At 65.6% G+C, this 57671-nt stretch carries 50 protein-coding genes (2 of these 50 only partly in view); 23 read left to right on the plus strand and 27 right to left on the minus strand.

Annotated features, from left to right (window positions below; genetic code table 11):
• Both ACZI8W_RS15975 and ACZI8W_RS15980 read right to left on the minus strand, forming a co-directional pair.
• Window positions 1-639, minus strand: the 5' portion of a protein-coding gene (locus tag ACZI8W_RS15975) for a TIGR03857 family LLM class F420-dependent oxidoreductase (protein ID WP_463369476.1). The gene continues 411 nt to the left of window position 1, outside the view; 639 of the gene's 1050 nt are visible here — the first part of the coding sequence; its start codon is at window positions 637-639; its stop codon lies beyond the left edge, outside the window.
• 63 nt (window positions 640-702) lie between these two features.
• Window positions 703-1677, minus strand: coding sequence for a quinone oxidoreductase family protein (locus ACZI8W_RS15980; protein ID WP_463369477.1), 975 nt, complete (start codon window positions 1675-1677; stop codon window positions 703-705).
• 856 nt (window positions 1678-2533) lie between these two features.
• On the opposite strand from ACZI8W_RS15980, the gene ACZI8W_RS15985 reads away from it, so the two are divergent.
• The gene (locus ACZI8W_RS15985) at window positions 2534-3223 is read left to right on the plus strand and encodes a TetR/AcrR family transcriptional regulator (protein WP_463369478.1); all 690 of its coding nucleotides are present in this window, start codon (window positions 2534-2536) and stop codon (window positions 3221-3223) included.
• A gap of 175 nt (window positions 3224-3398) precedes the next feature.
• On the opposite strand, the gene ACZI8W_RS15990 is transcribed toward ACZI8W_RS15985, so the two are convergent.
• From ACZI8W_RS15990 to ACZI8W_RS16010, 5 genes are all read right to left on the minus strand, one after another.
• Window positions 3399-3788 carry a nuclear transport factor 2 family protein gene (locus ACZI8W_RS15990; RefSeq protein ID WP_463369479.1) on the minus strand — a complete coding sequence of 130 codons (390 nt, stop codon included), beginning with the start codon at window positions 3786-3788 and terminating at the stop codon, window positions 3399-3401.
• A gap of 111 nt (window positions 3789-3899) precedes the next feature.
• Entirely contained in the window at window positions 3900-5360 is a 1461-nt protein-coding gene (locus tag ACZI8W_RS15995) for an aldehyde dehydrogenase family protein (protein WP_463369480.1), read from the minus strand.
• Window positions 5361-5454: 94 nt separating this feature from the next.
• Entirely contained in the window at window positions 5455-6288 is an 834-nt protein-coding gene (locus ACZI8W_RS16000; RefSeq protein WP_463369481.1) for an alpha/beta hydrolase, read from the minus strand.
• A 5-nt stretch (window positions 6289-6293) separates the two neighbouring features.
• Complete coding sequence (locus ACZI8W_RS16005) at window positions 6294-7310, minus strand: LLM class flavin-dependent oxidoreductase (protein WP_463369482.1); 1017 nt, start codon at window positions 7308-7310, stop codon at window positions 6294-6296.
• A gap of 88 nt (window positions 7311-7398) precedes the next feature.
• Window positions 7399-7815 (minus strand): GlcG/HbpS family heme-binding protein, encoded by a 417-nt coding sequence (locus ACZI8W_RS16010; RefSeq protein ID WP_463369483.1) that lies wholly within the window; start codon window positions 7813-7815, stop codon window positions 7399-7401.
• A gap of 374 nt (window positions 7816-8189) precedes the next feature.
• Between ACZI8W_RS16010 and ACZI8W_RS16015 the strand changes: the two genes are divergently transcribed.
• From ACZI8W_RS16015 to ACZI8W_RS16035, 5 genes are all read left to right on the plus strand, one after another.
• On the plus strand, window positions 8190-9149 hold the full coding sequence (locus tag ACZI8W_RS16015) for an SDR family NAD(P)-dependent oxidoreductase (protein WP_463369484.1): 960 nt from the start codon (window positions 8190-8192) through the stop codon (window positions 9147-9149).
• Between the two features lie 428 nt (window positions 9150-9577).
• The gene (locus ACZI8W_RS16020; protein WP_463369485.1) at window positions 9578-10624 is read left to right on the plus strand and encodes a porin PorA family protein; all 1047 of its coding nucleotides are present in this window, start codon (window positions 9578-9580) and stop codon (window positions 10622-10624) included.
• A 177-nt stretch (window positions 10625-10801) separates the two neighbouring features.
• A complete protein-coding gene (locus tag ACZI8W_RS16025; RefSeq protein WP_463369486.1) occupies window positions 10802-11836 on the plus strand; it encodes a quinone oxidoreductase family protein in 1035 nt (344 codons plus the stop codon).
• Between the two features lie 116 nt (window positions 11837-11952).
• Complete coding sequence (locus ACZI8W_RS16030; RefSeq protein ID WP_463369487.1) at window positions 11953-12834, plus strand: fumarylacetoacetate hydrolase family protein; 882 nt, start codon at window positions 11953-11955, stop codon at window positions 12832-12834.
• A gap of 80 nt (window positions 12835-12914) precedes the next feature.
• Window positions 12915-13733, plus strand: coding sequence for an SDR family oxidoreductase (locus tag ACZI8W_RS16035; protein ID WP_463369576.1), 819 nt, complete (start codon window positions 12915-12917; stop codon window positions 13731-13733).
• 97 nt (window positions 13734-13830) lie between these two features.
• On the opposite strand, the gene ACZI8W_RS16040 is transcribed toward ACZI8W_RS16035, so the two are convergent.
• Window positions 13831-14283 (minus strand): nuclear transport factor 2 family protein, encoded by a 453-nt coding sequence (locus ACZI8W_RS16040; protein WP_463369488.1) that lies wholly within the window; start codon window positions 14281-14283, stop codon window positions 13831-13833.
• Between the two features lie 130 nt (window positions 14284-14413).
• On the opposite strand from ACZI8W_RS16040, the gene ACZI8W_RS16045 reads away from it, so the two are divergent.
• On the plus strand, window positions 14414-15652 hold the full coding sequence (locus ACZI8W_RS16045) for a CaiB/BaiF CoA transferase family protein (protein ID WP_463369489.1): 1239 nt from the start codon (window positions 14414-14416) through the stop codon (window positions 15650-15652).
• On the plus strand, window positions 15649-16476 hold the full coding sequence (locus tag ACZI8W_RS16050; protein WP_463369490.1) for an enoyl-CoA hydratase: 828 nt from the start codon (window positions 15649-15651) through the stop codon (window positions 16474-16476). Before ACZI8W_RS16045 ends, ACZI8W_RS16050 begins: the two co-directional genes overlap by 4 nt.
• A gap of 27 nt (window positions 16477-16503) precedes the next feature.
• Here the strand turns inward: ACZI8W_RS16050 and ACZI8W_RS16055 are convergent, their stop codons facing one another.
• Window positions 16504-17646 carry a helix-turn-helix domain-containing protein gene (locus tag ACZI8W_RS16055; RefSeq protein WP_463369491.1) on the minus strand — a complete coding sequence of 381 codons (1143 nt, stop codon included), beginning with the start codon at window positions 17644-17646 and terminating at the stop codon, window positions 16504-16506.
• A 124-nt stretch (window positions 17647-17770) separates the two neighbouring features.
• Between ACZI8W_RS16055 and ACZI8W_RS16060 the strand changes: the two genes are divergently transcribed.
• A complete protein-coding gene (locus ACZI8W_RS16060) occupies window positions 17771-21337 on the plus strand; it encodes an indolepyruvate ferredoxin oxidoreductase family protein (RefSeq protein WP_463369492.1) in 3567 nt (1188 codons plus the stop codon).
• A 230-nt stretch (window positions 21338-21567) separates the two neighbouring features.
• Here ACZI8W_RS16060 and ACZI8W_RS16065 read toward each other — a convergent pair whose 3' ends face one another.
• The 3 genes from ACZI8W_RS16065 to ACZI8W_RS16075 form a co-directional block, all read right to left on the minus strand.
• Window positions 21568-23157, minus strand: a complete 1590-nt coding sequence (locus ACZI8W_RS16065) for an AMP-binding protein (RefSeq protein ID WP_463369577.1) — start codon at window positions 23155-23157, stop codon at window positions 21568-21570.
• A 68-nt stretch (window positions 23158-23225) separates the two neighbouring features.
• The gene (locus ACZI8W_RS16070) at window positions 23226-24095 is read right to left on the minus strand and encodes a fumarylacetoacetate hydrolase family protein (protein WP_463369493.1); all 870 of its coding nucleotides are present in this window, start codon (window positions 24093-24095) and stop codon (window positions 23226-23228) included.
• A gap of 177 nt (window positions 24096-24272) precedes the next feature.
• Window positions 24273-25499, minus strand: coding sequence for a DUF3500 domain-containing protein (locus ACZI8W_RS16075; protein WP_463369494.1), 1227 nt, complete (start codon window positions 25497-25499; stop codon window positions 24273-24275).
• A 168-nt stretch (window positions 25500-25667) separates the two neighbouring features.
• Between ACZI8W_RS16075 and ACZI8W_RS16080 the strand changes: the two genes are divergently transcribed.
• From ACZI8W_RS16080 to ACZI8W_RS16090, 3 genes are all read left to right on the plus strand, one after another.
• Window positions 25668-26279, plus strand: coding sequence for a TetR/AcrR family transcriptional regulator (locus ACZI8W_RS16080; RefSeq protein WP_463369495.1), 612 nt, complete (start codon window positions 25668-25670; stop codon window positions 26277-26279).
• Window positions 26280-26398: 119 nt separating this feature from the next.
• Window positions 26399-27178: a cupin domain-containing protein gene (locus ACZI8W_RS16085; RefSeq protein ID WP_463369496.1), complete on the plus strand. Its 780-nt coding sequence runs from the start codon at window positions 26399-26401 to the stop codon at window positions 27176-27178.
• A 339-nt stretch (window positions 27179-27517) separates the two neighbouring features.
• The gene (locus ACZI8W_RS16090) at window positions 27518-28432 is read left to right on the plus strand and encodes a PDR/VanB family oxidoreductase (RefSeq protein WP_463369497.1); all 915 of its coding nucleotides are present in this window, start codon (window positions 27518-27520) and stop codon (window positions 28430-28432) included.
• A 77-nt stretch (window positions 28433-28509) separates the two neighbouring features.
• Here the strand turns inward: ACZI8W_RS16090 and ACZI8W_RS16095 are convergent, their stop codons facing one another.
• Complete coding sequence (locus ACZI8W_RS16095; RefSeq protein WP_463369498.1) at window positions 28510-29196, minus strand: TetR/AcrR family transcriptional regulator; 687 nt, start codon at window positions 29194-29196, stop codon at window positions 28510-28512.
• Between the two features lie 244 nt (window positions 29197-29440).
• Here ACZI8W_RS16095 and ACZI8W_RS16100 point away from each other — a divergent pair, with 244 nt between their 5' ends.
• Window positions 29441-30457, plus strand: a complete 1017-nt coding sequence (locus ACZI8W_RS16100; protein WP_463369499.1) for an LLM class flavin-dependent oxidoreductase — start codon at window positions 29441-29443, stop codon at window positions 30455-30457.
• 80 nt (window positions 30458-30537) lie between these two features.
• Window positions 30538-31785 carry a Rieske 2Fe-2S domain-containing protein gene (locus ACZI8W_RS16105; RefSeq protein ID WP_463369500.1) on the plus strand — a complete coding sequence of 416 codons (1248 nt, stop codon included), beginning with the start codon at window positions 30538-30540 and terminating at the stop codon, window positions 31783-31785.
• Between the two features lie 115 nt (window positions 31786-31900).
• On the opposite strand, the gene ACZI8W_RS16110 is transcribed toward ACZI8W_RS16105, so the two are convergent.
• The 3 genes from ACZI8W_RS16110 to ACZI8W_RS16120 all read right to left on the minus strand — a co-directional run bounded on the left by ACZI8W_RS16110 (window position 31901) and on the right by ACZI8W_RS16120 (window position 35211).
• The gene (locus tag ACZI8W_RS16110; protein WP_463369501.1) at window positions 31901-33010 is read right to left on the minus strand and encodes an MBL fold metallo-hydrolase; all 1110 of its coding nucleotides are present in this window, start codon (window positions 33008-33010) and stop codon (window positions 31901-31903) included.
• A gap of 453 nt (window positions 33011-33463) precedes the next feature.
• Complete coding sequence (locus tag ACZI8W_RS16115) at window positions 33464-34132, minus strand: TetR/AcrR family transcriptional regulator (RefSeq protein ID WP_463369502.1); 669 nt, start codon at window positions 34130-34132, stop codon at window positions 33464-33466.
• A 170-nt stretch (window positions 34133-34302) separates the two neighbouring features.
• Window positions 34303-35211 (minus strand): LysR family transcriptional regulator, encoded by a 909-nt coding sequence (locus tag ACZI8W_RS16120; RefSeq protein WP_463369503.1) that lies wholly within the window; start codon window positions 35209-35211, stop codon window positions 34303-34305.
• A gap of 152 nt (window positions 35212-35363) precedes the next feature.
• On the opposite strand from ACZI8W_RS16120, the gene mdlC reads away from it, so the two are divergent.
• Entirely contained in the window at window positions 35364-36950 is a 1587-nt protein-coding gene (mdlC, locus tag ACZI8W_RS16125; RefSeq protein WP_463369504.1) for a benzoylformate decarboxylase, read from the plus strand.
• Between the two features lie 18 nt (window positions 36951-36968).
• Here mdlC and ACZI8W_RS16130 read toward each other — a convergent pair whose 3' ends face one another.
• Window positions 36969-38219 (minus strand): DUF3500 domain-containing protein, encoded by a 1251-nt coding sequence (locus ACZI8W_RS16130; RefSeq protein ID WP_463369505.1) that lies wholly within the window; start codon window positions 38217-38219, stop codon window positions 36969-36971.
• A gap of 689 nt (window positions 38220-38908) precedes the next feature.
• Between ACZI8W_RS16130 and ACZI8W_RS16135 the strand changes: the two genes are divergently transcribed.
• Both ACZI8W_RS16135 and ACZI8W_RS16140 read left to right on the plus strand, forming a co-directional pair.
• Window positions 38909-40228 (plus strand): Rieske 2Fe-2S domain-containing protein, encoded by a 1320-nt coding sequence (locus tag ACZI8W_RS16135; RefSeq protein ID WP_463369506.1) that lies wholly within the window; start codon window positions 38909-38911, stop codon window positions 40226-40228.
• Window positions 40229-40353: 125 nt separating this feature from the next.
• Entirely contained in the window at window positions 40354-41205 is an 852-nt protein-coding gene (locus ACZI8W_RS16140) for a TetR/AcrR family transcriptional regulator (RefSeq protein ID WP_463369507.1), read from the plus strand.
• 81 nt (window positions 41206-41286) lie between these two features.
• Here the strand turns inward: ACZI8W_RS16140 and ACZI8W_RS16145 are convergent, their stop codons facing one another.
• The 3 genes from ACZI8W_RS16145 to ACZI8W_RS16155 form a co-directional block, all read right to left on the minus strand.
• The gene (locus tag ACZI8W_RS16145) at window positions 41287-42057 is read right to left on the minus strand and encodes an IclR family transcriptional regulator (protein WP_463369508.1); all 771 of its coding nucleotides are present in this window, start codon (window positions 42055-42057) and stop codon (window positions 41287-41289) included.
• A 294-nt stretch (window positions 42058-42351) separates the two neighbouring features.
• Window positions 42352-42843 (minus strand): NUDIX hydrolase, encoded by a 492-nt coding sequence (locus ACZI8W_RS16150; protein WP_463369509.1) that lies wholly within the window; start codon window positions 42841-42843, stop codon window positions 42352-42354.
• Window positions 42840-43094: a hypothetical protein gene (locus tag ACZI8W_RS16155; protein WP_463369510.1), complete on the minus strand. Its 255-nt coding sequence runs from the start codon at window positions 43092-43094 to the stop codon at window positions 42840-42842. The genes ACZI8W_RS16150 and ACZI8W_RS16155 overlap by 4 nt, the downstream gene beginning before the upstream one ends.
• Before the next feature lie 46 nt (window positions 43095-43140).
• Between ACZI8W_RS16155 and ACZI8W_RS16160 the strand changes: the two genes are divergently transcribed.
• The gene (locus ACZI8W_RS16160; protein WP_463369511.1) at window positions 43141-44070 is read left to right on the plus strand and encodes a sigma-70 family RNA polymerase sigma factor; all 930 of its coding nucleotides are present in this window, start codon (window positions 43141-43143) and stop codon (window positions 44068-44070) included.
• Window positions 44071-44085: 15 nt separating this feature from the next.
• Here the strand turns inward: ACZI8W_RS16160 and ACZI8W_RS16165 are convergent, their stop codons facing one another.
• Window positions 44086-44676 carry a carboxymuconolactone decarboxylase family protein gene (locus ACZI8W_RS16165; protein ID WP_463369512.1) on the minus strand — a complete coding sequence of 197 codons (591 nt, stop codon included), beginning with the start codon at window positions 44674-44676 and terminating at the stop codon, window positions 44086-44088.
• Window positions 44677-44789: 113 nt separating this feature from the next.
• On the opposite strand from ACZI8W_RS16165, the gene ACZI8W_RS16170 reads away from it, so the two are divergent.
• Complete coding sequence (locus ACZI8W_RS16170; RefSeq protein ID WP_463369513.1) at window positions 44790-46001, plus strand: pyridoxal phosphate-dependent aminotransferase; 1212 nt, start codon at window positions 44790-44792, stop codon at window positions 45999-46001.
• A gap of 2 nt (window positions 46002-46003) precedes the next feature.
• Window positions 46004-47008, plus strand: coding sequence for an AraC family transcriptional regulator (locus ACZI8W_RS16175; RefSeq protein ID WP_463369514.1), 1005 nt, complete (start codon window positions 46004-46006; stop codon window positions 47006-47008).
• Window positions 47009-47018: 10 nt separating this feature from the next.
• Here the strand turns inward: ACZI8W_RS16175 and ACZI8W_RS16180 are convergent, their stop codons facing one another.
• Window positions 47019-47444 carry a VOC family protein gene (locus ACZI8W_RS16180; protein WP_463369515.1) on the minus strand — a complete coding sequence of 142 codons (426 nt, stop codon included), beginning with the start codon at window positions 47442-47444 and terminating at the stop codon, window positions 47019-47021.
• Between the two features lie 167 nt (window positions 47445-47611).
• Between ACZI8W_RS16180 and thpD the strand changes: the two genes are divergently transcribed.
• The gene (gene thpD, locus ACZI8W_RS16185; protein ID WP_463369516.1) at window positions 47612-48499 is read left to right on the plus strand and encodes an ectoine hydroxylase; all 888 of its coding nucleotides are present in this window, start codon (window positions 47612-47614) and stop codon (window positions 48497-48499) included.
• On the opposite strand, the gene ACZI8W_RS16190 is transcribed toward thpD, so the two are convergent.
• From ACZI8W_RS16190 to ACZI8W_RS16200, 3 genes are read right to left on the minus strand one after another with little or no spacing between them, the layout of a single operon-like run.
• Window positions 48492-49328, minus strand: a complete 837-nt coding sequence (locus ACZI8W_RS16190; protein WP_463369517.1) for a hypothetical protein — start codon at window positions 49326-49328, stop codon at window positions 48492-48494. The two genes, thpD and ACZI8W_RS16190, sit on opposite strands and share 8 nt — an antisense overlap.
• Entirely contained in the window at window positions 49325-50158 is an 834-nt protein-coding gene (locus ACZI8W_RS16195; protein ID WP_463369518.1) for a MerR family transcriptional regulator, read from the minus strand. The genes ACZI8W_RS16190 and ACZI8W_RS16195 overlap by 4 nt, the downstream gene beginning before the upstream one ends.
• Before the next feature lie 44 nt (window positions 50159-50202).
• Entirely contained in the window at window positions 50203-51288 is a 1086-nt protein-coding gene (locus tag ACZI8W_RS16200; protein ID WP_463369519.1) for a 3-deoxy-7-phosphoheptulonate synthase, read from the minus strand.
• Window positions 51289-51550: 262 nt separating this feature from the next.
• On the opposite strand from ACZI8W_RS16200, the gene ACZI8W_RS16205 reads away from it, so the two are divergent.
• Window positions 51551-52159: a class I SAM-dependent methyltransferase gene (locus ACZI8W_RS16205; RefSeq protein WP_463369520.1), complete on the plus strand. Its 609-nt coding sequence runs from the start codon at window positions 51551-51553 to the stop codon at window positions 52157-52159.
• 95 nt (window positions 52160-52254) lie between these two features.
• Complete coding sequence (locus tag ACZI8W_RS16210) at window positions 52255-54090, plus strand: acyl-CoA dehydrogenase (protein WP_463369521.1); 1836 nt, start codon at window positions 52255-52257, stop codon at window positions 54088-54090.
• An 84-nt stretch (window positions 54091-54174) separates the two neighbouring features.
• On the opposite strand, the gene ACZI8W_RS16215 is transcribed toward ACZI8W_RS16210, so the two are convergent.
• Both ACZI8W_RS16215 and ACZI8W_RS16220 read right to left on the minus strand, forming a co-directional pair.
• A complete protein-coding gene (locus ACZI8W_RS16215) occupies window positions 54175-56661 on the minus strand; it encodes a VanW family protein (protein ID WP_463369522.1) in 2487 nt (828 codons plus the stop codon).
• A gap of 230 nt (window positions 56662-56891) precedes the next feature.
• A protein-coding gene (locus ACZI8W_RS16220; protein ID WP_463369523.1) for an acetyl-CoA C-acetyltransferase crosses the window boundary here: on the minus strand, window positions 56892-57671 show its 3' portion. The gene runs 588 nt beyond the window's last position; only the last 780 of its 1368 coding nucleotides appear in the window; its start codon lies beyond the right edge, outside the window — the gene reads right to left on this strand; the stop codon is at window positions 56892-56894.

Genomic DNA, 57671 nt, shown 5'->3' on the forward strand with positions numbered 1-57671 from the left:
CGGATCCCGTCCCACGCGCTCGGCGGCACGCCTGACAGTCTCGACGGCACGGACCGTCATCGCACTGGAAAGGAAAGTGTGCAGGACAATTTCGTCGAACAGCTCGCCACCGAGTTCGAGGTCGTCGTCGTCGAAGGCGACGAGGCACAGCGGAACGGCACCGCTCAGAGGAGTCGCGTCGATCCGGAGAACGGAGAAATCTCCGGCGGGGCCTGTATGGTCACGGATCACCTCTCCGGTCCACAGTCGCCGGATCAACGTCGCCCAGTCCCGCATCTGGTCGGTGGTCACCGGCGGCAACCCGAAGGACCGGTACACCGCCGCCACTCCCGGCCCGATCCCGAGGGTGAAGCGCCCTAAGGACATTCGATCCATCGTCGCTGCCCACGATGCCGAGATCACCGGATGCCGCAGATGATGATTGGTGGCAGCGGTGCCGACTGCTATGGTCGAAGTCGCGGCGAGCGCGGCGCCCGACAGCGACGCCACCTCGATCTGCATCCTCCACCGCTCGGTCAGCAACGCCCGGCCCAGTCCGAGACACTCGGCCAGACGGGCTTCCCCCGGCAGGTCGGCAGGATCTGCCGCGTCTCCCGACAGCAAGTAGAACCCGAGCTCGTCGAGAACTCGATCCGTCATGTGCCTGCTCCTCGTCGAAGAAGCGCGATCGCGCTCCGGGTTCTGTGAGACGCCCGTGTTCGGTCAGGGAATGATAACGAGTTTTCCTGTGGTGGATCGTGATTCAATCAGGCGATGCACATCGACTGCCTCGTCCAGCGCGAAAGTGCCGGTGATCGCCACATCCAGTTGCCCGGTGGCAACCCACTCGAACAGATCGTCGACCCGACGCTCCAGCTCAGACCGCTCCGCGATGAAGTCGGCGAGACCGGGACGGCACAGGGTGATCGAGCCCGCCACGGCCAGCGTGTCCAGCTCGAGCGGGGGCGCCTCTCCCCCGGACGCGCCGTACAGCACTACGGCACCCCTGCGACGCACCGCGGACAGCCGCGACGCGAACTCCGCACCGCCGACACCGTCGTACACCACGTCGACACCCCGGTCCGCAGTCAGTCCCCTCGCGGCGGAGGCGACGGACTCGTATCCGACGATCACGTCGGTCGCGCCAGCAGCGCGTGCCGATTCGACCTTGGCCTGATCGGACACAGCGGCGATCACCCGAACCCCGTGGAGCGTGAGAATCTGCGTCAACAGTCGCCCCACGCCTCCCGCCGCCGACAGGACCAGGGCGCTGTCGCCGGCCACTGGCGGACCTCCGACGGCGGTAGCGAGGTAGTGCGCGGTCAACCCCTGCGAGAGCATGGCACCCGCGACCGAGGCCGGCACTGCGTCCGGCACCCGTACCGCGCCAGCGGCCGGTACCGCGACCAGTTCCGCGTAGCTCCCGTCCGTGAATGCCCAGGCGACGCGGTCACCGACGGCGAACTCCTCCACTCCGCCCCCGACCCCGACGATCACACCGGCGCCCTCGCATCCCATCGGGACGGGAGGGGTCGGCAACGACGGGTAGGCGCCGCGTCGCATCATCACGTCGCGAAAGTTGACCCCGGCCGCCTCGACCCGCACGACGATCTCGCCGTCAGCGGCAGCAGGCTCGGCCCGGTCGACGACCACGAGCTTCTCGGGACCGCCGAACCCGGTTGCAACCACCGCACGCATCAACGTGCCTCCGTCCGTGTCACCGTGGAGACCATGAGCCCACGGCGTCTCGGAGCAGACGCTCTGTGAGCGGAGCGATCATGTCTCGATGAATCCATTGCTGTTTCCACTCCTCGATCGGGCGACGATCCCGGCGCTGTCAGCGCCGAGCCGTGGCCGTGCCGCTTCGACCACGATGTTCGGGTCCTACTTCGGTGTCGTGCCGAATACACTTGACAGATAGCTGAATTCGATTTACCTCGGGATCGGCAGGGACTGTCTGCGGGACAGATCATCGAGAACGCGCACCGTGCTCGGGCTCGGGCTCGGGTCGATCCTTTCAGCCGAACGAGCGACCGGACAAGGGGCGAACCCCGAGAACGCCGCCCTTCACTCGGGAAATCCACCAACCCCGTCGTGCGTTCGTCCGCGGGTGTCCCGCGTTTCGACCGTTCCCCGCTTCGCCTGTCCGAGCGCAAAGCCAGGGCGGTCTCCCGTCCCGCGATCGACAATTGCACGACCTGGACGCCCACGTGAATTGCCCGACACCGATGTTCTGATGTTACCCAGAACACAGTGCAACTCTGATGAATGTTTGTCAATGTACGGGGAGCCATCCGGATCCCACGCTCACGGCGTCGGCCCCACGGATCGCCCAGTGCCGGCTACCACACGGTCCGCCACCTGCGACGATCAGGAGTTCGCGCCCCGAAGCGTCGATCGATCGAGTCGTGGCGAACGCCACACTATCGGTGGACCGCCCCGTGCACGCTACCCTTGACCGTGTTGCCGGGCCGAGTTCCGTTGAAGGCGTGCTCAACACCGCCGGGCCCGAAGGAGTGTCCGATCGCGGTCCGGTCGCGGTAGATTCGGCCTCATGTCTCGCACGTCAACCCACTCGGCCGCCCGCGCGAGCCAAAAATCCGACCACGACGCGGACGCGAGGCCGACGGCGAGCCAGCCCCAACGGCGACGACGCTCCAGCAACCCGGGCCGTCGACGGAACCCCGAGCGCACCCGCCAGCTCATCCTCGATGCCGCCGCCGAGGAGTTCGGCAGCGTCGGCTACGACAACGCGAGGGTAGTCCGGATCGCTGAGCGCGCGGGCGTGGCTCACCAGCTGATCACCTACCACTTCGGTGGCAAGCGCGGACTGTTCGAGACCCTCAGCCAGCGCTGGGCCACGCAGAGCACCGATCTGGTCAACCTGGAGAAGACGGCGGACGAGACCATCTCCGATTTCGTTCGCCTTGCCGCCGAGTTGTCGTCGTGGTCGCGGACCCTGGTTCACGACGGTCAGCAAGACCTCGATCACGTCGACCTGATCGGACGTCTGGGTCCGTCGCTCGCCAACTCGCGCGAACGCCAGGCCAGGGGTGAGTTTCCCGCCGACGTCGATCCCGGCATCGTCACGCTGGTGCTCTTCGCCGCCACAACCGTCGCGACGGCGCTACCGCACGTGACACGGGCACTGTCCCCGGTGGCCCCCGGCGAACCCGAGTTCGTCGATTTCTATGCCGATCAGCTGGCCCGACTCGTACGCCACCTCGGCCGCCCGACCGACTGACGTTCCGAACGGTAGGCGATCCCGCACACCTCACGACCGCAGAGGGAGTCGCTCACACACCGTCCCTACTGCCCGAGCGGCGACAGCGGCACCGGATTCGGCACCTGCACGCACGAAGGGAAGACACCGACCGTCACAGGTCCGCGCCTTCCCTTCGCCGGTGACCGTCCGCAGGTCAGCCCGGTACGATCCTGCGCGCCATCTGCAGGTGAAGGAGCTGCCAGCCGTCCTCGCCCCGCGTCCACACCCGCGAGCACGCGGCCTGGAAGGCGAAAGGGGGCACGTCCGGCTCGAAAGCGACGTGGAACTCCTGGATACAGCTCACCGTCGCGACGTCACCGACCTGCCGCACCGTCGGCTCGAAGACCTCGATTCGCGCTGCCGGAGGGCGCTTCTCGGACATGGCAGCGAAGACATCGGCGCCCTGGATACTCCCGGACGGGCCGTGGACGGCGATGAACTCAGGGTGGAGCAGGCTGCGCATGCCCGCGTGGTCTCCCTCGAGAAAGACGTCCAGCCATGCCTTCTCGGCGTTCTCGACAGTGTCGGGAAAGGGGGTGCTCATGGTGCCTTCCTTCGATTCTTACGGGGTTGGTGACAGCCCTGACACGCGTGTGGACGACACCCCGACGAGCACTGTCCGTCGGGATATCGCCCACACGCTGCGATCATTCGATCAGAACGGGTACTGCGCGAGTTCTGCCTGCATGGTGACCCACTGGGTCTCCGTGTATGCCTCCAGGTTGTGCGCCGGTCCGCCTGTGCGGCCGCCGTTGCCCGACGCCCCCACCCCACCGAACGGAGCGGTGGCCTCGTCGGAGACGGTCTGGTCGTTGATGTGCACGGCGCCGGTGGGAATCCGGCCGGCCAGCTCCAGCGCCGCCAGTCCGTCCGTCGACACGATGCCGAGCGACAGTCCGTACTCGGAGTCCGAGGCGAGCGCGGCGGCATGATCCGAGTCCCGGAAGGAGGTCACCGGAGCAACCGGACCGAACACCTCGTTCGCATACGCGGGTGTGCTGGCGGTGAGGTCGGCGAGGACCGTCGGCCGGTAGAACAGACCCTCGTACCTACCGCCCGCGGCGAGGCGCGCACCTGCATCGACACTGGCGGTCACCAGCGAGTGCACGTTGTCACGCTGACGCTCGTCGATGATGGGTCCGAGGGCGACCGTACCGGTCTTCGGGTCGCCGACGGGAAGGGCGTCGGCGTGAGCCGCGAGTGCCGCGACGTAGTCGTCGAAGATCGACTCGTGGACGAGGTGGCGTCCTGTCGCCATGCAGATCTGTCCCTGGTGCATGTAGGAGCCGAAGGATCCGATCGACGCCGCGTTCTCGATGTCGACACCCGGCATGACGATCAGCGCCGAGTTTCCACCCAGTTCCAGGTGAGCCCGCTTGAGGTGCCTGCCTGCGAGCTCGCCGACGGCCCGGCCGGCCCGCGTGGAGCCGGTGAACGCGATGACGCGGACCCGCGGGTCCACCACAATCTGCTCGCCGACGTCCGCGCCACCGGGTAGCACGGAGAGGAGTCCGGCAGGCAGACCCGCCTCCTCGAAGATGCGGGCGAGGAGCACACCACCGCTGACCGCGGTGCGCGGGTCGGGCTTGAGGATGACCGCGTTTCCGAGTGCCAGAGCGGGTGCGACGGCACGGATCGACAGGATGATGGGGAAGTTGAACGGGGCAATGACGCCGACCACACCGACGGGCACGCGGCGCGAGAAGCTCAGTCGCGGTTGCCCGGAGCGGAGGATCTCGCCGTAGGGGTGCGACGCCAGTGCCGCGCCCTCGAAGCACTCGTCCGCTGCGGTGTGGATCTCCAGGCCGGCTTTGTTCGCGATCGACCCGGTTTCGCGGATGATCCACTCCGAGATTTCCTCGGAGTGCTCCTCCCACAGTTGGCCTGCCCGACGAAGGACGGCGGCGCGCTCACCGTGGGGGCGGGCTGCCCACGCCTTCTGGGCTTCCGCCGCGGTCTTCGCCGCTGCCTCCACGTCGGCGATGGACGCGAGACCGACGCTACCCAGGCTCTCGCCCGTTGCGGGCTCGGTAACCTCGAACTCCCCGCCACCACCCGAGACCCACTCGCCGGTGAACACCTTTCCCGTCCAGAGGGAGTTATCCAGAATTGCCATGATTGTTCCTTACGTTCTCGACCATCCGTGATAGGCGGTGGTGATTCGGGGAGCTACGCCGAGATAAATTCGGCACCAACCGGTGTGGACCGGGTCAGGCTGGCGGAGGCCCTCCGGGCGCGGGCATGGAGACGAACGGGTTCGACTCGGCCGCCTCCTTCGCTGCCTGATCGGCTTCCACGATCTCTGCCCGCAGGAAGTTCACCACCGCGTCGGTCGTGGACTCGGTGAAGCGGGGCGTCAGGTCGAACTCGTGGTCCTGGCCTGCGACGATGTGCAGTTCGGTACGCACACCTGCCTTGCTGAGCTCGTCGAAGATGCGCAGGCTGCCCGCCGGAGCGATGAACCTGTCCGCAGCGCCGTGAACGAGGACGGTGGGAGGGAAGTCCGGTCCCAGATAGGTCACGGGGCTGGCTTCCGCCGCGATTTCGGGAGTGGCCGCCGGGCCGAAGAGAATCGGGGCCGGAACCACGCCGGGGCCGGGAGTCATGCCCACGGCCGCCGGCGCGAAGTACGCTATGACACCGTCGACCGGAGACGCAGCCCCGTCGGTTCCCGCCGTCGTCGCCGTCACCAGCGAGATCTGGGCGCCCGCGCTGTGGCCCTGAAGAACGATCTTCGTGTCGGCACCGCCGAGCTGACCGCGGTTCTCCGCCGCCCAGCGCACCGCTGCCCGCGAGTCCTCGATGGGGGCCGGCCACGGCGCGTCACTCAGGAGACGGTAGCCGACGGCGACAGCCGTCACTCCGCGCGCGGCCAGTGCCCGGCAACGCGCGTGGACCGCCGTACGGTCGCCCTGCTGGAATGCACCCCCGTGGAACACGAGGACGGCGACACCGAGGCGAGCCTCGGGCGACGGCTGAAAGATGTCGAGTTGGTGTCGCTCGTGGCCGTCCGTCACGTAGGCGACGGTCGCGAAGTCAGTCATACGATTCACCCGATCTCTGCTGCGCGCAGGCGCGGAATGACCTCGCGACCGAACAGCTCGTGTTGGCGGTGGAGCTCGCCGTGGTCGAAAATGTTGAACGTGGCGAGGAAATGACCGGCGCCCAGTACCGTGCACTGGCGGATGATCTCGTCGGCCACCTGCTGGGGCGTTCCGGCAATGAGGTCGGCGGGGTCGAGTTTCGGTGTGGGGGCGTCCGGGCTGTTCATGGCCTCCATGCTGGCCTTCATGAACTCCGCGAAGCCGTCCTCCGCCGAGGTCAGCGCGTCGTCCACCGACCCGTCGTCCGCAGCGATCGAGATCGCTCGACGGATCGCGAGTTGGTCTGCACCGGTGGATTTGCCGGCCGACTTCGCACCCTCGCGGTACGCGTCGTACACGGGGGTGAGATCTTCCGCAGAAAGGAAGCCGCTGCACATCTTCATCCCTCGCTCACCCGCTTTTCGGGCCGAGCCCGCGCTCCGCGCGGCAGTCCAGATCGGGGGGTTCTCCTGGAGGAACCCGGGCGTGATCCGGATGTTGTCGAACGAGAAGTGCTTGCCCTGATGGGACACGGTCGGCTTCGCGACCGCAGCGAGCAGGACCTCGACAACTTCGTTGTGAACCTCCGCTGCCTGCTGGGGCGTGACTCCGACGATGGCAATTTCCGGTGGAATGCCGCTCACCACGCCGATTTCCACGCGGCCACCCGTGAGGTGGTCGAGCATCGCATACTCCTCGGCCACTCGCCACGGGGTCGCGTACGGCGAGACCGTACCGAGAGCACCGAGCCGCAGGGTCGATGTCCGCGCGGCGAGATTGGCGATCACCAGATTGGGCGACGGGCTGTAGCCGGGACCGAAGTGGTGCTCACTGAATAAGATTCCCTCCCAACCGAGCTTCTCGTCGTCGACCCAGAGGTCGAAGTACTTACGGAAGTGCTCGGCGACCTCTGCGGGGTCGTCGCGCCTGTCGGGATCGTGGATCGAGTGGAAGAACTCGAAAATCCAGGGCTTGATACTCATGGCTGTGTCGCTTTCGTGACGAGGAAGCTGACTGGTGATCTCTCCGGCGCGGACCCGCGCGGGTGCACGGGCGCGCGCCGGAGGTGGTTCACAAAAGGCCTGCGACGCGCTCGAGCGCGAGTGCCGCGATCTTGTCGTCGGTGGCACCGTCCGCGCCACCGACGCCGATGCCGCCGATGATCTCCCCGTCCACCTGGATCGGCAGACCGCCCGGCGCCGGGAGAAGGTTCGGATCAAGCGTGTGCGGCGGCGATGCGGCCATGCTCGGGTCCGAGGCGAACTGCTGGAAAAGCGTTGTCGGGAAACCGGTCACGGCCGAGGTGTAGGCCTTGCGCCGACTCGTCTCGACCGCGATGGGTCCGGCCCCGTCACCGGCGAGGATCACTTTGGTGATTCCACTGCGGTTGACGACCGAGACAGCAAGCTTCAGGCCCTGCTCCTCACCGGCCTCGATCACTGCTTTCGCGGCGGCGTGGGCAACCTCGAAAGTAAGTGGTTCTCGCACCTGGACTCCTTCTCTAGGATTGCGTGCATCGGGATGGGATGTACGGGTGGGTCACACCCACTCTCCATGATGAACTTTCATCACGGTAGGTGACGCGAGTCACTTCGTCAATGCCCCTCCACGGATCGATCCGAGCTACCTACGCGGCGATGACGACAGAACGCCCATCCTGTACTCTTGATGAATATTCTGCTATGACTGTGGTGTCCACCACAGGACACCCCCGCATTCGCGTCGGAACAGACCGCATCATATCCGCGCCCGTCATCTCGAACCCGACCGGACTACCTGCACACGATGCGGAATCGCAGGAAGGTCCAGTCGGTCAAGCGAAGAGAACGATGCCCGAGCGGACATCTCACGAAGGAGAAACAATGACCGAACTTGCTGGCAAGGTCGCCATCGTCACGGGTGGCGGTCGCGGCATCGGCCGTGAACACGCACTGACACTGGCTCGTGCGGGCGCAGCCGTCGTCGTCAACGACCTCGGGGGCGAATTCGACGGCACCGGCGCCGCCACCAGCGGCCCGGCCGACGACGTAGTCAAGGAGATCGTCGACGCCGGCGGTCGCGCGGTCGCCGACACCACCGACGTGTCCGACTGGGACGCCGTCGAGGGCCTCATCCAGACTGCGGTGTCGAACTTCGGCCGGTTGGACATCGTTGTCAACAACGCCGGCATCTCGCGCTTCAACATGATCTACGACGTCACGAGGCAGGACTGGGAGCGCACCGTCGATGTGACACTCAATGCCACCGGCGCCGTGTGCCATTGGGCCTCCGCCTACTGGAAGTCGCAAGGTCCTGAGGCTGGCCGGCGCATCGTCAACACCACATCCGGTGTGGGGTTGAGCCCGCTGCCCAACAATCCCATGTACGTCGCCGCCAAGGCCGGCGTGGCGGCACTGACGGTGGCCTGTGCCATCGAACTGGCCGAGCTGGGCGTCCGGGTGAACAGCCTGGCACCGGTCGCCCGCTCGCGCATCAGCGTCGCCGTTGCAGGTGAACTCATGGGCAACGTTCCGGAAGGCTTCGATCCCCTCGCCCCCGAGCATGCCGCAAACCTCGTGGCGTACCTCGTGTCGCCGCAGTGCCGCTTCACCGGCCGGGCCTTCGGTGTCATCGGCGACAACGTGACGGTGTTCGAAGGCTGGTCCATCAGCGATCACTTCGACAACGGCGGCAAGTCCTGGACCCTCGAGGAGCTGACGACAGCCGCCGAGAAACTCCACCCCCAGCACCCGACCGTCATCCAGGCGATCGACGGCACCGCCGACGCCTCGTTCCCGAGCGACGACACCCTCGCCGCGCTGGCGGCAGTCGAAGGGTCGTGATCCACCACCCCTGACGCCACTCTCACCGACCGCGAGGCCGGTCGCGCTGCCGAATTCACCGGCGGCGCGACCGGCCTCGCGCTTTGCCAGAACACATTTCACTCATCGCCAGCTTGCCCGACCGGATGGGCACATACCCGCTCGGGCGATTCAGCCCTCGGGGAAACGGCTGCAAACCCCTTCCCTGAAAACGTTGCCTGACTATTCATCAAGGCGTACGCTCCTACCCACCCCATCAGTGAGCTACGCAACACTTCTCCGCCAACCGTGATACACGTCATATTCGGTGTGTTGTCGTCGCTGTCGAGACACACCTCGAAGGCAACCCCCGCACACCTGCGCGGATCAATCGGAACGACCACGTACGCGACAGGTTGCGCGTACCGGCGTCCGCTCACTGCATCATCCACTCAACAGGAGGCCGGACCTTGCGCGTTCGCCGATCATCGATAGTCCTCTCGGCACTGGGAGTGCTTTTCATAGCCGCCGCGGCAGTGCTGCACTGGGTCGTCATCCCCAATATGTCGAAGCTTCCCACCGACCTGAACTCCACGGTGGCAATGGAAGGCGTTGCGACCGTACTCAACCCCGAAGCGCTGCAGTCGGGTGACTTCCCCAACCTGTTCCTCCGGGACGTCCCGGCCTCCGCCACCCAGCACGTGTATGTGTCAGAGACCGCAGGCGACACCGCCGTGATCCACTCCGGCCTCACCATCGCAGGCCAGAACGGCAACGACATCAAGACGGACCACGTGTTCGCCATCGACCGCGTGACACTCGAACCCACCGATGCTCCCGCCGGAGTCGAAGTCGAACCCCACGACGGTGTCACCGTGGGCATCGGCCCTGACGCGGACCCGAACGAGGAGCGGAGCTTCTACGATCCGTCCACGGGCCGAAGCTACCCGATGAACTACGTGGAGACGACGGAGATCTCGGGTCGAGAGGTGCAGCGCTACACGGTCGAGGCCGTCGGCACCATCGTGGACCCCGCGATCCTGGCGGCGATGCCGCCGGTGCTGCCGGTGGAAGCGGTTGCAGGACTCTCGACGCAGCTTCCGCCCGCTGAGGCCGCGAAGATCGGTGCCGCGCTGCCGAGCCTGCCGCCTGCCGTCCCGATGACCTACCTCCAGGACACCTCGTTCGACATCGCGTTCGACACGAGCCTCGGTGCGCCGCTGTCGGTTGACTTCGATCAGACCATCACAGCTGCAGTGGATATCAGTGGTGAGGCCGTGGGAATTCTACCGGTCATGCAGATGACCGCATCCCCGACCGCAGAGTCACTGCAGGAGGCGGTCGACACCGCGTCGTCGGCGTCGACTCTGCAGACAGTGTTCAGCATCGTAGTTCCGATCGCGCTGGCTATCCTCGGATTGATCCTGATCGTCATTGCGTTCATCCGTCGCACGCCCACGCCCGTGGTCGTCGTCGAGACACCTGACGAGCCGCTTACCACCACAACCACCACCTGACTGTCCTCATACAGGTTGCAGCGCACTAGATCCGGCGCGCGATGATGCTTCGGCACCGTTGCGCGCCGGATCTATGCACAAGACAGCAAGGTTCATAATGCGGACCTATGGACCACTCTATGGATCGATGGCATACTGTGGCTCGGATCACCCACGCAAGCACGGAGGTGCACGCCCATGACCGATGCCACTGCTGCAGTCGGTGACGACGTGACGCAGAAATCGATCGACATCACTGCGACCGTCATCGACTCACCCGGCGAGTTCCCCCGCGTCACGACGGCGGTCGGCCCCGTCGCAACAACGGGCCACAGCCTGATCAAGGTGGAAGCAGCGGCTCTGAACCCGCTCGACCTGGCAATTGCGGCCGGCGTCGTGCCGACGGTGCGCCACGAACAGCCGTATGTCCCCGGCATCGAGTGCGTGGGCGAGATCGTGTCGTCCGACGCCTTCGAACCGGGAACCCGCGTCTACGCGGAGGCGCACCCCTCTCCGGAGCGCCCGGGAACGTTCGCGACCAGGGTGCTCGTTCCGGACGGATCTGTGCTCGCGCTGCCAGGGAATCTGGATCCCGTATCTGCTGCGGCCGTGGGAAACTCGGGGATCGCCGCCTTCGTTCCGCTGATCGATCGCGCGGGCCTGCGCGAAGGCGACAACGTTCTGATCCTGGGGGCCACAGGGGCTGTCGGACGGCTCGCAGTGCAGATCGCCAGGGCACACGGGGCAGGCAGAATCGTCACGGTGGGCCGTGACGCGGACGCACTGGCCGCCACTCTCGACCTGGGTGCCGACGAGGCGGTTCAGCTGGTACAAGGCGAGGACGGTCCCGAGCTCACCACGCGACTGGCAGCAGCCTTCGGGGCCGAGGGGCCGAACGTTGTTCTCGACGCGATCTACGGCGCCGCGTTCGAAGCATCGCTGCCGATCTGCATGCCGGGCGCGCGCATCGTCAACATCGGGCACTTCGCCGGCGACACCATCAATCTCCCTGCCGGAATCCTCCGGGCCCGACAGTTGACCGTCAACGGGTTCGCCGCGTTCCTGACTCCGCTGACTGCAAAACGGAAGGCCCTCGAATGGCTCTGGGGGCGCCTGGAAGACGGGAGCCTGCACGTGGACGTGGTGGAGTACGCCCTCGCCGACATCCGCGACGCCTGGGTGGCGCAGTCGGCGTCCCCGCACGCGAAGCTCGTCGTCACCATGCCCACCTAGTAGCTAGCTGCAGTAACGCGGCGTTACCCCACCACAGCAGCAACACTCGTATACGACGCCACTGCACCACCTCTCGGTGGTCACCGGAGTGCGCGCGACAGAGGAAGACACTTGCCATGACATGCAATCCCTGGGGTCCGGGGGTCGGTATCGGACGAATCGAGCTCGATTCCGGACCGGTGGTGGCCCTGCACCGGGACGATGCGACCAGCGCAGCACCTGCCCTCGTCGACGGAGTCGAGTTCCACGACCTTCCGGACCTTCTCCTCGCCGCCGACGGTGACGCAACCCGCATCGAGCGCGGCCACGACGTCACGATCGATCCCGCGCAGCTGCTGAGCCCGGTAGGCAGGCCGCGGAAGATCGTCTGTGTCGGCCAGAACTATCTGAATCACGTCGCGGAGACCGGCAGAACTGCCCCACCCCCCTACCCCGACCTGTTTCCCAAGTGGGACAACACCCTTTCCGGACCGCGTGCAGACATTCCGCTTCCACCGGAGTCGACCGAGATCGACTTCGAGAGCGAGCTGGCCGTGGTCATCGGCCGCCGCGCCCGGCGCGTCACCCCCGACGAGGTTGCCGACGTCGTGTTCGGCTACACCGCGAGCAACGACGGATCGGTGCGCGACTACCAGTTCCACACCAGCCAGCGCACCGCAGGCAAGACGTGGGACGGGCTGACCCCTGTCGGTCCCGTCGTGATGCCTGCGGCCGCCCTGGGCGGCACAATGCCCGACCTGCGGATCACCGGACTGCACAACGACGTCGTCGTGCAGGACGACCGCACATCGAATCTCGTCTTCGGGGTGCCGCAGCTGATCACCTACATCAGCACCTTCATGACGCTGGAGCCGGGAGACCTGGTGTTGACGGGCACACCGGCGGGTGTGGGTGCTGCGCGCACCCCGCCGCTCTATCTGCAGGACGGGGACGAGTTCGAGGTCCGCATCGAGGGGATCGGCTCCCTCCACAACACCTACAAGTCGGAGAAGATCTGATGGCACCGAGTACCGGCGACGCGACGGACAGGCCACCGGTGGGAAGGACACGGGAGGGAAGGACACGGGAGGGAAGGGCACTGGAGGGAAGTACGCTGCTGATGTCCGGCGGGAGCCGCGGTATCGGACTGGCGATCGCGGTCCGGGCGGCGTCCTTGGGCGCGAACATCGCCTTCGTCGCGAAAACCGATCAGCCGGACCCGCGTATCCCCGGAACCGTCCACACCGCGGCCGCGGAGATCGAAGCAGCAGGCGGCCGCGCACTTCCCATCATCGGCGACGTGCGTGACGCCGATGCAGTGGAGGCCGCCGTCGACAAGACAGTGGCCGCGTTCGGCGGCATCGACATCGTGGTGAACAACGCGTCCGCGATATCCCTGCTGGGGTTCGGTGAGTTGCCGATCAAGCGGTACGACCTGATGCTCGACATCAATGCTCGGGGAACCTTCGCCCTGACGTCGGCGGCGCTGCCGCATCTCCTCGAGTCGGACGACGCACGCGTGATCTCGCTGTCCCCGCCGTTGAACCTCGACCGCAAGTGGCTTGCGCAGCATGCGCCGTACACGGTGAGCAAGTACGCGATGACGATGCTGACACTCGGGGTTGCGGAGCAGTTCCGAGATCGTGGCATCACCGCCAACTGCCTGTGGCCGGCGACCCTGATCGCCACGGCCGCCGTGCAGAACATCGTCGGCGGCGACAACGGGATCCAGGCGTCCCGCACGCCGCAGATCATGGCCGATGCGGCCGCGATCCTCCTCACCCGCCCCGCCGAGCCGGGCACGGGCGAGTGCCTGCTGGACGAGGACGTCCTGCGGGCGGCCGGTCGGACCGACCTGTCGCAGTACAGTCACGAAGGTGCGCCCGAGAGCGCGCTCGAGCGGGACCTGTTCGTCTGAGAGTGGGCCGGTTCGTTCTCCGCTCTCTCCGTGGAGAACGAACCGGGACGGTCAGCGATCAGCGCAGGTGTTGTGCGTGCCGACAACGGTCGAGGCTTCAGCGCATCGTGAAACGGAACACCGGTCGTGCCGAGCGGTGGACGAGTTTCCATTCCCCGTCGACCAGTCCGAGCCGGTCGTGGAACTCGCCCAGGGTGGTCGGACCGGACAGCGTCGGGATCTCGTCGTCCGCGGCGACGGTCCGATAGATCGTGACGTAACTGACGACGGAGCATTCCGTCGCCGACTCCGGCGTCACGAGCAGGTTCGTGATCACGTGCCGCTCGACCTGACGAGCGTCGCGGGCGGCGATCGTCTCCCTGATGCGTTCCCTCCCGTGGAGTCGCTCACCGTGCCGATCCCAGATGCCGTCGACCGCGAAAAGGTCGGCTGCGCGCTCGAACTCACGATGATCGAGGTGATGGGTGAATGCGACCACCACGTCGCGGCACGCAGCCCGGTCGGCGTGTGACGGGTACACACGACCGTGCTCCCGGTTGGTTGATTCCATGTGCTTCTCCCTGGGACGACTGCGAGGCGCGGTCGTGGTCGCCTTGACGGCGAACCGCGCCGGGGTCTAGCTTGCCATGAAGACCATCATTCGGTCCATAGATCCACATTGTGGACCACCAGGAGGAAACATGGCCGTACGCGACAGGGCACGCACCCCGTTCCTCGAGGGAGTCCGCGTCCTGGATGTGACGGGCGCCCTCGCAGGCCCCTACTGCACCATGATCTTGTCCGACCTCGGCGCCGAGGTCATCAAGGTGGAACCGGTCGGCGGAGACGGCATGCGACGCCGGACGATGGGCCCCGAACAGTTGGCGCTCCCCTTCGGACTGACCCACCGCGACAAGGGCAGCCTCGCAGTAGATTTGAAGACCGAAGAGGGTCGTGAGATCGTGCGCCGCCTCGCCCGCACGAGCGACGTGCTGGTCGAGAACTTCCGCGCCGGAGCCCTTCAGTCCCTCGGCCTCGGGTACGACGACCTCCAGGAGGAGTGCCCCGACCTGGTGTACTGCTCCATCTCCGGTTTCGGCCAGTTCGGACCGATGCGCAACGCGAAGGCCGTCGACCTGATCGCCCAGGCGTACGGCGGCCTGTTGAGCGTCACGGGATCCGACGACGGTGAACTCGCCAAGTCCGGATACCCCGTGTCCGATCTCGGCAGCGGGATGTGGGCCGCCATCGGCGTACTCGCCGCCCTGATGCGCGCCAGAGCGGGCGGCGGCGGCGGCTTCGTCGACGTCGCACTCACCGACACCGTCGCCTCGTGGGCCGTCTGGGAGATCGCCGACTACGTCGCGACCGGCGAGGTGCCGGGACCCCTCGGGACCGCGCACCGGCTCGCTGCGCCGTACCAGGCGTTCGACTGCGGCGACGGCCTGTCGCTGGTGATCGGCGCCGTCGAGCGTCAGTGGCCCCGACTGTGCGAGGTTCTCGACCTCGAACTGGACGGCGACGCGCGCTTCGCAACGGAGTACGAACGGTACCGCAACCGGCACGCGCTGTCGGACCTGCTCACCGAGCAGTTCCGCACCGACTCACGAGACGCCTGGATCAGCAGGCTGCGCGAATTCGGAATTGCCTGTGGCCCAGTCAATTCTATCGATGATGTCATGAACGATCCCCAGTTCGCGGTCCGCGGGATGTTCCCGCGCGACAGCGCTCGTCACGACCAGGCTGTCATGGTCAACACACCCATCGTGTCCGACGGCGCTCCCCGGGCGCGCGGTCGCGCGCCACGGCTCGGCGAGTCCACGGCGACGTTGCTCACCGGCCTCGGGTACGACGATGAAGAGATCCGGCGCCTGGAGGTCCGCGGCGTCATCGCATCGGACTCCTCCGCGTCCGTGGCGCCCTCGGGGACGCCGGCATGAGCACCTCCGCCCCGGGAACGTCCGCCGCCGAGGCCCCTCCGGCAGGCACCGTCCACATCGAGGCGCGGAACGGCATCGGCTGGATCGTCATCGACAACGAGGCCCGGCGCAACGCCGTGTCCGTCCGGATGATGAGCGCCGTGCATCGTGCCCTCATCTCCTTCGACGAGGATCCCGATGTCGCGGTGGTGGTACTGCGCGGAGCGGGGGACGTCGCGTTCGCGTCGGGGGTGGACATCTCGGAGTTCGAGGCGCAGCTCGCTTCGGAGTCGGCCCGCCGCGAGTTCGACGACACCGCGACCGCTGTCTTCGACGTCCTACGGACCATGACCACACCCTCGATCGCCATGATCGCGGGCTACTGCATCGGCGGCGGTCTCGCGATCGCGCTGGCGGCGGACATGCGCGTCGCCGCCGAGGGATCGGTCTATGCCATCCCGGCCGCGCGCCTCGGGCTCGGCTATCCGATCGCGAATACCGAGGCGCTGGTGCAGATCGTGGGGTCCGCGGTCGCGTCCGAAATCCTGTTCACGGGACGGCGCCTCGACGCGGACGAGGCGCGCTCCGTCGGGTTGGTGAACAGGGTCGTGCCCCCGGCAGACCTGGAGGCGCAGGTACTCGAACTGGCCCGGTCGATCGCCGCGAACGCACCGCTGACGATTGCGGCGGCCAAGGCCGCGATCCACGCCTCCACCCGCCCCGAGGATCGCGACCTGCGAAGTGCGGCAACGGACGCCGTCTCCCGTTGCACCGCATCCTCGGATTTCGTCGAGGGGCAGCGAGCTTTCATGGAGAAGAGGACACCGCGGTTCACCGGTAGCTGAACCCGCCCGGCGAGACCGCCGATCGCGTCAGACACCCTGTTCGGCAAGCCGACAGGCGATGACCGCCTCGCACAACCCTGCGAACGTCCGGGGATTCGTGTCCGTCAGCTCCTCCCAGCGTTCCAGACGGTAGGTCACGCTGTTGGCGTGCAGGTGGACGGCGCGCGCCGTTGCGGCGATCGACATGCCTCCCGCCGCGTAGGCGAGCACCGTCTCGGCAAGGTGGGGCTGCGCCCTCGCCACCGTCACGGAGTGCGCCGTCAGGACGCCCACGCGGTCCGCGTCGGCGAGCACGAGCAGTTCGGTCCAGCGATCGGCGAAGCGCACCACGGGATGGGAGTGGCCGGTTCCGGCCAGGGCAATCCGGGCATCCGACAGGCTCGTTCGTGCGCCCTGCAGACCCGATCGGCGCAACCCGATTCCCAGCCGCCCTCCGAAGCGATTCGCGACGCTCGCCGTCAGAGCATCCGCATCGGCAGTCTGGGACAGCAATTCGAACCTTCCCCGACCCACCGCGCGAACCACCAGGTCCGAGGACTGCGACCGTAGGGCGCCCGCGGCCTTGTACGCCGCGTCGGGGGCATCCCTCAACGGAATCCACGCCATTCCGACGAAGTCGCCGTCCTCCCTGAATCCGAGTCGGGTTGCGGCGAGCGCGGTCGCCGCGTGCTCGGTCGGGTCGTCGAGCAACTCGAGGAATTGATGGGCGAGCGTGACCCGTCCGCCGTCGATCTCCCGGAGCACCCGGCTGTGGGCGCGGGCCATCACCTCGGTGGTCGCGCTGGTCGCGGCGAACATGAGCCGCCCCAGCTCCGGCATCAGTGCCGCGATCTCCGGTGATCCGTGCACGGAGATCTCCCGCCAGATCTCCTGGTCGCCTGCCTGGAAGGCGGCGATGAGCGCGTCTACCGGGATGCCCTGCGCCGCTCGGGTGGCCGCGAGTTCACCGGCCGACGCCAGCTCCCCTGCGGTGAGAGCCCGGCGTTCAGCCAAGGCCGCGAGCCGCATACGCAATTGTGCGTCCACGCCTATCCGATGTTCGCTCTCGGCCAGCACCAGGTAGGCGGGCACCGTCGCGCTGATGAAGCCGGCGACGGTGGTCGACAGCTCCTGCAGATTCACGGTCAACTCGGCGCACACGTGCCGCACCGGCATCCAGTCGTCGCTCATCCAGTGATTATCACGGACACTGCGGGATGCTCGGGACGGATTATCAGCCATTCTCCAGTAGATAGCAGAGTCCTTCGTTATAGACAATGGTGATATCCCCGATGTCGACCGTTTCGAGGTTCTCGTGAACACACCATCCCCCTTGTCGTCTTCTGCCGATGCGCCACAGAGGGGCCCACTCGAGGACCGGTTCGACCTGGAGGAGGGCGAAGTTCACCTGTCAGGCATCGCTGCACTGGTCCGACTGCCACTGGACCAGCACCGACTCGACCTGCGCCGGGGGCTCGACACAGGAATCTTCGTCTCGGGTTACGAGGGATCCCCCCTCGCCGGTCTCGACCTGCAGCTCGCCCGCCAGCGCGCACGACTCGACGCGCACCGGGTGGTCTTCACACCCGCCGTGAACGAGGAACTTGCCGCGAACGCCGTCCAGGGATCGCAGATCGCCTCCGCGTCACCGGATCGGATCGGCGACGGAGTGGTGGGGATCTGGTACGGCAAGGCACCAGGTCTCGACCGAGCCACGGATGCACTGCGACACAGCAACCTCGCGGGCACGGACCCCAACGGCGGTGTCCTCGCGCTGGTCGGCGACGACTCGACAGCCAAGTCATCGACGGTGCCGAGCAGCTCCGAGCCCGCGATCGCCGAACTGGGTATGCCGTGTCTCTCGCCGTCCGACCCCGGGGAGATTCTCGAGTACGGGCTGCACGGGATCGCCATGTCCCGCGTCAGCGGTCTGTGGGTGGCCCTCAAACTGGCCACCAACGTGGTCGACGGATCCCGTTCGGTGCAACTCGATTCGATCAGGGTGGACCCCGTGGAACCCGATCGGACCTTCGAGGGCACGACATTCACCCACGAGGTCTCGGGCTACCTGCTCCAACCGGCGCTCAGCCGCCTCGAACGGTCCCAGGTCCGCGAGCGTACGGAGCTTGCCCGTCGATACGCCGCAGCCAACCGGCTCGACCGCATCGTCGGTGACGGATCGGCCACCGTGGGCATCGTCTGCGCGGGCGCCACCTACCTCGACGTGCGGCAGGCGTTGGGCGACATGGGAATCACAGACGAGGCGATCGGAACGTCCGGTGTCCGCATACTCAAGCTGGGTATGATCCACCCCCTCGAACCGACCGTCGTCACGGAGTTCGCGACCGGGCTCGCCGAGATCCTGGTGATGGAGGAGAAGAAGGCCTTCATCGAACTCGCATTGAAGGATCTGCTGTACGGAAACCCTGACGCGCCACTGGTTTACGGAAAGCGCGACAGGGACGGCAACGAGTTGTTCCGGGCGGACGGCGACCTGCCCGCGGACTACATCGCACCTCGCATCGCGCCGGTGATTCGCGCGCACGGCGGCGCGAGGTCCGTCACGGCGTGGATCGAGGCGCAGAAGACGACGCGCCGGGTGCCGACACTACTGCCCATACTGCCGCGCAGCCCCTACTTCTGTTCCGGCTGCCCGCACAACAGCTCGACCAGGGTGCCCGAGAACTCGCTGGTGGGTGCGGGTATCGGATGCCACGGCATGATCACCTTCTTCCCCGAGGAGCGCGTCGGCACGAGCATCGGGCTGTCGGCCATGGGAGGAGAGGGCGCCGCATGGACCGGCATGTCGCCCTTCGTCACCCGGAACCATCTCTTCCAGAACCTCGGCGACGGAACGTTCCACCACTCCGGGTCACTCGCGGTGCGAGCGGCCGTCGCCTCAGGCACCAACATCACCTACAAGCTCCTCTACAACGACACGGTCGCCATGACCGGCGGGCAGGACGCCGTCGGCAAGATGGACGTGCCGCGGATCGTCGCCGAGATGCTGGCCGAAGGCGTTCACCGGATCGTCGTCACCAGCGACGACCCGAAGGCCGCCCGACGCGCCTTCGGTCGCCGCCTGCCACCACACACCGACATCCGTCACCGCGACGATCTGATCGCCGTCCACGAGGAGCTCGCGGCGGTGCCGGGGGCCACGATGCTCATCCACCAACAGGAGTGCGCGACCGAACTGCGTCGCAAACGCAAGCGCGGGCTGGTGCAGTCGCCGACCCAGCGCATCATGATCAACGAGAGAGTGTGCGAAGGCTGCGGCGACTGCGGCGACAAGTCGAACTGCCTGTCGGTGCAACCCGTGGACACGGAGTTCGGCCGCAAGACACAGATTCACCAGTCGTCGTGCAACCTGGACTTCTCCTGCATCAAGGGTGACTGTCCGTCGTTCGTCGAGGTGGTGCCGGGCACACAGCGTCCCGCCCGCACCCCGTCGGCGGCGCAGATCGACCCCGCTTCGCTGCCCGCACCGGTCCTCAGGGTCAGTGCCGACGACTTCACCATGCGGATCACCGGCGTCGGCGGCACCGGCGTCGTCACCGTCGCGCAGATCCTCGCCGCCGCGGGCGCACGGGCCGATCTGACGGTCAGCGGACTCGACCAGCTCGGACTCGCACAGAAGGGAGGGGCCGTCGTCTCCGACGTTCGGTTCTCATCGTCGGACATCGTCGGCAGCAACAAGATCGGCGCCGGCGGCTGCGATCTGTACCTCGGGTGCGACGTGCTCGTCGCCGCCGCGCAGCAGAACCTCGCCGTCATCGGCGCGGACCGCACCATCGCCGTGGTGTCCACGTCGGTCACCCCGACGGGAGCGATGGTGACCGACACGCGAACCGTGTTTCCCAGCCGGGACACCCTCGTCGAACGCATCGAGTGGTCGGGGTCGCGTCCCGAGAACGTCTTCGTGGACGCACGAGCAGAACTCGGAGCGCTCGGTGAGGACCAGTACGCCAACGTCTTCCTGCTCGGAGTCGCGGTCCAGGCGGGTGTCCTGCCCCTCGCACCGGAGCACATCGAGTGGGCGCTCGAACTGAACGGCGTGCAGGTCACCTCGAACAAGCAGGCGTTCCGGCTCGGCCGCAGGTACATCGCCGAGGCCGGGTCGCGGGCCGAACCGTCCGCGCGAGGAAACCGCGCGGACGCGTCGGCGCGTGTCGCGAGAATTGCCGCCGGCGTCGGATCGGCACCGGGAAGTGCGCTCGCCGCGACCGTCTTTCGGAGCGTCGGGGAACTCGTCGCGTACCAGAGTGTCGCGTATGCGTGTCGCTACGTGCATCACGTGGAGGAGTTCCGTGCCGCCGAGTCCGCAGCGCTCAACGGATCCGAGGAGATCACCGAGCGTTACGCCGCCCAACTGTTCAAGGTGATGGCGTACAAGGACGAGTACGAGGTGGCACGTCTCCAAGTCGACCCGGCCTTCGAGGCGCGTGTGCGTGAGCAGTTCGGCGATGACGCTCGATACGCCTACCTTCTGCACCCGCCGATGCTCCGCGCGCTCGGTATGCAGCGGAAGATCCGGCTGCAGTCGTGGTGGGCGAAACCTGCGCTGCGTCTGCTCGCTCGTCTGCGGCCGATCCGGGGGACCGTATTCGACGTCTTCGGCTACGCGAAGGTCCGCAGGGCGGAGCGTGCGCTGATCGCCGACTATGTCAACGCGATGCAGGCGGCCGCTTCGGTGCTGTCGCCCGCGAATGCGGCCGACGTCCTCGAACTTGCGGGCCTTCCCGAATGGGTGCGGGGATACGAGGAGGTCAAGATGCGCTCACTGCGGGAGTATCGGCAACGCCGCGACGAACTCTCCCGTTCGCTCGACGACGGTGCGACGCGCGTCCTGCCGAAGGGCGCGACACCGACGGCGTCCTGAGCCCGTCGGACACAGACGAGGACACGGTGCTGTGCCCTTCGCACGATTCCGCGGGTGTGCAGCTCTACGACCTCCGCTTCCGCGCGGTCCCGGTGAGCGATTCGCAGGACCGCGCGGCATCGTAGGAAATCAGGGCAGTGCGATGTACTTGCTCTCCAGGTACTCCTCGGTCCCTCGCTCCCACTCTCGCGGCCCAGACCCGAATCCTTCACACCACCGAACAGGACCGCTCAGCTCGTCGCCGAACCGCCACGCAGTTCCCGACGCAGGATCTTGCCCGCACCGCTCTTCGGCAGCTCCGACAGCACCACGACCGACCTGGGATACTTGTAGGCGGCCATGCGCTCCTTGCAGTACGCCGTGAGCTCTTCCGCCGTGGCACCGACACCCGGCCGCAGCGACACGAACGCCTTGACGGTCTCGCCCCGGTACTCGTCCGGCACACCCACCACCGCGGCTTCCCGCACCGCATCGTGCGACATCAGCACGTCCTCGACCTCACGTGGCCACACCTTGTACCCCGACGCGATGATCATGTCGGTCTTCCGGTCGACAACGTAGAACCACCCGTCCTCGTCCATCAGGCCGACGTCCCCTGTGTACAGCTCACCGTCGACGATCTTCTCCGCGGTCTGATCCGGTCGATTCCAGTAGCCGGGGATGACCTGAGGACCGGACACCACGATTTCACCGATCTCGCCGGGCGGCAGCGTCCGCTTGTCCTCGCCGACGATCCGAGCGGTCGTATTGAACACCGGCACCCCGACCGACAACGCGCCGGTCACCGGGTTGACCGGTGCCGGAACACCCAGCGGGACCGCGTGGGTCGGCGAGTTGGTCTCGGTCATCCCGTAGATGTTGTGGATTTCCGCGCCCGTCGACGCCCGGATCCGATCGCGCAACTCCGGCGAGATGGGAGCCCCACCGGAGTACACCGCGCGGAGCGAGCGGAAGTCGTCCGCCGATGCGCCGGGGACCGAGCTGAGGCTGTTGAACGCCGTGATCGCGCCGATCGTGAAGGTCGGACGGTGTTCGCGGAGAGCCCCGAGCACCACCTCGGGGTCGAAGCGGTGGGTGAGCACGAGGGTGCTCCCTGCCAGCAGCGAGGCTGTCACATGCCCCACCAGACCGGTGATGTGGAAGAGTGGAGCGATCCCGAGGATGACGTCGTCGTGCCCCAGCCCCAACCACTCCCGGTACGTCTGGCTGTTGAACGCGATCGCCCGGTGGGTATTGATTGCACCTTTCGGCACGCCGGTCGTCCCAGACGTGTAGGTGAGGACGGCGGGCGCGTCCGGGTCGATCGTCACCGGCGCGGGCGCTGTGCCGCCGTACCCGGCAACGACGTCCGTCAGGCGCGTGGCCTCGGATGCCGCGATCTCGGTGTCCGGGGGGAGGATCGACACATCTGCGCGGGTCTGGAAGTCCCTGGCGCCCACCACGAATGCCTGCTTCACGTTCGTGTCGCCGGCAGCGATCACCTCGTGGGCCACCGAGTCGAACAGGTCGTCCAGACACAGCAACGCCACCGCGCCCGAATCCTGGAGCAGGTGCCGAACCTCACGACCCTTGTTCATCGGGTTGATCAGCACGGCGGAACCGCCGGCCTTCCACGCCGCCACCAGGCCGATGACGAACGCCGGATCGTTCTGGAGGTACACCGCCAGCCTGTCGCCGTGGCCGAAGCCGCCCCTGGTGAGGGCGACGGCCAACGCATCCGAGTACCGGTCGAGCTCGGAGTAGGTGAGCGTGCCGTCGAAGAAGGCGATCGCGACCCGGTCTCCGGAGCGTCGCACCGTCGCGGTGAACACGTCCAGCATCGACTCGAAATCAGGCTCGATGTCCGCGGGGAGGTCGGCCGGATAGTGGGCCAGCCACGGCCGCGGGCTCACTTCACACCGCCGGAGGGCGCTGCGATCGTGTTGCGCAACACCCCGACTCCCGTCACCTCGACCTCCGCGACGTCGCCGGGGACGAGGAAGCGAGGCGGGTCGGCCACCAGTCCCACCCCGCCGGGGGTACCGGTCGCGATGACATCACCGGGTGCCAGTGGGGTGAATCCGGTGACGTAGCGGAGGATTGCCGGGAAGTCGAAGATCAGGTGACCGAGGGTGCTGTCCTGAAGGACATCTCCGTTTACCCTGGTCTGCAGGCGGACCGAGGCCGGATCCGAGAACTCGTCGGTGGTGACGATCCACGGACCGAAGGAGCCGACACCGTGGAAGTTCTTGCCAGGGATCCACTGCGAGTTGTGCAGCTGCCAATCCCGGACGCTCACATCGTTGTAGCAGGAGAGCCCCGCGATGGCGGACCAGGCGTCGGCGTCGCTGGTGACCTCGGTGAGGTGCCGTCCGATCACGATCGCTACCTCGCCTTCGTAGTCGAGCTGATCGCTGATCGCCGGCTTGACGACGGGACGCTCGTGGCCGACCTGACTGTCCGCGAACCGAGTGAAGATGGTGGGATGCTCGGGAAGGTCGTGATTGCCTGTCTCCTCGCGGTGGTCCGTGTAGTTGACGCCCACGCAGAAGATCTTGGCCGGATCCGGCACCGGCGGAAGGTATTCGATCGCGTCGAGGGCATGAGCCGTCTCGGCGCCGTCCACACGGCGGCGCAACTCGTCGACGAGTCCACGCTCGAGCAGTTCCCGGATCGACGACGCCCGGCCGTCGAGTAGAGCGGCGGCATCCACCACTCCCCCATCACGCACCACCCCGAACGAGGTCGAACCGTCTGCACGGTAGGTGACAAGCTTCATCTTCACTCAACCCTTCTTGATCCCGGCCTCGGAACGCCGCCTTCGGGGCTGCTGGACCTGGAACTCGATACTTGTTGTGTTACATGGGGACTGCAACCGACCAGGCGAATCCACTCATGATGACTATTCATCATCAGGTGCCGACGACGGGCCCGCGCTACGACCGAACCCCGAGCGTCATGCCTGCTCGGACCGCTGCTCCAGGTACTTCGTCAGGTGCGCGCGACCGTAGTCGTTACCGTTCGGCGTCCGGATGATGTTGTGGATGTGGAAAGGCTCGGGATCGTCGTTGTCCAGGAAGATCCCGGAGTGCGCGTCCAATTCGACGAAGAACACCGGACTCTGGACCTTGTAGTAGAACGGCTTCTCGGCATCCGGCTCGCCGGCCCACGCGAAGTACGTCTCGTCGAGGTGGGCACGAAAGGCGTCGAGCTTGAGCTTGGCGTGCGCCTCGGGAAGCCGCCCCACATAGTGGGCTACCAGGGCGAGCAGTCGCTCCCGCTGAGCGTGGTCGAGGTCCCGAACCGCGATTCCGTCCAACGGCACGACGGCGTTGTCACGAGCGACGGACCCCCGCATCCGGCCCTCCGTCGGGTGGGCGAGATGAGGCGGAAGGTCGTCCCACTGCACGGACTTGGACAGCGTCGCGATCTCCTGCTGCTCCGGTGTCAGCGAGCCCATCAGTTCGATCGCCAGAGACAGCTCGGCATCGAAGGACCGAATCCCGTCGAAGGTACCGAAATCCACGATCCGCGGCTCAGTGCCGAGGAACATCGGACTGATCGTCAGCTGCCCGCCGAGCACGAAGATGTTGACGCACGCATGATGCCCGTAGAGCTGGAAGCCCCACGGCTCCACCTCCGACGGTGTGCCGAAGACGGTGAACCAGTACATCCACTCCCGGAGGGTGTCCTCGTACCCCGGAGCCAGCTCGCCCAGCGCCGCATTGGTCCGCATCATCTTGCGAACCTCCTCGAATCCCCGTTCGGACATGGACGCCCGGAACACGTCCATGGCGGCCTGCCGCTGCTCGTCACCCAGGTCCTCCAGGAGCAACCCGTGGGGCGGAGTCGGCGCGAAGGCGTTGATCCATCCACGCCAGTCAGACGACTCGATGTCCCGACTGGTCGCGACCCGCTGATCATCGTCGAGCAATGACAGGAACCGTTCGCCTGCCGCGACGATCGCGGCGTTCGAGATTCCGGTGTCCTCGAGCGGAAACAATTCGGTACGAGGGTTTCCATCGCTCGTCAATCCGACGAACGGCTGAGCATTGTTCTCTGCGAACTCCTGGAACACGGCAGCCAGGTGCGGCGGCAACCCGCAGGTGTCCACGAGCCCCCTGGTGATCGGGTACAGCCCAGCGGGTCGCGGCGCATATCCGCGGTATGTGATTCCAGTCATGACTATCACCTCTCTGTGATCGAGTCGGTAGCGTACCAACCGGACGGAAGGTTGGGAAGTAGGTATGCTTGTCACCTATGGCGCACGCGCCGGGCGCGAACCCCCGTAAGGCACCATCAGTGCCGAGATACACGAATTCCCCTCCCAGGGGGAGGAGGAGGCAGTCCCATGGCAGTCGCGGCCGAGCCCAACCGCTGGCGGGAAGTGGTCGACACCGCCGCCAAACTGTTCTTCGAGCGCGGATACGACTCGACGTCGGTCAACGACATCGCCAGCGCGCTGCGCATCACCAAGGGCAGCCTGTACTACTACGTCAGCTCCAAAGAAGATCTGCTGCACGCGATCATCAAGGACGTACACGCCCTGACGACGGAGAGCCTGCTTCGTGATCGACCGCTGACGGGGACGCCCCTGGACCGGCTGTGGGCCTACTTTCTCGGCCACATCCGCCTGAACCTGGACCACCTGCACGCGTCGACGATGTTCTACCGCGACATCCGGTTCCTCAGCGCGGAACGCCGCGCAGAGATCGTGCCGATGCGGGACGAGCTGCAGAGCTACGTGCGTGAGCTGGTCGTCGAGGGCATCGAGACCGGGCTGATGTACCCGGACATCAACGTCAAGCTGGCCTCCATTCACATGTTCAGCGTCGCCAACAGCATTCACCAGTGGTACAAGCCGGACGGCGAGATGACGCCGCACGAGATCTCGCGAGGACTGGCATTGTCCATCGTCCGCAGCGTGGCCATCCAACCGTGGACACCCCCTCGCGAGTCGTGACGATCGCCCCCGTGCCCCGTTCGGAGGTTGACCTCGCAAACAGCCCGTTGGTAGTTTGATGAATATTCATATTTGAGCTTAGCCGAGAATCCGACGCACCACTACCCTTGAGGTTGACCATGGACTACATCCGCCAGTTCGACGAAACAGCGACCTTCGACACCGGCTTCACCGGATACCGCGCACAGATCGTCTCCCATCTCGAGAGCGCCCTCATCATCGGCAGCTGGATCGAGTCCGGCGGCTGCGGCCCCGGCCTGCACTACCACGAGAGCGACCAGTCGTACTATCTCGCACGCGGCGAGATGAACATCCAGCTCGGCGACGAGGTCCACCACGTGACGGCCGGCGCCTTCGTGTTCATCCCCGCGGGACTGGCCCACCGCAACTGGAACGACGGGCCGGACACCGAGTTCCACTTCGAGATGATCATCCCGGCACCGACTCCCGGCAAGCCGCTGATGTACCCGGTCGATTCTCCCGAGCAGGCACCCGGCTCCACCGAGAGCGGGTACGTGAAGACCACCGGCAAGTCCGACTTCGTCACTCCACCCGGTTTCGACGGCATGGGGCTGTGCCCGCTCGGCAAGAACGAGAAGGCCCGCTACAACGCGATCCGCATGTCCCCCGGCGGCGAGGGCCCCGGAACACACATCCACGACTTCGACCAGTACTACTTCGTCCTCGAGGGCGTCCTCGAGGTGGAGGTCGCGCTGCAGCGCCACAGCGTGCCCGCAGGCCATGCCGTGTTGCTGCCCGCCGGCGTCCCGCATCGACAGTGGAACGCGGGCGCCGTGGACGAGATGCACCTCGCACTGCTCTCCCCCGCACCGTTGCCCGACCGCCCGTGGGACTACGGGGTCAACTTCGAGGCGAACGGCGACGACCACTCCGGTTGATGCGCTGAGGATACGGCCGTTCGGCCGGTGGACCCACTCGGGATCCGCCGGCCGGACATCTACGCCCTGACGTGCACCCTCGGCCCCCGCAGCACTCACACGATCTACATATTGACAAATATTCATCAGACATGGATTCTTGTAGTGTCGTGTCGATCACAGGACACCATCCTGTCCACCCGACGACGACTCCGTGATTGGCCGCGTGCTGGCTGCGTCGAACCCAGGGAGGATCTGTTGACCACGTTTGCGAGTCCCCCACAGAACGACACACCACAAGAGATTCAAGGCAAGGCAACTGTGTCGACATCGTTGAAAGCCGTCATCGTGGATCGCGTGATGACCACGGACCGGGTCGTCGCCCTCGACCTCGAGTCCGCTGACGGCTCCCCGCTTCCCATGTACGAGGCAGGAGCACACATCGACGTGCTCCTCGACCGGACCGGCCTCGACGGCACCCTGATCCGCCAGTACTCACTGGTCGGCACCCCCGGCGAACCCCACCGCTACCGCATCGCGGTCCTGCGCGACGACAATTCCCGCGGCGGCTCCCTCGCCGTCCACGACCTCCAGGTCGGACAGGTCGTCGAAATCTCCGCCCCCCGGAACAACTTCCGGCTCGCCCCCGCCCGCCACCACCGACTCTTCGCCGGCGGCATCGGCATCACGCCCATCCTGTCGATGGCCCACGAACTCGACGCCACTGGCGGCGACTACACGCTGCACTACAGCGCCCGCACCGCAGCCGACGTCTCCTTCGCCGAACTACTCGCCACCAACCCCCGCGTCGTGATCCACCTCGACGATCAGGACCAGCGACTGGACCTGTCCACCGACCTCGGCGCTCCCGAACCCGACACCGCTGTCTACGTCTGCGGACCCGGACCGTTCATCGATTTCGTCCTCGATGGAGCCGCCGAACTCGGCTGGCCCGACGACGCTCTCCACAAGGAGCGCTTCGCCGCGTCCACCGCCGTCGACGAACCAGGCACCGGCTTCACCGTCAAACTCGCAGCCAGCAACACCGAATTCCAGGTCGGTGAGGACGAAACCATCCTCGAAGTCCTGGAACGCAACGGCATCGACGCCCCCTCCTCCTGCCAACAGGGCATCTGCGGCGAATGCGTCGTCAAGGTCCTCTCCGGAGAGCCCGACCACCGCGACGACATCCTCTCCGACCGCGAACACGACGAAGGCCTGTTCACCCCCTGCTGCTCACGCGCACACAGCCCCAGCATCGAACTCGACCTCTGATGTCGCTGTCTCCCGGCCTCTTCGGGGGTCGGGAGGCAGCGACACGTCCGGGCCTCCCTCGTCCGTCGCTCCGCGTCTCAGGACGGCAATCCCGAACGATCGAGGTGACCGAGGAGGCGACTCAGTTGGTCCGCGAAGTAGTCCACGAAAGCCGGATCGGACGGATCGATCGGGGACAGTGCCCGCACGATGTGGGGTATTGCAGCCGGTGCGGTATTCGCTGCGATGAGCACCAGGGAGAAGATTCCGGGCTCGATGTCCGGCGGGAAGTCCCCTCGCTGCTGCCGTTCCCGCGCATTCTCCAGCAGCGGCTCCAGGTTCGCGATGAACCGACCGCCGTCCGCTCCCCTCCCGTCCGTGTGCACGAGAGCGCGATTCCAGTCCGAATCGGTTTCCGCCTGGCGCACCAGGGCGCCGACGACGTCGGCCAACGACTCCTTGCCTTCGACGAGGACGCGACTGTTCGTTACCCAACGCTCACTGAGCACATCGAACAGACCACGCTTGCCGCCGAAGTGGTAGGTGATGAGTTGGTGTGTGACACCGGCACGTTCGGCGATCCGGATCACCCTCGCGCCCTCGTATCCTGCTCGCCCGAACTCTGCTGCGGCCGCCTCGAGGATGAGATGCCTGGTCCGTGCGGGATCGCGCTGCCGGTCAGGATTGCGGGACCGACGCCTGCGCTGAGGGTGCGAGTCCGCGCCGCTCGCAGTGGGAGCAGTGTCCGCATCCGAACTCGAAGCTGAATCGTCCGATCGCGTCATGACGTCAAATCTACACCGCCACATCAAAGTTCGGAGAGATTACCGTCTCCGTACCGTTCGCACTGCCACCTCCGGCCGATTCCGGCCCCACCCTCCCGACCTCCTTGGCCTGTTCCGCCTCCGTGGGGTACTATTCAGAATAATTGATGACTATTCATCAGACGCAATTGCCGAGCCATCCGCGACACAGCCGGATGTGCCCGACCCGACGCTGAACCGTCACTTCGACCGAGGGACCTCGCAGATGAGTATCAAGCCCTGGCTTTTCGAGTTTTTCCACTCCATTCACGACCCCGCACGCCGCGACGATCCCGCCGCGGCCAATGAGCACTTCCGCCGGTATCTTGACCTGTGGGTCGGTGCCGACGAGTTCTGCTGGGAGGGAATTTTCTTCAGCGAGCACCACTTCGGCCCGGGTTACAGCCCCTCCCCCAATCTGGTGATCGCCAACCTGGCCGCGCGGACCGCACACCTGCGGCTGGGAGTGCTCGGCAGCGTGACATCCTACGCGACGCCGTGGCGTGTTGCCGAGGAGTTCGCCATGCTCGACCACCTGAGCGAGGGTCGCCTCGAAATGGGTGTTGTCAGCGGGATCCCGCCGGAGCTCGCGGTGGTCGGCATCACTCCGCAGCACTCCGCGGAGGTACACGCCGAGGTGCTGGACGTCCTCCAGTCAGCGGTGGAGAAGAACGTCGTCACGCATCACGGCAAGCACTACACACTCGACGGGATCCGCATCACGCCCGGATTCCTGCAGGCCGAACCCGCAGTGTGGACTGCAGCGCGCAGCGAGGCATCCGCGCGCCGAGCGGGCGAGCGCGGCCTCAAGATGTGCAGCGGGTTCCTCCCGGCCGAGGACCTGGCGCCGGTGTACGACGCCTACCGTGACGGCGCGAAATCCACCGGGAAGCCCTGCGGGCCGGACACCCTCGGTATCCGCCGCGTCATCTCCCTCGTCGACAACGAGGCCGACATCGAGCAGGCCGCCTCCGCCGCAGCGGCCGGTGTCGCCGAACTCTTCGAGGTCAGCGCCGAGGCGATGAACGTTCCGGACGCACCGACACCGAATGTCGATGCGGGTGACCTCATCTACGGCACACCCCGGCAGGTTGCCGACGAGATCATCCGGCAGTGCCGACTTCTCGGAGCCGGCCACATCCTGGCGACCTTCAACGTATTCGATCTCGACGAGCTCGGCCGCCAGCACGAACTGTTCGGCCGCGACGTCGTTCCGCTCCTGCGCGCGGCACAGATCGGCTGATCACGCCCGGCACACTGCCGTCGATTCGGCTCTCCGAAACGTCGCACACACAACAATCATCGGTCTGGAAAGGAACTCTCGTGACCACCGTGGAAACCACACTCGACACCGGAACCGGCTACGGCCGCCCACCCGGCACCCACAATGCCCGACTGACCGAGGTCGGGCCCGGAACCCCGATGGGTGAGGCACTGCGCCGGTACTGGCAGCCGATCGCCAGTTCCGAGGCATTGACCAGCGACGTACCGCACCGCACGACACTTCTGGGCGAGAACCTCATCGTCTTCCGCGACGGCAGCGGACGCGCCGGAGCCGTCGCCGAACGGTGCGCCCACCGCGGAAGCAGCCTCTTCTACGGCCGCGTCGAGGAGGACGGCATCCGTTGCTGCTACCACGGCTGGAAGTTCGACGTGGAGGGGCGCTGCATCGAGCAGGCATGCGAGCCCGCGCTCGGCCGGCGCCGTGAGGCCGCGCGCCAGCCGTGGTATCCGACCGAGGAACGGTACGGACTGGTCTACGTCTACATGGGTCCACCGGATCGCAAGCCGCCCCTGCCCACCTTCGAGTTCATGGAGCTCGGCCCCGGTGAGTCGTACTTCAGCTCGCTGCCCGCTCCCGGCGCCGAGGTCGTCGGAATGGTCGCACCCTGCAACTGGCTGCAGGTGTTCGAGAACGCCGTGGACCAGACCCACGCGACCTGGCTGCACCATGCCCACAGTGGCACCCAGTTCGAGGGGGTGGGTGGCCCGACCGGGTACCCGGTCGATGCCTTCGACCCGAACAAGATCGCCGAGCGGATCAGCTTCGACCGCACCGACGACGGCGTGTCGTACGATCACCGGTTCGAACACGCACTGCCCGACGGCACCGTACAGAAGATGGTCGCCACCGCCGAGTGCCAGCTTCCGAACATCATCATGTTGTCGGACTTCGTTCAACTGTCGGTCGGCACGCCGCTCGACACACTGATCTACATCGTCCCGTCCGACGACACGTCGCACCGCGTGTTCGTCGCCACGCGCGGCACCGGGCTGGACCGCATGTTCCGTCTCATCCTGGGTATCAAGCAGAACGGCAAGTTCCAGTTCGAGATGTCGGAGGAGGAGTTGCAGCGTTACCCCGGAGACACCGAGGCCCAGATTTCGCAGGGACCGATCACCCTGCACTCCGAGGAAACCCTGGCCACGTCCGACAAGGGAGTGGTGTTCCTCCGCCGGATGCTCACGAAGATGGTGGACGACGCCGAGGCAGGCAACGACCCCCTCAACACCGGCCCTGCCGCCGACTCGATCCGCACGACAGTGGCCGGTGTGCGGATCGAGCCATAGTATTTCACAACAAATTTCGGCAGATCCCGAGATTCCGTGACGTGTATCCCGCGGTGACCCGCGGGATACACGTTCCTGGTTCAGCCGCTGCCGAGCCGCAGGGGGCCCACCGGCCTCACCCGACGGGGAGCTGCAGCAGGTCCCGTCCCACGATCATGTTTCCCGAGTACCCCTGCGAGGCGGGCTGCCACCGCTCGAGTGGATTGTTCGCCGGGACGAGATGCGACAGAACAAGGTTGCGGGCACCTGCTCGCTCCGCGACTCCCCCGACCTGGTCGATCGGGGTATGAGACTCGAGAAGGTGGGTGCGGATGGGCTCAGCCTGTTCCGGAGGGAAGGCGCTGACGATCTCGTCCACCCACACCGGGTCGATCACCTCGTGCACCAGGTAGTCACATCCCTGCGCCAGCTCGATCAGGTTGTCGGTCGCGCAAGTGTCGCCGGACACCACCACGGACCCGTCCGGCGTATCGAACCGGTACGCGAACGCGGGGGCGGTCGGGCGATGGTCGACGAGCGTCGCCGTGATGCGCACATCGCCGTCCGTCCACACATCGAACGGTGCGATTCGCGGCGGGATCCCGCCGGGATCGACCGTCCAGTGTTCGTTGACGTCGATTTCGTTGATGTCGAACACCTTCGACGGCGGGAGGAACGCGCTGTCGCGAATGCGATCGTTCAGATCGTTCGCGAACGCCTTGTCCAGATAGTTCGTCATGCCCGCGATTCCCGGCATCGGGTCGTCGGGATGCAGTACCTCCGGCTCCGGCCGGCCCGGTGGATACACCCTCGGTAGCGTCGCACGCGCGGGCGGACCGAAGACCTTGACGGACTTTTCCAGCGTCATCAGACCGTTCGACGGTGCCGTCGAGTACACCGCCGGCCAGTCCGCGAGATGATCCGAATGCATGTGGGTGAAGAAGATTCCGCGGACACCGGACAGTGTCTGCGCAGGCTCACCGAATCCCGAAGGCAGCAGTCGCATGTGCGACCCGTGGCCGAGATCGATGATGTACACCCGGTCCTGGTAGACGACGGCCGTGCTCATGCCGTACCTGTCGGCGCTCATGATCGGTGGTCCACCCGCAGTGCCGAGGAGTACCAGCTTGGTCCGGCTGTTCACCGGACTCGGCGGGGCGGAGTCCGCGGAGCCGGTGGGCATCGCCGCCGCGGGCGGTCCGGGCGAGCAGGCGGCCAACACACCTGCGGTCCCTCCGATTCCCACGGCCCGCAGCATGTTCCGCCGCGATACACCTGCCAGCGCAGGCGAGCGCAGGACTGATCCGATCTCACACATGTTCTGTTTGCCGATCCCTTCATGAATGTCAGCGGTCCCGAGTCGACCGGACTGTGCACTCGGGCGGGTTCCGGACTCGGCGGTGCTCACACCGTGCGCAGGTCCTTGCCTCGAGTCGCCTTCATGACCAGACCGGCCGTGAGGGTGGCGACGCACAGGAGCATGATGTAAGCCCCGCCCATCCACCCTCTGCCGAGGTCGAGCACCAACGCGTTGAGGTACGGCGCCGATCCACCGAACGCCGCGACTGCGAACGAGTAGGCGAATCCGATTCCTTGCGTGCGTACCCGTGGACGAGATCACTAAACGATTGCTTAGTCTGCTTAGTCTGTATTGTGAACTACTTGCTGTCAAGGGGGTGCGCGACTCGATCGCGCGCCCTCAGGCAGTGCTGCCGACCAGCCGATCAGCGAGCTCCGCGAAGGCCGTCGCCAGCTGGTCCGGGTCGGAATACGTGCGCGAGGGGAACCAGCGCACGGTGTCGATCGCCATCGCGAGAATCGCCAGCGTCGTGGTCGCCACGTCACCGACTGCGAAGTCGCCGCGCACGACACCCTCGTGAACGATCGCCTCGACGGTGGCGTGGATCCGCCTCCGCACCTCGGCCACCGGCCGGTGGTTCACCTCGTCGAGGAAGTGGAGTTCGTACTGGATCGTCCGGGAGATCACGTGATGCTTGGCATGCCAGTGGGCGAAGTCGTACACGACTGCTCTGAGTCGTCGACGCGGACCGCCGTCAACTCCCGCAGCGGCCGTAAGGCTCTCGTAGCAGGCACGATGCCCCAGGAGGCTGAGACGGAAGAGGATCTCCTGCTTCGAGGCGTAGTGGATGTACATCGCCGCGGGACTCATTCCGGCGCCCGCGGCGATGTCCCTGGTTGTGGTTCCCGGGTACCCGTTCGCCGCAAACGCGTCGCGGGCCGACACCAGCAGGCGGTTCGCGGCGTTGGTCCGGGTCGACGCCGGACTGTCGGGATGGAGTCCGGTCGACCAGTACTCGCGCAACGCCTCGCCCTGCGGCGGGGCACCATCCTCCGGGTGACCGGACACTGGCGATCCTTCGTTCGACACTTCGGCGCAGATGCCGCTCGGACATCGACCTTTCTGGACATCGACACAGTGCCACACTCCGCGCAGACGTCGGCGGCAGGACTGCCGGATTCCGTCGGGTCGCAGGCATGGAGGGAAAGCACTGCGCGCCTCCCTTCCTAAGCATTTGCTCAATCTGATTCGTCGACGTCGTGGAGTACCTCGGTGACGAGATCTCGGAACCACCCGATACTGGGCGAGGGCACAGCCCTCCGCAGCGTGTACAGCGCGACCTCGACGGTGGGAATTTCGAAAGGCAGGACGAAAGGCCGTACGTCTGCCCTCCGGGTGAACGACTCCACGACTCCGCCCGGCACCAGGGCCAGGTGTGGTGTGCTGGCGATTATTTCGGGCAGAACAGTGAAGTGAGGTACGCGCGCAGCGACGGTCCTGTGTCTGCCCCGGCGAACGAGAACGTCGTCACCCGCCTGGTGCCCGGCGGTTGAATCGACCACGACATGGCGCTCGTCGAGAAACTCGTCGAGCGTCGGCGCGTCGCGAATCCGCGGATGCGATGAGGCGCACAACCCAACGTACCGCTCCCGGATCAACGTCCGACGTTCGAGGTCCGGGGCGTCGATTCGCGGCGTGCAGATCACCACGTCGATGACGCCGCGGCGAAGACTCTCGGCGGCGGTGTCCGTGTGCAGCGGCGAAACCTCGACCCGGCAGTGCGGCGCCCGAGTGTTCAGCGCCGTGAGAATCTTCGGCAGCAACGTGAGCTCCCCGAGATCGGTGGCACACAGCCGGAACGTTCGCTCCGTTTCGGCCGGTTCGAAGCGGCCTGCACTCGCGATGGCCTCGTTCACGATCTCGAGGGCCTGCTGCAGCGGCGGGTACAGGGTAGTCGCCAGGGGGGTAGGCACGAGGCCCCCCGCCGAGCGGGTGAAGAGTTCGTCGTCGAACCGACGCCGCATGCGCCGCAGGGCGTAGCTCACCGAGGGCTGGGTGATGAACAGCAACTCGGCCGTGCCGGTCACGCTCCTCGTCTCGTACAAGAGCACGAAGGTCTTGACGAGGTTCAGGTCGGATGAGTCCACCCAACCACCATAGATTTGATCTATCTGCATATCGACTATTTCGACTGGACCTATCGAGCGCACGTTCCTACCGTTGACCTCGACCTCTCTGACGCGCTCGCGGCCATCACCACTCCGCGAGCCCACTCGGCCGACAGAACGGGAACTTCTCCATGGCAACGGTGCTCGACGTAACCTACGACCTCCTGCGGGCGCACGGTCTGACAACTGTCTTCGGCAATCCCGGCTCCAATGAGCTGCCATTCCTCGCGGGCATCCCGGATGACTTCCGGTACGTCCTCGGCCTCCACGAGGGCGCGGTCCTGGCGATGGCCGACGGCTATGCGCTGGCAAGCAATCACTCGGCGTTCGTCAACCTGCATGCGGCAGCGGGTACGGGAAACGCCCTCGGGCCGCTCACCAACTCGGTGTACTCCCATAGCCCCCTCGTCATCACCGCAGGCCAGCAGGTGCGATCGACTATCGGCCAGGAGGTGATGCTGGCCAACGTCGACGCACCGACGCTGCCGAAGCCGCTGGTGAAGTGGTCCCACGAACCGGCGTGCGCGGAGGACGTGCCCCGGACGCTCAGTCAGGCCATCCACATCGCGAACCTGCCCGCCAAGGGCCCGGTGTACGTGTCTGTGCCCTACGACGACTGGTCCAAGGAAGCCCCTGCGGGAACACGACATCTCCTCGACAGGCGATCAGAGTCCGGCCAGTCGTTCGACGCGAACCAGATCGACAGGCTCGTCGACATCCTCGACTCCGCGAAGAGTCCTGTCCTCGTCCTCGGTCCCGAGGCCGACGTCGACGGTGCCTACGAGGACGCGGTCGAGTTGGCGGAGGTGCTGAGCGCCCCGGTGTGGATCGCCCCCTCCGCGTCCCGCTGCCCGTTCCCGACACGCCACCGCAGTTTCCGCGGGGTGCTTCCGGCGGGCATCCAGGACGTCACCGACGCCCTGGCCGACCACGACGTCATCCTGGTGGTCGGGGCACCGGTGTTCCGCTACCACCAGTACGTGCCGGGTGACTACCTTCCCGAGGGCGCCAGGCTCATCCACATCACCAGCGACGCGTGTGAAGCCGCCCGCGCGCCGATGGGCGACGCCCTGGTGTGCGGTGTGCGGGAGGCCCTGTCCACGCTCGCGGGCAGCGTCGAGGCCGGACGCAGGCCGGCCTTGCCCCCGCTCCCCGATTTCCCGGAGCCACCCACGTCGACGGACCGGCTGCACCCGGAGGAACTGTTCGCATTACTGCGCGAGAACGCCCCCGCGGACACCGTGTACGTCAAGGAGTCCACCTCCACGACCGGGGCGTTCTGGAAGCAGATGGATCTGGCCCTGCCCGGAAGCTACTTCTTCCCGGCATCGGGCGGGTTGGGATTCGGCCTGCCCGCCGCTGTCGGAGCACAGCTGGCGCACACGGATCGTCAGGTGGTCGGGCTGATCGGTGACGGCTCCGCCAACTACGGGATCACCGCCCTCTGGACGGCCACCCAGTACGACATCCCGGTGATCATCGTCATCCTCAAGAACGGCACGTACGGCGCGCTCCGGTGGTTCTCGAAGGTGCTGAAAGCCGGCGAGGTCCCCGGAATGGATGTGCCCGGAATCGATTTCACCGCTATCGCACGCGGATACGGCGTCGACGCCACCTCCGTCGCTACCTGCCCGGACTTCGTCGCCGCCTTCAAGGCCGCCCTCGCGAGCGGAAAGCCCGCGGTGATCGAGGTGGACACCATCCTCACCGAGCCGTGAGAACCCGCCGAGAGTGGCTCAGGCAGGCCCGGTCAGCCGCTGCTCCGCGGACGTCGCGGCGCGCACGAGCTGCACACCGTAATCGTTGCCGTTCGGGGTACGGACGGTCGTGTGGACGTGGAACCGTTCCGGCTCGGGGTTCGCGAGCGCCAGTCCGCCATGGTGGTCGAACTCCACCATGATCACGGGACTCTGAATCCGGTAGTAGAAGACATCGTCGTCACCCGTTCCCCCGATCCAGCAGAACCAGGTGTCGTCGATGTGTCGACGGACGTCCGCGATCCGCGCCGCACGCGGCCCGTCCGGTTGGTAGTCGAGAAACAGTTCGACAATCGCCACCAACCGATCCTGCTGCTCCTCGGAAAGCTCTCCAGCACAGACACCCTCGTACGGGATAACCCGGTTGTCCTGGAAGCATCCACCGAGGTGCAGTTCGTCACCGGGTGCCAACCGCCCCTCCGGCAGGTTCGGATCACGCTTGGCGTGAAACAGGATCGCCTTCTCCGCCTGCTCTGCGGTGAGCGATCGGATTGCATCGAGTCCGGCGCGGTCCTGCTCGACGAACACGACGGTTCCCGCGTGCTCCCCCTCGTCGATCTCGTTGGGTTCCGCTCCGAAGAAGATGGGCGTGAACACCTGCTGTTTGCCCAGGAACAGCGTGCTCAGACATACGTGGTGGCCGCTGAAGTTCCACCCCCACGGCTCGTCGAGGGACGGGGTGCCGAAGATGTTGATGTTGTAGCTTCCCACGTTCAGCGCGTTCGGCAGTCCGAGCAGGTCACCGAGGAATCCGTTGATGCGCATCAGGTCCACGATCTTGCCGTACCCGGCCTTGCTGGTGCTCGCCTCGACGAGACCCATGCAGGCCTGGATGCTGGCCTCCTCCAGTTCCTCGAGTCGCAGCCCGAACGGGAACAGGTAGAACTCCGGGTTCATCCACGCTCGCCACACCTGGCTGTCGAGCGGGTGAAGCACCCGTGCACGCTCCTCGTCCGACAAGGCCGCGAGCAGCGCCTGCGCGGCGGCAACGGCCGCCTCCGTGGGCGCTCCCTCGTCCTTTCCGAGTTCGAACAGGTCGGCAATAACGTTGCCGTCCGTGGTGATTCCCTCGAAAGAGGTGGACTCGAAGAGGCCCTCCCAATACTTGATGACGGGTCCAACGTCGGGTGCCGCCCGCATGACATCCGCGTACTCGAGCGGGGTGAGGCTCTCCAGCCCCTTCAGTCGTGGATGTTCGTCGAACACGAAATCCCGGAATCGTGCGGTCATGGTGGGAACTCCTCGATTTTCTCGGTGGCGGGAGGATACGAGTGCGGAGATGGTCCTGCGCGATGGGATCGACTCGGTGGAACCGTGCCGAAGTTTGCGCACGGGCCGCCAATCTCAACCATCCACGATGTGGAACGTTGATTCGCAATTTGGACCAACTTAACGCACAGGAGTGGCACTTGTCACCATTCGCCGTGTCGAACGAACTAGTTTGATTTCCGCCGCCCGATCGTCAAGCGGCTTCGAACGGTAGCGCCCGGTGCACTGGAGATCACCCCCTGTGACAGCGCGGAGATCGCCCGCCGGAAGGCGGCCGTGCAGTACGCCGCCACCCACCTCCGCACCACATGGCACCCGCCCCCATACCGTGCATGACCAGCAATAGCCCACGCGGGACAGGCGCTTTTACAGTTCTGATGAATACTCATTGACGATCTGGCCGATCTGACGTAGCGTGTCCTTCAGAGTGACCCGGATTACACAGCTCACCCGAATGGCCGGGGCCACTTGATGATTCGAACCCAGCGGGTCTCGGAGTCGACCGCGGTGCGCGCCCTCGGTCCGCACTCCGACCTCACGGGCCGAACTTTTCTCCGATGCGGTGCGGTCACTGCCAGCCTGCTGCCGGGTCCCGACGCGCCCATAACCCTCGGCAGTTTCCGCAGTAGACGTTCACGAAAGGACTCACAATGACGACCACCTCTCCCACCGAGGTCGACACGGGAACCGGCTACGGGCGTCCGCCCTCCTCCCACAACGCGCGTCTCACCGAGGTGGGGCCCGGCACGCCGATGGGTGAAGCCCTCCGTCGCTACTGGCAGCCGATCGCAAACTCCAGCGCTCTCACCAGCGACGTTCCCCACCGGACCAAGCTCCTCGGCGAGAACCTCATCGTGTTCCGCGACGGTCAGGGACGGGCAGGTGTCGTGTTCGAGCGTTGCGCGCATCGCGGCAGCAGCCTGTTCTACGGCCGCATCGAGGACGACGGCATCCGTTGCTGCTACCACGGGTGGAAGTTCGACGTGCAAGGCCACTGCCTCGAGCAGGCATGCGAGCCGGGGCTGGGCAAGCGTCGCGAGGCTGCACGTCAACCGTGGTACCCCGTCGAGGAGCGCTACGGCCTGGTCTTCGTTTACATGGGCCCGCCCGACCGCAAGCCGGCACTGCCGCGCTACGACTTTCTCGAAGACCTGGAGGAGGGCGAGGCCCTCTACAACGAGCCTCCGATACCCGGAATGAACGTGACGGGCCCGGTAACCGAGTGCAACTGGCTTCAGTCCTATGAGAACGCCGTCGACCCGGTACACGCGCCGTGGCTTCACTACACACACAGCGGACAGCAGTTCGCCGGTGTCGGTGAGCCCGGTGGATTCCCCGTCGAGTACTTCGACCCCAACACCGCTCCCCAGAAGATCGAGTACTCGCGCACCGACAACGGCGTCATGTACACCCAGCAATTCGACTTCGAGGAATCCGACGGGAAGACGTACGAGCTCGACTGGGCGGTCGAACTGCAGGTTCCCAACATCATCGGCCTGCCCGACTTCACCCATCCGGTCCGCGACCGCAAGCACGACTGCTTGATCTGGATAGTGCCCTCCGACAACACATCGTTCCGCTTCTTCCTGGCGATCCGCGCGAAGGATCCGGCCCGGTTCTTCAACGTACTCGTGGGCATCAAGCAAAACGGCAAGATGCCGTGGGAGCTGAGCGAGGAGGAGATGCAGCGCTACCCAGGCGACAACGAGGCACAGATATCACAGGGCCCCATTACCCAGCACTCCGAAGAAACACTCGCCACATCGGACAAGGGGATTGTGATGTTGCGCCGCATGCTGAACCAAATGGTCGATGACGTCGAGACAGGCAGAGACCCGATGAACATCGAACACGGCGACGCCACCCCGCGCGGCTGCCGATCTGGGGTCTTCACGCTCAGAGAGAAGGCGACCTCCACGAAGTCCGCCTCCACGGAATCTACCGAGTCCGAAGCCGTGAACGTGCCCTGAGACCCGTGCCCGCCGAAACACGTAGGCCTCGAGGCCAAACACCGGTGGCTTCGGCGGGCATATCAAGGGACCTCCACGCGGGCCGAGTTCACCTGCAGCGAATCGGATCCAGTAGATTGACGTTCATGCCAAGATCCAACTCACGTTCGTCCGAGGCGAGTCAGTCGCCGAAATCGGACGTGAAGCGCGGTAAGCTTACGACAGGCGAGACGTCCCGCCGCAGCAAACCCCGTCAAGCCGCCGCAAAGAGGACACCGTCACGTGAGACGCCGAGCATCAATGCCGAGTCGGCCACAGAGAAGAAGCCTGGCGTTGCTGCCAACCGCAAGAGCAGAGAGGCCGGCGCGCCCGCTTCTCCTCCTGCGCAGTCGCAACGCCGTCGTCGATCGAGCGATCCAACCCAACGACGAGATCCTGAGCGCACTCGGCAGCTGATCCTCGACGCCGCAAGCGAAGAGTTCGGCAATGCCGGTTACTCGGGTGCACGTGTGATGCGGATAGCGGAACGTGCCGGTGTTGCCCACCAGCTCATCACCTACCATTTCGGCGGCAAGAAGGGATTGTTCGAAGCACTCAGCGACCGCTGGGAAGCCGAGAGCAAGAGCGCCATCGTCGGCGCGAAGCCTGCCAACGAGGCCATCGCCGAACTCGTACATCAAGCTGGTCAGTTCCCCTCCTGGGCCCGTGCCCTCGTACGTGAAGGTCAGCAGGATCTGGACCATGTTCGGTTCATGGAGCGATTGACTCCGATGCTCGAGAACGCGCGGGAACGCCAAGCCCGCGGCGAATTCCCTTCCGATGTCGACGCAGGCATCGTGACCCTCGTATTCTTCGCAGCAACCGCCGCGCCGGCGACGCTGCCGCACATAACCCGAGCATTGTCACCGGTGGATCCCGACAACCCGGCTTTCCTCGACTACTACGCTGACCAATTAGGACGGCTGATCATGCATCTGGGTGAGGCGACCAAATCCTGAACAGATAGCGGACTTCACCGCAGCACCTCGACGCTTCGCCTGGTGCCGGCGGGGTACGGTGGTGTCGCCTTCTACACCGCGTCACAACCGTGCACTCAATTTGCGGGTAGCTTCGCGAACCAGCACGCCGTAAGGACCGTGCAGCTCAGGTGTCAACCGATAGGACGGCATCGAAATCGACAGAGCGCCCAACGGCCGGCCGGCGTTGTCTACGACCGCCGCCGCGACCGCTGCAACATCGGCCCGCCATCTACCAGGGTTGATCGCGTAACCCGTTGCACGCACATCGTCGACAGCATCGAGTATCTCGTCGCGATCGGTGATCGTCAGGCTCGTCGCGGCGACTAGCTGCTTCGGCAGGTACAGACCGATTTCCTCCCGCTCGAGCGTCGACAAGTACGCCCATCCAGAAGCCGTCATGTACATCGGCGCCCGCTCACCGATCTGCGATACGGTCTGGACGGATCGAGAAGAGTGGACCTTGTCGATGAGCACGAGCATGTTCCCATCAGGGACCGACAGATGGATGTTCTCATCCGTTTCCACTCCCAGCTCAGTGAGAACCGGGCGTGCAACGGCGCGCAGGTCGATCCGGTCTCCCGAATTGGACCCGACCGCGAGAGCCCGCGGCGTGACGACCCACCGAACCTCACCTGGATTACCCTGTGGCGCTACCCAACCAGCATGCTCGAGCGTCCTCAATATCCTCGACACTGTCGGTTTGGGTAACGACAAGGAACGAGCCAGGCGGGTCAACCCGACCGGCTGAAGATCGGCCACCGCCTCGAGAGCGCTCAAGGATCGCAGGACCGATTGCATCGCACCGCTCGGGACGTCGTCGTTGTCGCTCACCAGGATCCTTTTGGCTCGGCTTTGTCGCGAGTCTATCCGCACCCAACAATCTGCACGGACGCGACTGCACAGACCCGCTTCGCGAAAGGCCGCATCAGGCTGACACACATGCCCTGCATCGGTGGAGTTCACTCCCGCGGAAACCACCGAGCCGAACGCGGCCGTTGCGGAGATCCCGATCCACGGCCTCCGGTTTCCGGAGGGAGTCCTCAGTCTCTCGGGCGTAGAGGCACCGACCGGACCGTAGTCCGATACACCGGCAGGTCTTCGTTGCACCGACGGGGTCCGAGTGCTTCAGCCGAGACGATAGCGGCTGCCGATAGTGTCGAGGTGCGTCCGAAGCCCCTCGAGGATCGGACGCTGCCCTCTGTGAAGCTTGACCTCTGCCTCGGGCAGCGACCACCATTGCGCGTCGTCGACCTCCGGGAACTGCTGTATCCTCCCCGACCTCGGCGGCCATTCGAGGTCGAACGTGTTACTGGACATGAACTGCAAGTCGGTCGTGGTCACGCCCGTGTAGACGCTCACGATCTTCCCGGACGACTGCTTGTAGCGGCCGAGCAGAGTCAGCGGCACGTCGGGCGCAGCGAATCCGCACTCTTCCTCGAATTCACGCAGAGCCGCATCGCGCGGTTCTTCGTCGTCGCCGTACTCGCCCTTGGGGACAGACCATGCGGCCGCGTCCTTACCTCGCCGGTACGGACCTCCCGGGTGCACGAGCCACACTTCCAGAAGTCCTGTGTCGCCGATGCGATACAGCAGCAGACCCGCGCTCATGACACTCATACACTTGTAACCGACTGTTGAAGAATCGTTTTCAGATTCGCCGGTGGAGTATTCCGGGGATTGAGGCCACGATCGGGAAGAACACGACGATACAGAGACCGGACCACCTCCGCGTACGCCGCCATGTTGTTCGGCTCCCCGCTCCCGTCCACCGCGAGGTAGCGGAGTTCGGGGACGTGGAGTTCCGTAAAGTCTTCGGACAGCCGCAGATACAGCCTCTCGTGTGCGAACTTGACGTCGTACTTCTCCATGCGTCCCCCTGGCCTGTGTAGCACGCTGCTCGGTAGCATCGAGGATATGCGCGCACCTGCCCTGGCGGAATTGTTCGAGGAACACCGCAGCCACCTGCTGTCGGTTGCATACCGGCTCACCGGAAGCGTGGCCGACGCCGAGGACGCGGTGCAGGATGCGTGGCTTCGGCTCGACGGCGCAGACGCCGACAGCATCGACGATCTGCGGGCGTGGTTGACCACAGTGGTGGGGCACCTCTGCCTCGACAAGCTGAAATCGGCCGCGGTCCGCCGCGAGAAGTACGTGGGACAGTGGCTGCCCGAGCCGATCGTCACGCCGCTGGCAGGCGCGCTTCCTCCCGATCCGCTGGAGCAGGTGGTGCGCAATGAGGACAACCGCCTGGCAGCGCTGGTCGTGCTCGATACCCTCACGCCCACACAACGGATCGCTTTCGTACTGCACGACGGTTTCGGAGTCCCGTTCGACGAGGTCGCACGCATTCTCGACGTCGAAGTTCCAGCGGCACGACAACTCGCGTCGCGTGGCCGGCGCGCCGTCGCCGACGCCCCGCCGCCGCCATCCGCGAGCGAACACGAACACGCGGTACAGCAGCTCATGGCGGCCATCGCCACCGGCGACGTCGACACGGTGATCGCAGCCCTCCATCCGGACGCTCGCATGATCGGCGATGCGGGCGGCACCACCCGCACATCGATCAATGTCATCGTGGGCCCCGACAAGTTCGCCCGGTTCTTCCTGGGGCTCGTCCATCTCTACGGCGAGCAGGCGCTCATGTCGCTCGAGCCGGCCCTCGTCAACGGCGAACTCGGATTCCTCAACCGGGGGTCCACGGGCGATGACACCCATCAAGGCTTCCCGGGTCGTGTACTCGGCGTCACTGTCCGCGACGGTCGTGTGTGGGCCGCCTACGACATGGCAAACCCCGCAAAACTCGGCGGGGTGCGCAACTTCGTTGCCCGTGCGCACTTTCGGTAGCGGTGGCTACCAGAATCACGCACGGGTGGCGGGGCCGCTTTCTGCCCACGGCACACGGCACGCATCCGTGCTGAAGCCCTGGTCGTGGATACCCAGCGCCGAGTTCATGCGGGCACGCATGTTCTCCAGCGCGATCTGGTAGGTCAGTTCCACAACGCCCGCACGACCGAACCGCTGCTCGAGATCGGCCACCTGCTCGTCGGTCACATCGTTCGCCACGTCGCCGGTCATCGCATCCGCATACGCGATCGCGGCCTTCTCGTCGTCGCTGTAGAGGCCCGAGGTCGCGTACTCGGCGATGTGCTCGAGTCGGTCGGTATCGAGCCCGTCGAGTCGTTGTAGCATCGTCCCGAAATCTACGCACCACGAGCAGCCCACAGTCCACGCGGTGCGGTACACCGCGATTTCCCGCACATTCTTGGGCAGCACCTTCGATGCTCGATCGGCGAGCATTTCGTGCAGTCCGCTCGCACGCAGCAGTCCGGGGTGGTAGGCCACCACGGTGAACGGCTCGGGAATCTGATCGAACATGCGACCTGCGACCTTGTACATCGCCTTCGTGGTCAGTCCTGCCTGGTCGGGTGTCAACGGTGGTATCCGTGTCATCTTCTGCCTCCTCGGCCTTGTCGTTGTCGACCTTCTCTTGTTGGACGAGGCAGCGCACCGAGATGTGACAAGGTGGGCAAACATGCCAAACACGCGGCGGCTACGCTGCAGAAATGCCAGAATCGCCGAAATCGGGACAGGCCCGTACCGTCGCCCGCTTGCGACCGTTCGCCTCCACGATCTTCGCCGAGATGACCTCGCTCGCGGTCGAGCACGGAGCGATCAACCTCGGGCAGGGTTTTCCCGATACCGATGGACCACCCGAGATGCTCAGGGTTGCCCGACGAGCAATCGCCGACGGGGTCAACCAGTACCCGCCCGGGTCCGGGATTCCGACGCTGAGGGCAGCGATCTCTGCCGACCGGTCGGCACGGTACGGCCTCGAACACGACCCCGACTCCGAGGTGCTGGTCACGGTCGGCGCCACCGAAGCCATCAGCGCTGCGCTGCTCGGTCTCGTCGAACCCGGCGACGAAGTACTGCTCATCGAGCCCTACTACGACTCCTACGCGGCCGCTGTGGCATTGGCCGGCGCGACCCGGCGGACCGTGCCGTTGACCCGCTCGGGTAACGAATTCGTCCTCGACGTCGAGGACCTCCGCGCGGCTGTCACCGATCGCACCCGCATGCTGATCGTCAACACACCGCACAACCCCACCGGCACCGTCTACGACCAGGACACGCTGGGGGCCATCGCCGAGTTCGCGTGCGAACGCGATCTGCTGGTGTTGTCCGACGAGGTCTACGAGCATCTCGTCTTCGACGGCCGTCGTCACACTCCCCTCGCCTCGCTGCCCGGTATGGCCGAGCGCACGATCACCGTCTCGAGCGCGGCCAAGACCTTCAACGTCACGGGCTGGAAGATCGGGTGGGCAATCGGCCCCCGCATACTGCTCGACGGGGTGCGCGCGGCCAAGCAGTTCATGACCTTCGTCGGTGGTGCGCCCTTCCAGCCCGCGATCGCACACGCCCTGAACCACGAACAGTCATGGGTGGCCTCGATGCGAGACAATCTGCAGCACAAGCGAACCCTGCTGTCTGGTGCACTCGCCGAGGCCGGGTTCGATGTCCTCGATTCCGGCGGAACATACTTCGTCTGCGCAGACATCACACCGCTCGGATTCCGCGACGGGGTACAGTTCTGTCGCCTTCTCCCCGAGATGGCCGGCGTCGCCGCCGTGCCGGTGAGCGTGTTCGTCGACGAACCTCTGTCATGGAATCATCTGGTGCGCTTCGCTTTCTGCAAACGCGACGACGTTCTGGTCGAAGCTGCCCAGCGGCTACACAGTGTGCGGCGGGTCCACGGCACGGGGAAGGCTCCGTAGGCGTGTCGACACCGACGATCCCCTCCGATTTCGTCAGCCGATCGGTGAGTGTGGCAGCGTCCGCCGGCGTCGACCTCACCCCTGCGCTCCTCGCCGGCAGAATCAGTCGCGCGGTACTCGCCCAGCCGCACGCACGGCTGACCCCCGAGCAGGTGAGCCTGTTCACCCGCGCGGCCTGGCAGATCACCGACGACGAGTTGTTCGGTCTCGGAACAGGCCCGGTGCCGCGCGGGTCGTTCCGGATTCTGACGTTGACGCTGATCCACTGTCCGGATCTCGCACGTGCCCTCACCCGCATGATCGAGGCCAACCGGGTCCTGCAGGGACTCCCGAAATTGAGCTTGGCCATCGGCGAGACGAGCACCCACCTGGATGTGATTCTCCCCGACGAGGTGACAGAAATGACCCGTGTAACAGTCGATTTCCTCTTGATGCTTCTGCACCGGTTCGCGGCATGGCTCGTCGGTGGGCGGGTGCCATTGGTGTCGGTGTTGCTGCCGTACGCGGAGCCAGATCCGATTCTCGCCCGTAGCTACGACGCCATCTTCGGAATCCCCGTCACCTTCGACGCAGGGCGCGCAGCACTCGAACTGGACAACTCGGCCATGCGGTCGCCGATCATCCGAACCGAAGAATCACTCGAAGCGTATCTTCGGGATTCTCCGAATCTCATGCTGTCGGAACGTGATTACGAATCGACCGTCTCCAGCCAGGTGCGCAGGATCTTCGAGTCGGGAATTCAGGGTCGTACGGCCACCACCGACGAGATTGCCGACATGCTCACGGTGAGTCCACCGCATCTGCGACGGTTGCTGCGCCAGGAGGGCACCTCCCTCGGCCGACTCCGCGAGCAGGTGCTACGCGACCTCGCCGTCGCCGGACTGCGGCGAGGGGAATCGGTGGACGATCTGTCTGCTCGTCTCGGTTTCTCCGAGCCGAGTGCGTTCCGTCGGGCATTCAAGCGGTGGACGGGAACCACGCCGCGCGCCTACCGCGTACGCGAGTGAGACAGCGCTGTCAGCAGAGACAGAACTCGTTGCCTTCCGGGTCTGCCATCGTAATCCACTCGTACGGCCCCTGGCTCCCGCGATGCAGTACAGCGGCCCCCGCAGCAACCAGACGCTCGGCCACCTCCTCTCGATTGTCTCCCACCTGAATATCGAGGTGAACTCGGTTCTTCGCGGACTTCTCTTCCGGGACCCTCTGGAACAGCATTCTGGGCCGGTGCGGGTTGTCGGGGTCGGTGATCGCAGACCCCGCCCGCCACACGAGTGTGCCGTCGAATATCTCGGTGTCCTCGTCACTCGCGTGACCGGCCTGTACGAGTCCGCGAATGAAGTTCTCGTCGCTGGGTTCGACGCGCCATTCGAGCGCCTCGGCCCACCATCGCGCCTGAGTGTGCGGGTTGATGCAATCGACTGTGACCTGAAATTCGTATCCCATGTCGCGACCCTACTGCGCACCTCCGACAGAGGCCCGTGCGCGATGCCCGAGGCGACGAGCAGGGCGTTTTCCGTCGCGCGCCCTGTTTGCCGGGTTGCAAATCCGACCAGGTTCTGGGACTGTCGGGTGGAAGCATCGTCTATCCTCGAGAGGGTGATTCGGAAGATATGCGTACGGTCGTGAAGGATGTTTATCCAACTCGCAACCGAATGATTTCGGAGTCCATCGCACGAATGGATCCTGTCGTCTGGGGTTCGACACCCGGGCCACTCGACCCCGCTGCGGTCAAGTCGTACGAATCGCGCGGATTCCACACTACAGAAGCACTTCTCGCCGCAAATGATGTCGGCAACCTTTTGGAAGAAACATCCCGACTCGGACGTGAACTCGGCAACGACGAACGTGTGGTCCGCGAGCACGCCGGAGGCGACGTACGGTCGATCTTCGATGTGCACCGCCTGAGTGGCCTGGTTGATTCGATCATCCGCCGACCCGAAATCTCGGGTATCGCACGACAATTACTTGGCTCCGACGTCTATGTCCATCAATCCCGGCTCAACGTCAAGCCAGGATTCCGCGGTGGCCCGTTCTATTGGCACTCGGACTTCGAGACCTGGCACGCGGAGGACGGCATGCCGTCCCCTCGCGCGTTGAGTATCTCCATCGCGTTGACCGAAAACTACGGTTACAACGGGGGGTTGATGATCATGCCGGGTTCACACAAGACGTTCGTCTCGTGTGCCGGTGAGACTCCAGACGACTATTACCGAGAGTCACTCGTCACCCATACGCCGCCGACGGGGTCGCCCGACGAAGACACTCTGACCCGGATGAGTGCCGAGTTCGGCATCAGCACCTTCCGCGGATCTGCGGGTTCTGCAACAGTTTTCGACTCGAACTGCATGCACGGATCGAACGGGAACATCACACCGCTTCCTCGTTCCAATCTGTTCGTGGTGTTCAACAGTGTCGAGAACACCCCCGTCGAGCCGTTTGCTGCAAGCAAGCCGCGTCCGTCGTACCTCGGCAGCAGAGACTTCACGTCACTCACCTGAACTGCGCTGACCTGAAGTGCGCTACCACCGCCTCGGGATCGTCTACCTGCACAGACAGGCGCGATACCGAGGCGGTGGCACGCTTGTGCCCGAAAAAGGCGGGGCGCCTGACGTCGACGGGTTCTGTCAGGATCAGGTCGAGGCAGGTGCCGTCCGACCCCGGAAGGTACAGCGCGTGATCATCGACGGTCTGGGACGTGTGTTCCCATCGCCTCCGCTCGAGCACCCGCCCCACATCCTGATGCTCCAGGTCGACGATCACCTGATGTCCTGCCCGGATCCTCAGCCGAGTCTCGGTCAGCAGATGCGGATGCGTGATCCGGCAGGCGAGAATCCCGAAGATCTGGATGACTCCCCAGATCGAGAGCACGAGTAGCACATTGCGGATCACCGGCCACGGCACCAGCACGTGGACAACCACGGCTTCGATGATGCATGCGACCAGGAACGCCATCGGGATACCCATCGTTCCCTTCGTGTACCCGACCGGGATCACCCCGGCGGAGACGCCGTCGTAGCGTCGGCGCGCGAAGAGCCAGATCGCGCGGTAGCCACGCACCTCGAACCGAATGAGGTCGGCTGCGACCTTCCCGGCGATCTCGTCGAGGACCGCATTCCATCCGAGTCCCTCGCCTCGCAGGGACCGGATGCGCAGCACGGTGAGAACGCCGACAACGGTGCCGAGCGGAATCTCGACCGCCAGCCACAGCCCGACCGCCGCACCCGGGCTCAGCACCCCGAGCGCGGCGAGCCCCGCATTGACGATTGCCACCAGGATCGTGATCACCGCCGCCACCACGTGCAGACGACGTGCGCGCACCCCGGTCATCGTTGCCGTTCCGCTGCTTCGGCTACTCGGACGATGACCCGGATCGCGACCGCCCGCTGCGCGGGATCCGGTAGCACTTCCGCCATCATCGGTTCACCGTTCGCCGCGAGGGAGGCCGACCTCGCGGCCCATTCCCCGAACAGACCACCGCCTCGGCGGCCAGTGAACAGGGTGAGGAATCCGGCCATCCCATCGGCGATCGCTTCGATCTCGCTCGCGACCTCGTCGGGCCCAGAACCCGCGAGCGCCCCGAATCGTCGGTACAACGCGACCACCGCACCTCGCCGCGCGGGGTCGGTGAGGACCTCGGTCACGGCATCGAGAAATTCCTGCGGCGCCTGCCCGGACAGGGCGACGAGTTCCCAGCTGTCACGCTCGTGTTCGAAGACCTTCTGCGTTCGGGGATCAGTCTCGCCGCTGATGAGTTCGTCGAATGTCCGGGCAAGGGGATCGGGAAGCGGTGAGATGGCGTGGCCGCGGCGGTGACCGTTGAGCATCGCGGTCAGCGCGTGCCGCCTTCCTTCGAGGACGTGCAGTTGTGCATCGAGGTCGGCGATCAACGCTTCGAGGTCTGCGGTGAGATCGTCCCGCGCTTCGCCGCGGTCCTGTGCGTCGTCGGCCGCGGCGCCGATCATGGTCGGGATCGCCCCCAACGGAACTCCGGCACCGGCGAGCCAGCGGATGCGCATCAGCCGCACGAGATCCTCCATCGAGTATACGCGGTACCCGTTGGAGGACCTCGGTGGCTCCGGCAGCAACCCGAGCCGGTGGTAGTGCCGGATCGTGCGTACGGTCGTGTCTGCGGCTGCGGCCAGTTCCCCGATTCTCATGACCCCAGCATCAACCCTGACGTTACGTCGGGGTCAAGGCGTGGCTAGGGCCGACGAGCGCGGACCGCTTCCGCGAGACGGTCCAGCTGATCAACGGTGGTCGCCCAGTCGATGCACGCGTCGGTGATCGACTTCCCGTACTCGAGTTCGTCTGCCTTCCCCAGCTCCAGATCTTGTCGGCCCGCTTCGATGAAGCTTTCGAGCATGACACCGACGATGCCTTCTTCTCCCGCGACGATGCGGTCGGCGATCTCGTTGACGACGCCTACCTGCTTCTCGTGGTTCTTGCTGCTGTTGCCGTGGCTCGCATCGATGACGACCCGCTCGGGCAGGCCGCCCTTACGCAGGCGGGCCATCGTGTCGGCAACGGTCTCGGCATCGTAGTTCGGCCCCGCACTGCCGCCGCGCAGGATGACGTGACAATCGGGGTTGCCGACCGTCTCGATCAGCGCGGCCTGGCCATCGAGATCGGTTCCGGGGAACACGTGGCTTGCGGCGGCCGCACGTGTGCCGTCGACCGCGACCTGTACGTCACCTTCGGTGGAGTTCTTGATACCGACCGGCATCGACAGGGCACTGCACAGCTGACGATGCACCTGACTGGCGGCGGTGCGGGCACCGATCGCGCCGTAGGTGACCAGGTCGGCGTAGTACTGCGGGAGAATCGGGTCGAGGAACTCGCAGCCGACGGGCAGGCCGAGACTCGACACGTCGAGAAGCAGCTTGCGACCGATGCGCAGACCCGTGTTGATGTCGTACGTACCGTCGAGATGCGGGTCGTTGAGCAGGCCCTTCCAGCCGAGCGTGGTGCGGGGCTTCTCGAAGTACACGCGCATCACGATGTGCAGATCATCACGCAGCTCGTCGGCTTTCGCCGCCAGCTTGCGGGCGTAGTCCATCGCGGCGGCCGGGTCGTGCACCGAGCAGGGGCCCACGATGACGACGAGCCGGTCATCGGTGCCGCCGAGGATGTCGACGGTGGCAGCTCGGCCCGCACGCACGGTCGCGGCGGCAACCTCGTCGGGTGCGTGCTCAGCACGTACGACGGACGGTGCCGCAAGCGGGCTGATCCGCACCGTGCGCTGCTCGTCGAGATTCGCAGTGGAGATGCTGTTGGTCTGGGTACTCATTGGGTTTTCGGTTCCTGTTCTCAGGCCGACCCTCGAGATGCTGTGAATCCAGCGAGCCGGTCTGTACTCCGGCTCGTAGGTGGAAGAAGTCAGCGTGCGGTCACGCCGACCGACCCACCCGGGGCCGGCCTGCTAAACCAGAAATATGCGCGCTGCATGCCGACGAGAATAACAGACGGTTCCCACGTGGGGGTGTGACGGTCGCCTCGCCCGCCGCACGCGCGCCGACGTCCGATCCGGCCGGAGAGGCTATTTTTCCCTCATGGACGCACATGATTGGGACGAGAAATACCGGGCTGCAGATCTGGTGTGGGGCACACCGCCGAACCCCGTCGTCGTCGAGTTCGCCACCGCCCTCCCGCACGGTCGCGCACTCGACCTCGGGTGCGGTGAAGGTCGGCATTCGCTCTGGCTCGCGACCCGGGGCTGGGAGGTAACCGGTACCGACTTCTCCGACGTGGCCCTCGACAAGGCCAGACAGGTTGCGGCGCACGCGCCGAAACGGTCGCACGATCGCTTGCAGTACGTGCGATCGGATGTGACACAGGACGCATTTGAGGGGAACTATGATCTGATACTCGCGATATTCTTGCACTTCCCTCCAGCGCAGCGCAGAACCCTGATCGACAACGCGATCAATTCACTTGAACCTGACGGAATCCTCATGTTCCTGGGGCATGACCGGACAAATATCGAAGACGGGGTAGGCGGCCCGCAGGACAGCGAAATACTTTACACCCCAACAGATATCGTCGACGATATCGACGGAAGGTTGGAAGTTCGCGTGGCCGAGCGGAGATTCCGGGAAACTGTTTCCGGAACTGCCATCGACGCACTCGTCGTTGCCCGTAAAATCGACCTTGGCAGTTAGTTGCCTTGCGAGTAACATAGAGATGTTACCGACGAGTAATAACTTGGGCGGTACTTGGAAGTGACCGGACCGCACTGGGAGACAGAGCAACAGACATGGGCCATTACAAGAGCAACCTCCGCGACCTCGAGTTCAATCTGTTCGAGTTCCTGAAGATTCAGACGGTGCTCGACGCTGGCAAGTTCGGCGACCTCGACGAAGAAACCGCACGCGGCATCCTCTCCGAGGCCAAGTCCCTCGCCGAAGGACCCGCTGCCGAGGGTTTCGCCGACGCCGACCGCACCCCCCCGACCTTCGACCCCGACACCCACTCGGTGACACTGCCGGAGCCGTTCAAGAAGTCCTTCCGCTCCTGGTGGGACGCCGGGTACTGGTCCATGGGCATCCCCGAGGAGCTCGGCGGGACCGAAGCGCCGAGCAGCCTCGTGTGGTCCGTCAACGAGATGATGCTCGGCGCACAGCCCGCAGCCTTCATGTACGCAGCCGGCCCGGGATTCGCCGCCGTTCTCTTCGAGAACGGCACCGACGAGCAGAAGAAGTGGGCGACCACCTGCGTCGAACGCGGCTGGGGTGCCACCATGGTGCTCACCGAGCCTGACGCGGGCTCCGATGTGGGCGCAGGCCGCACCAAGGCCATCAAGCAGGACGACGGCTCGTGGCACATCGAAGGCGTCAAGCGGTTCATCACCTCCGCAGATTCCGACGACCTGTTCGAGAACATCTTCCACCTGGTGCTCGCACGCCCCGAAGGCGCCGGGCCGGGCACCAAGGGCCTGTCCTTGTTCTTCGTCCCGAAGACCCACTTCGATTTCGAGAAGAACGAGATGGGCGAACGCAACGGCGTATTCGTCACCAACGTCGAGCACAAGATGGGCCTCAAGGCCTCCGCAACCTGCGAGCTCACCTTCGGCGGTCACGGCATCCCCGCCCAGGGTTGGCTCGTCGGCGAGGTCCACAACGGCATCGCGCAGATGTTCGACGTCATCGAGCACGCCCGCATGATGGTCGGCACCAAGGCCATCGCAACGCTGTCGACCGGATACCTCAACGCGCTCGACTATGCCAAGGAACGCATCCAGGGCGCCGACCTGACCCAGATGTCCGACAAGTCCGCCCCGCGAGTGTCGATCATGCATCACCCGGACGTCCGTCGGTCCCTCGCGATGCAGAAGGCGTACTCCGAAGGTCTGCGGGCCGTGTACCTCTACACCGCAGCGCACCAGGACGACGTCGTCGCCGAGCAGGTCTCCGGCGCCGACGCCGAACTCGCGCACCGCATCAACGATCTTCTCCTGCCCGTCGTCAAGGGTTGCGGCTCCGAACGTGCCTACCAGTACCTGACCGATTCACTGCAGACGTTCGGTGGTTCGGGCTTCCTGCAGGACTACCCGATCGAGCAGTACATTCGCGACGCGAAGATCGATTCCCTGTACGAGGGCACCACCGCGATCCAGGCACAGGACTTCTTCTTCCGCAAGATCGCCCGCGACCGCGGCGTCGCCCTCGCCCACGTCGCAGGGCAGGTCAAGAAGTTCCTCGAGTCCGACACGGCCGACCAGCGCCTCAAGCCCGAGCGCGCTCTGCTGGCCACCGCACTCGAAGACGCGCAGGCAATGGTCGCGACTCTCACCCAGTTCCTCATGGGCGCACAAGAGCAGCCCACCGAGCTGTACAAGGTCGGCCTCGGATCCGTCCGCTTCCTCGAGTCGTTCGGCGACCTCCTCATGGGCTGGCTGCTCCTCGAGCACGCGGAGATCGCACTGGCTGCGCTCGACGCGAACCCGGACGACAAGGACAAGGCCTTCTACGAAGGCAAGGTCGCAGCGGCATCCTTCTTCGCGAAGAACGTGCTGCCGACCCTGACAACGTCGCGCAACATCATTACGGACGTCGACCTCGACATCATGGAGCTCGACGAAGCCGCGTTCTGATGACCGAGTAGTACGCAACCGAGTAGAACAAGCAGTGGCTCCCGCCGAGATCGGTGGGAGCCACTGTTTTGCCACTCGTCCTTGTCACTCGTCCTCGACGCCGGGGAAGTCCGGCACGAAATCACCCGCTGAGGGACGGGACGCGGCGGGTTCCTCGGCTTCCGGTTCAGCCGGTGCTTCGATCTCAGTCTCCGCGGGAGCCGTTTCCGCCGGCGCCGGAGCCGCGCCGTCTCCCGGTTCGGGCACTGCGCCTCCCCCCGAACTACCCTCACCCTCTGCCGGATCGTCATCGCCAGGCTGCGGTTCGGGGCTTGTGCACCTGACGACGGGCACGGGGTCGTAGCGGACGGTGCGGGTCTTGTTCGAGATCTGCGCACCCGTGTTCACATCGGTGACGATGCGGGTGTCGGTGACGGTGAAGCCCTGCGCACCACTCGAAGGGATACATGATGCCCCCGCCGGCAACGTGATCGTGTTCGGCGAGGTGTAGTTGGTGCGGTCACCGGTGATCGACTGCACATCGACCGTCTTGGTGCCCCACAGCCGCACCGTGATGTCGGAGCCCGTCCCGATCGTCTGGATCAGCACACCGGTCTCCGACGGGTTGCGGAACGCCAGATCGATCGCGCCCTCGTAGACCGTCGCCTCACGCGCGGCCGGATAGCGGGAGATGTAATAGCTGTGCTCGGTGTGGTCGACGTCCTCCATACCCGCGAAGTACGACGCGTTGTACAGGGTCGTCGCGAGCTGGCTGATTCCGCCGCCGACAGCCTTGCCCGGGCGCCCCGCCTCGATGATCCCGGACTCGACATAGCCTTCCGCTGCACCACGCGGGCCCGTGTACCCATTGAGCGAGAACGTCTCGCCCGGCTTCACGAGCGCACCGTTGATCTCGGAAGCAGCGAGGCGGATGTTCACACCGGAGGCGTATTCGAAACCACCGGAGGTGAACTCACCGATCACCTCGTTGATCCCGAGCTTCTCCGCGGCCTCCGTCGTCAACTCCGGATCTGCTTCGTTGTACTGGGCATCGATGGACCGTCCGTCCTCGGTCGCAAGCAATTGTGGCAGCGACTCGAGAGTCTTCTCCCAGTCGACGAGGTTGCCCTTCGTGCCCGGAACGACGGCGGGACGACCGCTGTCGAGAACGATCTGCGCGTCTTTCGGTTCCGTCTCCGTGGCCGCGAGCTGCGGCGCGAGTATCCCGATGGCGGCCTCGAAGTGGTATTGCGGATCGAGCCCACCCGAACCGTCGGGTGCAAACGAGAGCACCGCGCCGATGTCCTGGCTCGGCAGCGTCGCAACCGTGCCGTCGTGGCCGGTGACCGAAAGGTCCGACGCCACCGCGGGTACCGCGATCTCGGCGAGAGCACGATCGAGGCCCTCGCGGGTGACGGTGACATCCACGCTCTCGACCGGCAGCGACACATCACCGAAAGGCCAGCGCTCGGCAAAGACGTCCGACGCTGCCTCCGCGTCGAGGCGCTGACCGGGCTGCGGGGTGACGGGGACGGGGGTGCCGTCCTCGAACACGATGTTGCCCTCACGCGGTTCGTGGGCTGCTGCGGCGGTCACGAGATCGATCGACGCGGCGAGTGCCGCATCGTCACGAGTGGAGACCACGCCGACCTCCTCATTGCCGAACAGCGCCGCGAGCCGGCTGAAGGGATTGAGTGGCTGCGAGCCGACGCGATCGAGGGTGGCATTCCAATCGATGCCCAGACCGGCCTCCGACGGCACGATCTCGCCGCTGGTGTCTCCAGCGGTCACCGCGACGGGAGTGTCGAGCCGCGAGCCGAGTTCGGCGCGGAGGATCGCTTCGGCATCGCCCCGTGACTCACCTCCGATCTCGATACCGGCCACGGTGACACCACGCGGAACCTCACCCGAACTCAATGCGAGATCCGCGATGTAGAGAACCGCGAGGACAGCAGCGACACCGCCGACGGCGAGCGCAATCGTGCGCTTCGGCAGGTTCGACCACGGACTGCCAGGTCCCGACGGGCCACCCGGGCCACCCGGAGGAGGCGCGACCGGCGGTGGCCCCGCCGGCGGCGGGGTTGCCGGTGGCATCGCGCCGGTGGCGGCCTGCACGGGCGGCACCTTGACCTGCGGCATCTGCTCGGTAGGAGCGTCCGACGCGGGCGGACTCTGCTCCGATGACACTTCCACTACCGGGATGACAGTGGTGGGAGCCTCCGACTGGGTGTCGTTCGACTTGTCGGTGCTCTTCGCCGATGAGGGCGTTTCGGTGGGCGTCGTGGCTTCGGCGGGCTCGGTGGGCTCGGTGGGCTCGGTGGGCGCAACACGCAGAACCGGCGTCGTGACTGCGTCTGATCCCTCGGGCGCACTGTTTGATCCGTCGGCCGTGTTCTCCTCGGCCGGGACCGTTGCCTCACTCACATCCTGTGTCGCAGCGTCGTCCTGCTCTGCGCCGAGACCGGCCTCCGTCACAGAGTCGGCATCAGCCTCGGCCACAGAGTCGACCGAAGGTGCCTGCGACTGCGGTTCGGCGGGGCGAACCTCGTCGTGTGTAACCTCGGGCTCGTTCGTCCCGTTGTTGCCGCTCACCGATGTCCCTTCAGACGGGGCACGCTCGTCGTACACTGCGCGCCGGATACCGGTTTCCAAGGGTAACGCCCAGACGTGAACGCCCTACGGGCGGAATGCGCAAGACCCTGCTGGGCTACCAGGTCGGGGGTCAGGTAGCCCAGCAGGGTCGTCTGTACTATCGCCGTGCCGGCGGGGGTGTTACACGCATTTCGGACAAAATCTATTGCACGTGCTCGGCACGCGCGGGATCACGCTTCGAGAATTGCCGTCACGCCCTGTCCGCCCGCAGCGCAGATCGAGATGAGACCGCGCGCGGGCTTGCCCGTCTGCTGCTTCTTCCCGTGGAGTGCCTTTGCGAGAGCAGCGACGATGCGGCCGCCGGTCGCGGCGAACGGGTGGCCCGCAGCCAGCGAGGACCCATTGACATTGAGCTTGCTGCGGTCGATCGATCCGAGCGGAGCGTCGAGACCGAGGCGCTGCTTGCAGTAATCGTCCGATTCGAACGCCTGCAGTGTGGCAAGGACCACCGACGCGAACGCCTCGTGGATCTCGTAGAAGTCGAAGTCCTGCAGCGTGAGGCCGTTGCGCTGGAGCAGACGCGGTATGGCGTAGGTGGGTGCCATGAGCAACCCGTCACCGCCGTGTACATAGTCGACGGCGGCGGTCTCGGAGTCGACGAGATACGCGAGGACCGGCAGGTTTCGTTCTGCTGCCCACTCCTCGGTGGACAGCAGGGCTGCGGACGCTCCGTCGGTGAGCGGGGTGGAGTTCCCGGCCGTCATCGTGGCGTCGCCGAGCTTGGTGCCGAACACCGGCTTCAAGGTCGACAGTTTCTCGACCGACGAATCGGGGCGCAGGTTGTCGTCGCGGGTCAGCCCGAGGAACGGGGTGACGAGGTCGTCGAAGAATCCGCGGTCGTACGCGGCGGCCATGTTGTGGTGGCTCTCCACGGCGAGTTCGTCCTGGTCTTCGCGGCGGATCCCGAATTCTTTCGCGGTGATTGCAGCGTGGTCGCCCATCGACAGACC

Source organism: Rhodococcus ruitaii, from assembly GCF_055230935.1.

What these genes read in the sequence shown, in the direction of transcription:
- ACZI8W_RS15980 (WP_463369477.1), bottom strand. Translation starts at nt 1,677, where the DNA reads ATGCGTGCGGTGGTTGCAACCGGGTTCGGCGGTCCCGAGAAGCTCGTG.
- ACZI8W_RS15985 (WP_463369478.1), top strand. Translation starts at nt 2,534, where the DNA reads ATGTCTCGCACGTCAACCCACTCGGCCGCCCGCGCGAGCCAAAAATCC.
- ACZI8W_RS15990 (WP_463369479.1), bottom strand. Translation starts at nt 3,788, where the DNA reads ATGAGCACCCCCTTTCCCGACACTGTCGAGAACGCCGAGAAGGCATGG.
- ACZI8W_RS15995 (WP_463369480.1), bottom strand. Translation starts at nt 5,360, where the DNA reads ATGGCAATTCTGGATAACTCCCTCTGGACGGGAAAGGTGTTCACCGGC.
- ACZI8W_RS16000 (WP_463369481.1), bottom strand. Translation starts at nt 6,288, where the DNA reads ATGACTGACTTCGCGACCGTCGCCTACGTGACGGACGGCCACGAGCGA.
- ACZI8W_RS16005 (WP_463369482.1), bottom strand. Translation starts at nt 7,310, where the DNA reads ATGAGTATCAAGCCCTGGATTTTCGAGTTCTTCCACTCGATCCACGAT.
- ACZI8W_RS16015 (WP_463369484.1), top strand. Translation starts at nt 8,190, where the DNA reads ATGACCGAACTTGCTGGCAAGGTCGCCATCGTCACGGGTGGCGGTCGC.
- ACZI8W_RS16025 (WP_463369486.1), top strand. Translation starts at nt 10,802, where the DNA reads ATGACCGATGCCACTGCTGCAGTCGGTGACGACGTGACGCAGAAATCG.
- ACZI8W_RS16030 (WP_463369487.1), top strand. Translation starts at nt 11,953, where the DNA reads ATGACATGCAATCCCTGGGGTCCGGGGGTCGGTATCGGACGAATCGAG.
- ACZI8W_RS16040 (WP_463369488.1), bottom strand. Translation starts at nt 14,283, where the DNA reads ATGGAATCAACCAACCGGGAGCACGGTCGTGTGTACCCGTCACACGCC.
- ACZI8W_RS16045 (WP_463369489.1), top strand. Translation starts at nt 14,414, where the DNA reads ATGGCCGTACGCGACAGGGCACGCACCCCGTTCCTCGAGGGAGTCCGC.
- ACZI8W_RS16050 (WP_463369490.1), top strand. Translation starts at nt 15,649, where the DNA reads ATGAGCACCTCCGCCCCGGGAACGTCCGCCGCCGAGGCCCCTCCGGCA.
- ACZI8W_RS16055 (WP_463369491.1), bottom strand. Translation starts at nt 17,646, where the DNA reads ATGAGCGACGACTGGATGCCGGTGCGGCACGTGTGCGCCGAGTTGACC.
- ACZI8W_RS16065 (WP_463369577.1), bottom strand. Translation starts at nt 23,157, where the DNA reads ATGCTGGACGTGTTCACCGCGACGGTGCGACGCTCCGGAGACCGGGTC.
- ACZI8W_RS16070 (WP_463369493.1), bottom strand. Translation starts at nt 24,095, where the DNA reads ATGAAGCTTGTCACCTACCGTGCAGACGGTTCGACCTCGTTCGGGGTG.
- ACZI8W_RS16075 (WP_463369494.1), bottom strand. Translation starts at nt 25,499, where the DNA reads ATGACTGGAATCACATACCGCGGATATGCGCCGCGACCCGCTGGGCTG.
- ACZI8W_RS16080 (WP_463369495.1), top strand. Translation starts at nt 25,668, where the DNA reads ATGGCAGTCGCGGCCGAGCCCAACCGCTGGCGGGAAGTGGTCGACACC.
- ACZI8W_RS16085 (WP_463369496.1), top strand. Translation starts at nt 26,399, where the DNA reads ATGGACTACATCCGCCAGTTCGACGAAACAGCGACCTTCGACACCGGC.
- ACZI8W_RS16090 (WP_463369497.1), top strand. Translation starts at nt 27,518, where the DNA reads ATGACCACGGACCGGGTCGTCGCCCTCGACCTCGAGTCCGCTGACGGC.
- ACZI8W_RS16095 (WP_463369498.1), bottom strand. Translation starts at nt 29,196, where the DNA reads ATGACGCGATCGGACGATTCAGCTTCGAGTTCGGATGCGGACACTGCT.
- ACZI8W_RS16100 (WP_463369499.1), top strand. Translation starts at nt 29,441, where the DNA reads ATGAGTATCAAGCCCTGGCTTTTCGAGTTTTTCCACTCCATTCACGAC.
- mdlC (WP_463369504.1), top strand. Translation starts at nt 35,364, where the DNA reads ATGGCAACGGTGCTCGACGTAACCTACGACCTCCTGCGGGCGCACGGT.
- ACZI8W_RS16130 (WP_463369505.1), bottom strand. Translation starts at nt 38,219, where the DNA reads ATGACCGCACGATTCCGGGATTTCGTGTTCGACGAACATCCACGACTG.
- ACZI8W_RS16135 (WP_463369506.1), top strand. Translation starts at nt 38,909, where the DNA reads ATGACGACCACCTCTCCCACCGAGGTCGACACGGGAACCGGCTACGGG.
- ACZI8W_RS16140 (WP_463369507.1), top strand. Translation starts at nt 40,354, where the DNA reads ATGCCAAGATCCAACTCACGTTCGTCCGAGGCGAGTCAGTCGCCGAAA.
- ACZI8W_RS16150 (WP_463369509.1), bottom strand. Translation starts at nt 42,843, where the DNA reads ATGAGTGTCATGAGCGCGGGTCTGCTGCTGTATCGCATCGGCGACACA.
- ACZI8W_RS16155 (WP_463369510.1), bottom strand. Translation starts at nt 43,094, where the DNA reads ATGGAGAAGTACGACGTCAAGTTCGCACACGAGAGGCTGTATCTGCGG.
- ACZI8W_RS16160 (WP_463369511.1), top strand. Translation starts at nt 43,141, where the DNA reads ATGCGCGCACCTGCCCTGGCGGAATTGTTCGAGGAACACCGCAGCCAC.
- ACZI8W_RS16165 (WP_463369512.1), bottom strand. Translation starts at nt 44,676, where the DNA reads ATGACACGGATACCACCGTTGACACCCGACCAGGCAGGACTGACCACG.
- ACZI8W_RS16170 (WP_463369513.1), top strand. Translation starts at nt 44,790, where the DNA reads ATGCCAGAATCGCCGAAATCGGGACAGGCCCGTACCGTCGCCCGCTTG.
- ACZI8W_RS16180 (WP_463369515.1), bottom strand. Translation starts at nt 47,444, where the DNA reads ATGGGATACGAATTTCAGGTCACAGTCGATTGCATCAACCCGCACACT.
- thpD (WP_463369516.1), top strand. Translation starts at nt 47,612, where the DNA reads ATGCGTACGGTCGTGAAGGATGTTTATCCAACTCGCAACCGAATGATT.
- ACZI8W_RS16190 (WP_463369517.1), bottom strand. Translation starts at nt 49,328, where the DNA reads ATGACCGGGGTGCGCGCACGTCGTCTGCACGTGGTGGCGGCGGTGATC.
- ACZI8W_RS16195 (WP_463369518.1), bottom strand. Translation starts at nt 50,158, where the DNA reads ATGAGAATCGGGGAACTGGCCGCAGCCGCAGACACGACCGTACGCACG.
- ACZI8W_RS16200 (WP_463369519.1), bottom strand. Translation starts at nt 51,288, where the DNA reads ATGAGTACCCAGACCAACAGCATCTCCACTGCGAATCTCGACGAGCAG.
- ACZI8W_RS16205 (WP_463369520.1), top strand. Translation starts at nt 51,551, where the DNA reads ATGGACGCACATGATTGGGACGAGAAATACCGGGCTGCAGATCTGGTG.
- ACZI8W_RS16210 (WP_463369521.1), top strand. Translation starts at nt 52,255, where the DNA reads ATGGGCCATTACAAGAGCAACCTCCGCGACCTCGAGTTCAATCTGTTC.